The organism is Corynebacterium striatum, from assembly GCF_016728105.1.
GTDB lineage: Bacteria > Actinomycetota > Actinomycetes > Mycobacteriales > Mycobacteriaceae > Corynebacterium > Corynebacterium striatum.
On record NZ_CP068158.1, the window covers coordinates 2,519,881 to 2,577,143 of the forward strand.

Annotated in this window: 54 protein-coding genes (2 of these 54 only partly in view); 40 read left to right on the forward strand and 14 right to left on the reverse strand. The window is 60.7% G+C overall.

Translation table 11 applies throughout. The annotated features are described in order from the left end of the window. The 3 genes in view from I6I72_RS11755 to I6I72_RS11765 are tightly spaced (at most 2 nt apart) and all read left to right on the forward strand, a layout consistent with a single transcriptional unit that may run on beyond the window. A protein-coding gene (locus I6I72_RS11755) for an RluA family pseudouridine synthase (protein WP_049063112.1) crosses the window boundary here: on the forward strand, window positions 1-559 show its 3' portion. The gene continues 365 nt to the left of window position 1, outside the view; the window shows 559 of its 924 coding nt (coding positions 366-924); its start codon lies beyond the left edge, outside the window; it ends in the stop codon at window positions 557-559. After that, window positions 556-1,131, forward strand: a complete 576-nt coding sequence (locus tag I6I72_RS11760) for a hypothetical protein (RefSeq protein WP_049063113.1) — start codon at window positions 556-558, stop codon at window positions 1,129-1,131. Before I6I72_RS11755 ends, I6I72_RS11760 begins: the two co-directional genes overlap by 4 nt. 2 nt (window positions 1,132-1,133) lie before the next feature. Next, a complete protein-coding gene (locus tag I6I72_RS11765) occupies window positions 1,134-1,397 on the forward strand; it encodes a hypothetical protein (protein ID WP_005528752.1) in 264 nt (87 codons plus the stop codon). Here the strand turns inward: I6I72_RS11765 and rarD are convergent. Further along, complete coding sequence (rarD, locus tag I6I72_RS11770) at window positions 1,394-2,281, reverse strand: EamA family transporter RarD (RefSeq protein ID WP_049145599.1); 888 nt, start codon at window positions 2,279-2,281, stop codon at window positions 1,394-1,396. The two genes, I6I72_RS11765 and rarD, sit on opposite strands and share 4 nt — an antisense overlap. A gap of 107 nt (window positions 2,282-2,388) precedes the next feature. Here rarD and dnaE point away from each other — a divergent pair, with 107 nt between their 5' ends. Both dnaE and I6I72_RS11780 read left to right on the forward strand, forming a co-directional pair. Further along, complete coding sequence (gene dnaE / locus I6I72_RS11775; RefSeq protein WP_049063115.1) at window positions 2,389-5,961, forward strand: DNA polymerase III subunit alpha; 3,573 nt, start codon at window positions 2,389-2,391, stop codon at window positions 5,959-5,961. Between the two features lie 225 nt (window positions 5,962-6,186). After that, window positions 6,187-7,389 carry a cobalamin-independent methionine synthase II family protein gene (locus I6I72_RS11780; RefSeq protein ID WP_005528758.1) on the forward strand — a complete coding sequence of 401 codons (1,203 nt, stop codon included), beginning with the start codon at window positions 6,187-6,189 and terminating at the stop codon, window positions 7,387-7,389. A gap of 92 nt (window positions 7,390-7,481) precedes the next feature. Here I6I72_RS11780 and I6I72_RS11785 read toward each other — a convergent pair whose 3' ends face one another. The 3 genes from I6I72_RS11785 to I6I72_RS11795 all read right to left on the reverse strand — a co-directional run bounded on the left by I6I72_RS11785 (window position 7,482) and on the right by I6I72_RS11795 (window position 8,998). Continuing rightward, window positions 7,482-7,982, reverse strand: coding sequence for a hypothetical protein (locus I6I72_RS11785; protein WP_049063117.1), 501 nt, complete (start codon window positions 7,980-7,982; stop codon window positions 7,482-7,484). A gap of 97 nt (window positions 7,983-8,079) precedes the next feature. Then, window positions 8,080-8,646, reverse strand: coding sequence for a choice-of-anchor I domain-containing protein (locus tag I6I72_RS11790; RefSeq protein WP_174775573.1), 567 nt, complete (start codon window positions 8,644-8,646; stop codon window positions 8,080-8,082). Window positions 8,647-8,845: 199 nt separating this feature from the next. Further along, the gene (locus I6I72_RS11795) at window positions 8,846-8,998 is read right to left on the reverse strand and encodes a hypothetical protein (RefSeq protein ID WP_157801682.1); all 153 of its coding nucleotides are present in this window, start codon (window positions 8,996-8,998) and stop codon (window positions 8,846-8,848) included. Window positions 8,999-9,224: 226 nt separating this feature from the next. Here I6I72_RS11795 and ilvA point away from each other — a divergent pair, with 226 nt between their 5' ends. From ilvA to I6I72_RS11815, 4 genes are read left to right on the forward strand one after another with little or no spacing between them, the layout of a single operon-like run. After that, entirely contained in the window at window positions 9,225-10,508 is a 1,284-nt protein-coding gene (ilvA, locus tag I6I72_RS11800) for a threonine ammonia-lyase IlvA (RefSeq protein ID WP_110333045.1), read from the forward strand. Window positions 10,509-10,523: 15 nt separating this feature from the next. Further along, window positions 10,524-11,165 carry a YigZ family protein gene (locus I6I72_RS11805; RefSeq protein WP_049062416.1) on the forward strand — a complete coding sequence of 214 codons (642 nt, stop codon included), beginning with the start codon at window positions 10,524-10,526 and terminating at the stop codon, window positions 11,163-11,165. Between the two features lie 21 nt (window positions 11,166-11,186). Continuing rightward, the gene (locus tag I6I72_RS11810) at window positions 11,187-11,423 is read left to right on the forward strand and encodes a hypothetical protein (RefSeq protein ID WP_005528768.1); all 237 of its coding nucleotides are present in this window, start codon (window positions 11,187-11,189) and stop codon (window positions 11,421-11,423) included. Between the two features lie 19 nt (window positions 11,424-11,442). Continuing rightward, window positions 11,443-11,829 carry an RNA-binding S4 domain-containing protein gene (locus I6I72_RS11815; RefSeq protein WP_005528770.1) on the forward strand — a complete coding sequence of 129 codons (387 nt, stop codon included), beginning with the start codon at window positions 11,443-11,445 and terminating at the stop codon, window positions 11,827-11,829. Here I6I72_RS11815 and I6I72_RS11820 read toward each other — a convergent pair. From I6I72_RS11820 to I6I72_RS11840, 5 genes are all read right to left on the reverse strand, one after another. Further along, window positions 11,826-12,833: a GTP pyrophosphokinase gene (locus I6I72_RS11820; RefSeq protein WP_046645241.1), complete on the reverse strand. Its 1,008-nt coding sequence runs from the start codon at window positions 12,831-12,833 to the stop codon at window positions 11,826-11,828. The genes I6I72_RS11815 and I6I72_RS11820 overlap by 4 nt on opposite strands. Before the next feature lie 69 nt (window positions 12,834-12,902). After that, the gene (locus I6I72_RS11825) at window positions 12,903-13,616 is read right to left on the reverse strand and encodes a hypothetical protein (RefSeq protein ID WP_049145613.1); all 714 of its coding nucleotides are present in this window, start codon (window positions 13,614-13,616) and stop codon (window positions 12,903-12,905) included. 116 nt (window positions 13,617-13,732) lie between these two features. After that, entirely contained in the window at window positions 13,733-15,088 is a 1,356-nt protein-coding gene (locus I6I72_RS11830; protein ID WP_049145615.1) for an exonuclease domain-containing protein, read from the reverse strand. A 31-nt stretch (window positions 15,089-15,119) separates the two neighbouring features. Further along, a complete protein-coding gene (glgX, locus tag I6I72_RS11835; RefSeq protein WP_005528778.1) occupies window positions 15,120-17,339 on the reverse strand; it encodes a glycogen debranching protein GlgX in 2,220 nt (739 codons plus the stop codon). A 98-nt stretch (window positions 17,340-17,437) separates the two neighbouring features. Next, the gene (locus I6I72_RS11840; protein WP_005528780.1) at window positions 17,438-17,977 is read right to left on the reverse strand and encodes a TetR family transcriptional regulator; all 540 of its coding nucleotides are present in this window, start codon (window positions 17,975-17,977) and stop codon (window positions 17,438-17,440) included. 358 nt (window positions 17,978-18,335) lie between these two features. Between I6I72_RS11840 and I6I72_RS11845 the strand changes: the two genes are divergently transcribed. Beyond that, entirely contained in the window at window positions 18,336-19,067 is a 732-nt protein-coding gene (locus I6I72_RS11845; RefSeq protein WP_100618712.1) for a hypothetical protein, read from the forward strand. Between the two features lie 70 nt (window positions 19,068-19,137). Further along, complete coding sequence (locus I6I72_RS11850) at window positions 19,138-19,692, forward strand: hypothetical protein (protein ID WP_236251960.1); 555 nt, start codon at window positions 19,138-19,140, stop codon at window positions 19,690-19,692. 190 nt (window positions 19,693-19,882) lie between these two features. Here I6I72_RS11850 and I6I72_RS11855 read toward each other — a convergent pair whose 3' ends face one another. After that, window positions 19,883-20,830 (reverse strand): YbjN domain-containing protein, encoded by a 948-nt coding sequence (locus I6I72_RS11855; RefSeq protein ID WP_049062412.1) that lies wholly within the window; start codon window positions 20,828-20,830, stop codon window positions 19,883-19,885. 219 nt (window positions 20,831-21,049) lie between these two features. Between I6I72_RS11855 and hisD the strand changes: the two genes are divergently transcribed. From hisD to I6I72_RS11930, 15 genes are all read left to right on the forward strand, one after another. After that, window positions 21,050-22,375 (forward strand): histidinol dehydrogenase, encoded by a 1,326-nt coding sequence (gene hisD / locus I6I72_RS11860; protein ID WP_005528789.1) that lies wholly within the window; start codon window positions 21,050-21,052, stop codon window positions 22,373-22,375. 4 nt (window positions 22,376-22,379) lie between these two features. Then, a complete protein-coding gene (locus I6I72_RS11865; protein ID WP_005528791.1) occupies window positions 22,380-23,510 on the forward strand; it encodes a histidinol-phosphate transaminase in 1,131 nt (376 codons plus the stop codon). Continuing rightward, window positions 23,510-24,112: an imidazoleglycerol-phosphate dehydratase HisB gene (hisB, locus tag I6I72_RS11870; protein ID WP_049062411.1), complete on the forward strand. Its 603-nt coding sequence runs from the start codon at window positions 23,510-23,512 to the stop codon at window positions 24,110-24,112. Before I6I72_RS11865 ends, hisB begins: the two co-directional genes overlap by 1 nt. Before the next feature lie 14 nt (window positions 24,113-24,126). Beyond that, window positions 24,127-24,285 carry a hypothetical protein gene (locus I6I72_RS11875; protein ID WP_046645250.1) on the forward strand — a complete coding sequence of 53 codons (159 nt, stop codon included), beginning with the start codon at window positions 24,127-24,129 and terminating at the stop codon, window positions 24,283-24,285. Then, window positions 24,282-25,526: an MFS transporter gene (locus I6I72_RS11880; RefSeq protein WP_053085014.1), complete on the forward strand. Its 1,245-nt coding sequence runs from the start codon at window positions 24,282-24,284 to the stop codon at window positions 25,524-25,526. Before I6I72_RS11875 ends, I6I72_RS11880 begins: the two co-directional genes overlap by 4 nt. Before the next feature lie 3 nt (window positions 25,527-25,529). Beyond that, a complete protein-coding gene (gene hisH / locus I6I72_RS11885) occupies window positions 25,530-26,165 on the forward strand; it encodes an imidazole glycerol phosphate synthase subunit HisH (RefSeq protein ID WP_201806929.1) in 636 nt (211 codons plus the stop codon). A 15-nt stretch (window positions 26,166-26,180) separates the two neighbouring features. Continuing rightward, window positions 26,181-26,963, forward strand: coding sequence for a bifunctional 1-(5-phosphoribosyl)-5-((5-phosphoribosylamino)methylideneamino)imidazole-4-carboxamide isomerase/phosphoribosylanthranilate isomerase PriA (priA, locus tag I6I72_RS11890; protein WP_201806937.1), 783 nt, complete (start codon window positions 26,181-26,183; stop codon window positions 26,961-26,963). 3 nt (window positions 26,964-26,966) lie between these two features. Beyond that, window positions 26,967-27,728: an inositol monophosphatase family protein gene (locus tag I6I72_RS11895; protein WP_005528804.1), complete on the forward strand. Its 762-nt coding sequence runs from the start codon at window positions 26,967-26,969 to the stop codon at window positions 27,726-27,728. A 36-nt stretch (window positions 27,729-27,764) separates the two neighbouring features. Continuing rightward, window positions 27,765-28,529: an imidazole glycerol phosphate synthase subunit HisF gene (gene hisF / locus I6I72_RS11900; protein ID WP_201806939.1), complete on the forward strand. Its 765-nt coding sequence runs from the start codon at window positions 27,765-27,767 to the stop codon at window positions 28,527-28,529. Then, complete coding sequence (hisI, locus tag I6I72_RS11905; protein ID WP_201806951.1) at window positions 28,526-28,888, forward strand: phosphoribosyl-AMP cyclohydrolase; 363 nt, start codon at window positions 28,526-28,528, stop codon at window positions 28,886-28,888. Before hisF ends, hisI begins: the two co-directional genes overlap by 4 nt. Then, window positions 28,889-29,521, forward strand: coding sequence for a TIGR02234 family membrane protein (locus I6I72_RS11910; RefSeq protein ID WP_005528810.1), 633 nt, complete (start codon window positions 28,889-28,891; stop codon window positions 29,519-29,521). Between the two features lie 70 nt (window positions 29,522-29,591). Further along, the gene (locus tag I6I72_RS11915; protein WP_005528811.1) at window positions 29,592-30,422 is read left to right on the forward strand and encodes an indole-3-glycerol phosphate synthase TrpC; all 831 of its coding nucleotides are present in this window, start codon (window positions 29,592-29,594) and stop codon (window positions 30,420-30,422) included. 29 nt (window positions 30,423-30,451) lie between these two features. Then, window positions 30,452-31,348 (forward strand): prolipoprotein diacylglyceryl transferase, encoded by an 897-nt coding sequence (lgt, locus tag I6I72_RS11920; protein ID WP_005528812.1) that lies wholly within the window; start codon window positions 30,452-30,454, stop codon window positions 31,346-31,348. A gap of 209 nt (window positions 31,349-31,557) precedes the next feature. Continuing rightward, window positions 31,558-32,970, forward strand: a complete 1,413-nt coding sequence (gene pyk / locus I6I72_RS11925) for a pyruvate kinase (protein WP_034656957.1) — start codon at window positions 31,558-31,560, stop codon at window positions 32,968-32,970. Window positions 32,971-33,138: 168 nt separating this feature from the next. After that, on the forward strand, window positions 33,139-34,176 hold the full coding sequence (locus tag I6I72_RS11930) for an HNH endonuclease signature motif containing protein (protein ID WP_201806953.1): 1,038 nt from the start codon (window positions 33,139-33,141) through the stop codon (window positions 34,174-34,176). Window positions 34,177-34,243: 67 nt separating this feature from the next. On the opposite strand, the gene I6I72_RS11935 is transcribed toward I6I72_RS11930, so the two are convergent. Together I6I72_RS11935 and I6I72_RS11940 are read right to left on the reverse strand one after the other, a co-directional pair. Then, complete coding sequence (locus I6I72_RS11935; protein WP_201806954.1) at window positions 34,244-36,631, reverse strand: glycogen/starch/alpha-glucan phosphorylase; 2,388 nt, start codon at window positions 36,629-36,631, stop codon at window positions 34,244-34,246. An 87-nt stretch (window positions 36,632-36,718) separates the two neighbouring features. After that, on the reverse strand, window positions 36,719-37,921 hold the full coding sequence (locus I6I72_RS11940) for an amidohydrolase (protein WP_201806956.1): 1,203 nt from the start codon (window positions 37,919-37,921) through the stop codon (window positions 36,719-36,721). Between the two features lie 36 nt (window positions 37,922-37,957). Between I6I72_RS11940 and I6I72_RS11945 the strand changes: the two genes are divergently transcribed. Continuing rightward, a complete protein-coding gene (locus I6I72_RS11945) occupies window positions 37,958-38,356 on the forward strand; it encodes a hypothetical protein (protein WP_005528817.1) in 399 nt (132 codons plus the stop codon). Here the strand turns inward: I6I72_RS11945 and I6I72_RS11950 are convergent. Then, window positions 38,353-39,441, reverse strand: a complete 1,089-nt coding sequence (locus I6I72_RS11950) for a glycerate kinase (protein ID WP_049062406.1) — start codon at window positions 39,439-39,441, stop codon at window positions 38,353-38,355. The two genes, I6I72_RS11945 and I6I72_RS11950, sit on opposite strands and share 4 nt — an antisense overlap. Window positions 39,442-39,568: 127 nt before the next feature. On the opposite strand from I6I72_RS11950, the gene gdhA reads away from it, so the two are divergent. Both gdhA and I6I72_RS11960 read left to right on the forward strand, forming a co-directional pair. Continuing rightward, the gene (gene gdhA, locus I6I72_RS11955; protein WP_049145633.1) at window positions 39,569-40,915 is read left to right on the forward strand and encodes an NADP-specific glutamate dehydrogenase; all 1,347 of its coding nucleotides are present in this window, start codon (window positions 39,569-39,571) and stop codon (window positions 40,913-40,915) included. Window positions 40,916-41,053: 138 nt separating this feature from the next. After that, the gene (locus I6I72_RS11960) at window positions 41,054-41,749 is read left to right on the forward strand and encodes a DivIVA domain-containing protein (protein ID WP_005528822.1); all 696 of its coding nucleotides are present in this window, start codon (window positions 41,054-41,056) and stop codon (window positions 41,747-41,749) included. Between the two features lie 9 nt (window positions 41,750-41,758). Here the strand turns inward: I6I72_RS11960 and I6I72_RS11965 are convergent, their stop codons facing one another. Next, window positions 41,759-42,157: a hypothetical protein gene (locus I6I72_RS11965; protein ID WP_201806958.1), complete on the reverse strand. Its 399-nt coding sequence runs from the start codon at window positions 42,155-42,157 to the stop codon at window positions 41,759-41,761. 344 nt (window positions 42,158-42,501) lie between these two features. Between I6I72_RS11965 and I6I72_RS11970 the strand changes: the two genes are divergently transcribed. The 11 genes from I6I72_RS11970 to I6I72_RS12020 all read left to right on the forward strand — a co-directional run. After that, entirely contained in the window at window positions 42,502-43,056 is a 555-nt protein-coding gene (locus I6I72_RS11970; protein ID WP_236592631.1) for a YceD family protein, read from the forward strand. Next, window positions 43,053-43,823 (forward strand): ribonuclease III, encoded by a 771-nt coding sequence (gene rnc, locus I6I72_RS11975; protein ID WP_005528828.1) that lies wholly within the window; start codon window positions 43,053-43,055, stop codon window positions 43,821-43,823. Before I6I72_RS11970 ends, rnc begins: the two co-directional genes overlap by 4 nt. Continuing rightward, window positions 43,823-44,644 (forward strand): bifunctional DNA-formamidopyrimidine glycosylase/DNA-(apurinic or apyrimidinic site) lyase, encoded by an 822-nt coding sequence (gene mutM, locus I6I72_RS11980; RefSeq protein WP_049062403.1) that lies wholly within the window; start codon window positions 43,823-43,825, stop codon window positions 44,642-44,644. Before rnc ends, mutM begins: the two co-directional genes overlap by 1 nt. Window positions 44,645-44,681: 37 nt before the next feature. Then, window positions 44,682-46,199, forward strand: a complete 1,518-nt coding sequence (locus I6I72_RS11985; protein ID WP_049062402.1) for an alanine/glycine:cation symporter family protein — start codon at window positions 44,682-44,684, stop codon at window positions 46,197-46,199. Beyond that, entirely contained in the window at window positions 46,200-46,478 is a 279-nt protein-coding gene (locus I6I72_RS11990) for an acylphosphatase (RefSeq protein WP_005528834.1), read from the forward strand. A 28-nt stretch (window positions 46,479-46,506) separates the two neighbouring features. Then, entirely contained in the window at window positions 46,507-50,049 is a 3,543-nt protein-coding gene (gene smc / locus I6I72_RS11995; RefSeq protein WP_049062401.1) for a chromosome segregation protein SMC, read from the forward strand. A 49-nt stretch (window positions 50,050-50,098) separates the two neighbouring features. After that, a complete protein-coding gene (gene ftsY / locus I6I72_RS12000; protein WP_201806960.1) occupies window positions 50,099-51,682 on the forward strand; it encodes a signal recognition particle-docking protein FtsY in 1,584 nt (527 codons plus the stop codon). Window positions 51,683-51,967: 285 nt separating this feature from the next. Continuing rightward, window positions 51,968-54,946, forward strand: a complete 2,979-nt coding sequence (locus I6I72_RS12005; protein WP_201806963.1) for a DUF4040 family protein — start codon at window positions 51,968-51,970, stop codon at window positions 54,944-54,946. Beyond that, a complete protein-coding gene (locus tag I6I72_RS12010) occupies window positions 54,946-55,389 on the forward strand; it encodes a cation:proton antiporter subunit C (protein WP_005528840.1) in 444 nt (147 codons plus the stop codon). The genes I6I72_RS12005 and I6I72_RS12010 overlap by 1 nt, the downstream gene beginning before the upstream one ends. Next, a complete protein-coding gene (locus I6I72_RS12015; RefSeq protein WP_049145654.1) occupies window positions 55,389-56,930 on the forward strand; it encodes a monovalent cation/H+ antiporter subunit D family protein in 1,542 nt (513 codons plus the stop codon). The genes I6I72_RS12010 and I6I72_RS12015 overlap by 1 nt, the downstream gene beginning before the upstream one ends. Continuing rightward, window positions 56,931-57,263, forward strand: the 5' portion of a protein-coding gene (locus tag I6I72_RS12020) for a monovalent cation/H+ antiporter subunit E (protein WP_005528845.1). Its footprint extends 198 nt past the window's final position; 333 of the gene's 531 nt are visible here — the first part of the coding sequence; it begins with the start codon at window positions 56,931-56,933; the stop codon falls past the right edge of the window.

A 57,263-nucleotide genomic window follows, 5' to 3' on the forward strand; every position in this document is an offset into this window, starting at 1 on the left:
TCAGCTTGCCGACGCCGGCCCTACCGAGCGCAAGGGAATCGTTCATCGTCTCGACGTGGGAACCTCCGGCGTGATGGTCGTAGCTGCCAGCGAGCGCGCTTACTCGCAGCTCAAGGCGGCGTTTAAAGAGCGCACCGTCACCAAGACCTACCATGCCGTGGTGCAAGGCCTGCCGGATCCCATCGTGGGAACCATCGACGCGCCCATCGGGCGGCATCCTTCCTCGGGCTGGAAGTTCGCGGTGGTCGATGGCGGAAAGCACGCCGTCACGCACTACAAATTGCTTGAGGCTTTCCGCGAGGCGAGCCTGCTCGAGGTGCACCTGGAAACTGGCCGCACGCACCAGATTCGCGTCCACATGTCCGCCACGGGGCACCCCTGCGTGGGCGATCCGATGTATGGCTGCGACCCGAACCTGGCCAAGCGGGTGGGCCTCATCCGGCAGTGGCTGCACGCAGTGTCATTAGGGTTCATTCACCCCGGCACCGGCAAACACTTTGAAGTCACAGCACCTTACCCGGAGGACCTGCGGCATGCACTCGAGGTTTTGCGCGGATGAAGCACCCCCCGGAGATCTATCGGCGGCGTCGTATAGCGGCGGCCGTATTGACGCTGCTACTTGTCGTGTTCGTGCTGCTGTGTTTTGGCCTGTTCGGCACCAAGTCCACCGTGGCCCTGCAAGGCGACCAACTAGGGCCCGATAACGAGTCCCGTGCGGACTACGTCGAACGCGTCGCAGGCAGTGTGGCAACCGCTGACGAACCGACCTACGCCCTGGTGAGCTTCCGGGAATCCTTGAACGCGCAGCAAGTCAACGCGGTGGTGGAGCCCGCCACGCGAATGAATGCGATCATCATCGGCATGGCCGCGCCCATCGCGGTACCGGAGCCTGTCAATGGCGCCAGCCGGGCTGACGTCATCGACACGGAAATCACACGTCTTCGCGATTCCTATCAGGGAGTCGGTCAGGTGGAAGTTCCCTCGAAGATTGATGCGGTTATCGTGTGGTCGGATGGCGATAGCTTGCGCACGATTGCGCAAAACAACATGGTGGAAGCAGTAGAAGCCGCGCCTAGCGACGCCGCCTGGGGCACCTTTGGCGTGCGCCCGTTGTCGTCCCTGAAGGAGTAAACATGAAGATTTTTGCCGATACCAGCACTTGGATGCCCAACTATCGCTTCGGCTACATCTTGGTGTGGGCGGGCCTTGTCATTGGCCTCGTGGCACTTTTCCTCCAGATCGCCAGGGGCGGGGAGGCGCTGTCCATAGGGGTTGCCGGGTTCGTGGTGCTCTATAGCGCCGCGATGGTGGTGCTAATGCCACGCTGGGCGTTGAATGCCGAGGAGGAACAGGAGCGGCGTCGGAAAGCGAAGGAAGCCCGCCGCGAGCTGCGCTAATCCTCGCTGAAGGTGTGCAAGCGCTTGGCGCGGCGGGAGGCGCGGTGCATGCGGGCGAGGTCTGCTAGGTAGATAACGACTGCGACCCAAATGATGCCGAAGCCAATCCAACGCTGCGTGGACATGTGCTCGTGAGTGACGAATAGTGCCCACAGCATCTGCATGATGGGGGTCATGTATTGCAGCATGCCCACCGTGGCCAAAGGTAGCTGCTTGGCACCCTTGGCGAAGCACAAAAGTGGTAGCGCGGTGACTAGGCCGGAAGCGACGAGCAACACGATGTGCATGGGGCCTTCGGTTGTAAACGTGGATTCGCCGCGGATGCTCAGCCACGTGAGGTAGCCGATGGCCACTGGCAGCATCACGATGGTTTCTGCGGCCACGGAACCGGTGGAGGAGACGCTGAGCTGCTTCTTCATCAGGCCGTAGATGCCGAAGCTGCCCGCGAGCGCCAAGGAAATGTACGGGGCTTGGCCGGTCATGAAGGTCAGCCACAGTACGGCGATGAATGCCACGCCAACCGACGCCGCCTGTGCCTTGTTGAGCGATTCCTTCAGGAAGATGATGCCCAAAGCCACCGAGACCAGCGGGTTGATGAAGTAGCCGAGTGCCGCGTCGGCCACGTGCCCGGTGTTGATGGCGATAACGTACGTGCCCCAGTTGATGGTGATGGCCACGCCGCAGGCCAGCATCCAGGCCCACGTGCGCGCGCTGAAAGCTCGCAGCTCCCGCCAGCCGCCCGAGATGAGGAGGAAGCCGGTGACGAGGACAGCCGTCCATACGATGCGGTGGGCGAGGATCTCAAAAGGTCCGGCGGGCAGCAGAAGCGGGAAGAAGGCGGGGAAGAAGCCCCACATGAGATAGGCGGCAACGGTGTAAATCATCGAGAGACAATGTACTCCTTCGCCATATCTTGGGAAACAATTCCTATCAGTCGGGTGCGGTGCGCAGGGCTGATGGCGGGGTTTGACGCGCCCGCTAGACTGTCCGCATGGCGAAAAACTCATCCTTTGTTCACCTTCATAATCACACCGAGTTTTCCATGCTGGATGGCATGGCCAAGGTGGACATGTTGGCAGATGAGGTGGTGCGCCAGGAGATGCCGGCCGTGGGCATGACGGACCACGGCAACATGTACGGTTCCAACGCGTTCTACAAGAAGATGACCAGCGCCGGCGTGAAGCCGATTATCGGCATCGAGGCCTACATGGCGCCGGAATCACGCTTTAACAAAAAGCGCGTGCTGTGGGGCACTCCAGACCAAAAGCGAGACGACGTTTCCGCATCGGGTGCTTATCTGCACCAAACCATGCTGGCGGAAAACGCGACGGGTCTCAAGAACCTCTTCAAGCTCTCCTCGCTGGCCTCCTACGAGGGCCAGCTGGGCAAGTGGCCACGTATGGATGCCGAGCTCATCGCAGAGCATGCAGAAGGCATCATCGCCACCACCGGTTGCCCCTCGGGCGACGTCCAGACTCGTCTGCGCCTAGGTCAGTTCGACGAGGCCCTCGAGGCCGCCGCGATGTGGCAGGACATCTACGGCAAAGACAACTTCTTCTTGGAGCTCATGGACCACGGGCTCGACATCGAAAAGCGCACGCGCGATGGGCTGCTGGAAATCGGTCGTAAGCTGGACCTGCCGCCGCTGGTGACCAATGACTGCCACTACGTGCTGGAGTCGCAGGCGCCCTCGCATGAGGCAATGTTGTGCGTGCAGACCGGCAAGACCTTCATGGACCCGGATCGCTTCAAGTTCGACGGCACCGGCTACTACATCAAGTCCGCTGCGCAGATGCGCGAAATCTGGGATGACATGATTCCGGATGGTTGCGATAACACCCTGTGGATCGCCGAACGCGTGCAGGACTACGGCGAGATTTGGGAGGAGCATACCCACGACCGCATGCCGATTGCGGACGTGCCGGAAGGCCACACCCCAACCTCCTGGCTGACCCACGAGGTGATGGAGGGCCTGCAAGACCGCTTCCCAGGCAAGGAAGTGCCGGAGGAGTACATTAAGCGCGCTGAATATGAAATTAGCGTCATCGACATGAAGGGCTACCCTTCCTACTTCCTGATCGTGGCCGAGCTCATCAAGCATGCGCGATCCGTGGGCATTCGCGTGGGGCCGGGGCGTGGTTCCGCGGCAGGCGCGCTGGTGGCTTACGCACTTACCATCACCAACATTGACCCCATCGAACACGACCTCCTCTTCGAGCGATTCCTCAACCCGGAGCGTCCATCCGCACCGGATATTGATATCGACTTCGACGACCGCCGTCGTGGCGAGATGATTCAGTACGCCGCTGATCGCTGGGGCGAGGATAAGGTGGCGCAGGTGATTACCTTCGGCACTGTGAAGACCAAGCAGGCCATTAAGGACTCCGCGAAGGTGCACTTTGGCCAGCCGGGTTTCCAGATGGCCGACCGCATTAACGGCGCGCTGCCGCCCGCCATCATGGCGAAGGATATTCCGCTGGCGGGCATCATGGACCCGGAGCACGAGCGCTACTCGGAGGCCACCGAGGTCCGGCAGATGATTGAGACGGACCCGGACGTCAAGAAGATTTATGAGACGGCGCGTGGTCTCGAGGGCGTCGTCAGGCAGGCGGGCGTGCACGCGTGTGCGGTGATCATGGCGTCCGTGCGCCTCATGGACCACATTCCGATGTGGCAGCGCCCAGCCGACGGCGCGTACATCACCGGCTGGGACTACCCGGCATGTGAGGCCATCGGCCTGCTGAAGATGGACTTCCTGGGTCTGCGAAACCTGACGGTTATCGGTGACTGCCTGGAAAACATCAAGAAAAACCGCGGCGAGCAAATCCACCTGGAGGAAATCCACGCCGACGACCCCAACGTGTCGAAGGTATACGAGCTGCTTTCCCGCGGCGAGACCCTGGGCGTGTTCCAGCTCGACTCCGGCGGTATGCAGGAGCTGCTCAAGCGCATGAAGCCGACGGGCTTTAAGGACATTGTTGCGTCGCTGGCACTGTATCGTCCGGGCCCGATGGGCGTAAATGCCCACTGGGATTACGCAGACCGCAAGAACGGGCGCAAGGAGATCACGCCTATTCACCCAGAGTTGGAGGAGCCACTGCGTGAGATCCTCGATGAGACCTACGGTCTTATCGTGTATCAGGAGCAGATCATGCGTATCTCCCAGAAGGTGGCCAATTACACCGCTGGTGAGGCAGATGGCTTCCGCAAGGCCATGGGTAAGAAGAAGCCGGAAGTCCTGGCCCAGCAGTACGACAAGTTCTGGGGCGGCATGCAGGAAAACGGCTACTCCAAGGACGCCATGGATGCGCTGTGGGGCACGATTGAGCCCTTCGCGTCCTACGCGTTTAACAAGTCGCACGCCGCAGGCTACGGCCTGGTCTCCTTCTGGACGGCCTACCTCAAGGCCTACTACGCGCCGGAGTACATGGCAGCGCTGCTGACCTCGGTGGGTGACAAGAAGGATAAGTCGGCTATCTACCTGTCCGACTGCCGCCACCTGGGCATCCACGTTTTGTCGCCGGACGTCAACGAGTCGGTGGAAAACTTCCAGGCAGTTGGCGAGGACATCCGTTTCGGCATGGGCGCTATCCGCAACGTGGGCTCGGAAGTGGTGGAGTCCATCGTTAAGACGCGCAAGGAAAAGGGCGCGTACACGTCGTTCTCGGACTACCTCGACAAGATTGAGCTCACCGCCTGCACCAAGCGCGTCACGGAGTCGCTCATCAAGGCCGGCGCCTTCGATTCCATGGAGCACCCACGCAAAGGCTTGATGCTCATCCATGAGGATGCAGTCGATGCCGTGCAGACGACGAAGAAGGCGGCGGACAAGGGACAGTTCGATCTCTTCGCCGGTTTTGGCGGTGAGGAGCAGGCGGAGGTTGCTTCGGCGTTTGCCATCGATATCCCTGACGAGAATTGGGACCGCAAGCATGAGCTGGCTCTCGAGCGTGAGATGCTTGGCCTTTACGTTTCCGGTCACCCGCTGGATGGTTTCGAGGAGGCCCTTGAGGCGCAGACCGATACGCCGCTGCCGAAGATTCTCTCGGGCGAGGTCTACAACGGCCAAGAGCTGGTCATCGGTGGCATCATCTCGGGCGTGGACCGCCGCTTCTCCAAGCGCGATGGCTCCCCGTGGGCCATTGTGAACATGGAAGACCACAACGGCGCCCAGGTGGATATCTTGGTGTTTAACCAGGTTTATTCCCTGGTGGCGCCGCAGATTGCCGAGGACAACATCATCCTGGCCAAGGTGCAGGTGAAGATTCGCGACGAGCGCATGTCCCTGTTCTGTTCCGACATTCGCGTCCCGGATTTGGGCCCGGGCGGGGGAGCGGGCCTGCCGCTGCGCCTTACCATGCGCACGGACCAGTGCACGATGGAAAACATTGCGAAGCTCAAGCAAGTGCTGGTCAACAACAAGGGTGAGTCAGATGTTTATCTCACGCTTGTCGACGGCGCGGAGTCCACGATGATGGTCTTGGGCGAGCATTTGCGCGTGGAACGCTCTGGCAATCTCATGGGTGACTTGAAGGCGACGATGGGAGCCGGAATCCTCGGATAGGACCTTGTAGATAGACCGCTCTGACTATTGAAAGATCGTACCTATTGGGTAAAAATAGCCTAATGGGTACGATTTACTTTTATTTGCAGGCCTTGAGCTGCGGGTTTGAATTTTTGAATTTAATTCCCGGAATGTCATTTGTGGGCAAGCCGTGTCGGCCAATCTAGACCGCATAGTCTAGACGATATCGACAAAGCAACATCGACACTGGAGGTCCAAACGCTCATGGTCAATAAGATTCGCACTACCCACGTTGGCTCCCTGCCACGCACCAAGGAACTGCTAGAGGCGAACCTGGAGCGCTCCGCAGGAACCATCTCCGACGAGAAGCTCCACGAGATTCTGGATCGCTCCGTCGACGACGTGGTCAAGCGCCAGGTCGACATGGGCATCGACATCCTCAACGAAGGTGAGTACGGCCACATCACCTCCGGCGCGGTGGATTACGGTGCATGGTGGAACTACTCCTTCACCCGTCTGGGTGGCCTGACCATGACCGATAAGGACCGCTGGGAGATCGGCGACAAGATTCGCTCTGAGCCGGGCAAGATTCGCTTGTCCTCCATGAAGGACCGCCGCGACCGCGCCCTCTTTGCCGACGCCTACAACGATCCGGATTCCGGCATCTTCACCGGCCGCAAGAAGGTTGCGAACCCAGAGTTCACCGGCCCGGTTACCTACATCGGCCAGGATCAGGTCGATGCGGACGTGAAGCTGCTCAAGAACGCAATGGACAAGGCTGGAGCGAAGGATGGCTTCGTTGCGGCCCTTTCCCCGGGATCTGCAGCGCGCCTGCCTAACAAGTACTACGAGGAGGACTCTGACCTTGTTCGCGCTTGTGGCGAGGCGCTGAAGTCCGAGTACAAGGCCATCACCGATGCGGGCCTGACAGTGCAGTTCGATGCCCCGGACTTGGCCGAGGCATGGGACAGCGTGGTCCCAGAGCCGACCGTGAAGGACTTTCAGGCCTTCTTGCATGAGCGCATTGAGATCCTCAACGAGTCCATCAAGGACATCCCGCGCGAGCAGACCCGTCTCCACATCTGCTGGGGCTCCTGGCATGGCCCGCATGTGACCGACATTCCTTTCGGTGACATCATCGAGGAGATTCTGCAGGCGAAGGTCGGCGGCTTCTCCTTCGAAGGAGCCTCGCCGCGTCACGCTCATGAGTGGCGTGTGTGGCAGGACCACAAGCTGCCGGAGGGCACCGTCATCTACCCAGGCGTGGTCTCGCACTCCACCAACGCAGTGGAGCACCCGCAGCTCGTGGCCGACCGCATCATCAAGTTCGCCGAGCTGGTAGGCCCGGAGAATGTCGTGGCCTCCACGGACTGCGGCCTGGGCGGGCGTCTGCACTACCAGATCGCGTGGGCAAAGCTACAAGCGCTTGTCGACGGCGCCGAAATCGCCACCAAGGAGCTGTTCTAGTACGCGCCCTGGCTGTTGCCGGGAATGCAGAAGCAGCACGTACCCTTCTCCTTACGGGAGGGATACGTGCTGCTTTTGTGTTTTAAGGGGTATTAGACATTGACGCCTGCGTTGCGCAGCATCTCCTTGACCGGCTCGAGGAGGGCCGGGTTAGACTTAGCGACCATTGCGAGAGCCTGGACAACCGCAGCGACGCCGGTCAGGGCGACGGAGATCCAAGAGAAGACTTCCTTGGTCCCCTCAGACGGGCGAGCGGACTGTGCCCACTCCGGCATCTTCGACCATTTTTCCTCTTCCTTGGCCTTATCGGCAGCGTTTTGCTCTGCAGCAACGCAGTCCGGGGTCTTCGGCATGCCGGAGGAACCGTAGCCGTTGAAGATTCCCTTGAGCAGCTCCTGTGGGCCCATAAAAGAAGAACCAGCGGTGCCGTTTTCAACAGCATCCTTGTGGGCCTGCTTAGCTTTATCAACCTGAGCTTGGCATTCAGCGGACAGTTCCGGTGCGGGAGCGACTGGAGCGGCGTTAGCGGCGACAGGGGTGATGAGAGCAAGACCGGTGGCGCAAGCGGCGACCAAAGTCGTGGAAAGTCGCATAAGAGTTAGTTCTCCTTGAGAGTTGGCATCAAAGCCGATGGGATTTAAATCTCCTATACCATAGCAAGGTCTTTATAACTTGGAGAAATCTAATTGTCTAAAAGTATTTTTCCAGTTCGGAACGCAGATTTTCAGACAAGACTCGCGGAATGAGGTCGCCGGCCTGAGAGAATTCATCGGTGCTGAAGTCACGGTTGTTGACGTAGGTGGTGAGCTTAGCATTTGCGGGGTCGGTGACGTCGTAGACAAAGATGCCGCCAAGACGCTCAGCACCAACGAACGCGTAGGTCTTGTCACCCACCTTGCCGATGGCTAGTGCTTCTGGTTCAGGGCCCTTGTTATCGGAACGGTCGTCGAACTCCGCGGACTCGTTGTCGGCGTTGTGGTTGAGAACGCCCTCAGCATGCAGCTTGGCGCTGATTTCCTCGTTCCAGCCAGAAGCGTTAGTGACCTTCAAGTTGCCAGCGACCTTCTTGTTGGCAACTTCATTGAGGGCGACGTCGCCAAGCGTGCCCTCGCACACCTTGCCTTCTTTGATGAGGTCCTTGAGTTCGGTCTCGTCGGTGTAGACACCGGTGCCGCCCTCGTCCTCGGCAACGCCCCATTCACGCGCGTCGCCCTCGTTCGTCAGCAGCGCGTAGGAGCCATCTGCAGTGATGTGCACGTTGCCAGGCAAGGAGCCAACGCCGACGCGGCCTAACTCCTTGCCGGTGGTGACATCGAAGAAGAGGGCTTCGCCCGGCTGCGTCTTGTCGGCTTGCTGTACGGCAGCAACTGCCAGGCCATCGCGGCGTACGGCGACGGAGTTGATCTCTTCGTCTCCGCCTGCGGAGACAGTGGAACCCTTCTGTGGATTCGCGGCGTCAGTTCGAGGCCGGCATTTTCGGCAGAGTGCTCGACTGGCTTGGCCACGATTGCAGCGTTAGCTGGAACTGCCAGGGGAGAACCCCGGTAGCTGCGGCTACGCGCAGTGCAAGGACGCGGCGGCGAAGAGGGAAACGGTCAGCGTGAATCACGGTTGTGCGCTCCTTTGAAGAAAGTTGGAGAGAAGGCATGAGAAAAGCAGGCCGCGCAATGGCCTATAGTGGGCTCAAAGCGCCTCGGGATACCTTTGCTACTCAAGATGAGCGGGGCAGAAAATTAACGCAACGGTGAGGGAAGTTTTAAGTTAAATCTCGGTTAATCGGTCGATTGCTAGGTAATGTGCTCCGCGCCCAGCGCTGCGCGCTAGACTTAGCACCTATGACTGATACCTCCGTTGCTTTTGAGCCCATCCATGCCTCTGATATCCAAATGGCGCAGGCGCGAATTAGCTCGGAAATTGCGCCCACCCCGCTGCAGTACTGCCCGCGTCTTTCCCTTGAGACCGGCTACGAGGTCTATCTCAAGCGCGAGGACCTGCAAGACGTGCGCTCCTACAAGATCCGCGGTGCGCTCTTTGGTATCTCCAACTTGTCGGAGGAACAGCGCTCCCACGGCATAGTGACCGCCTCTGCCGGCAACCACGCGCAGGGCGTGGCCTTTGCCTGCCGCTCCATGGGAATCCAGGGCAAGATTTTCGTCCCAGAGCCAACGCCGAAGCAGAAGCGCGACCGCATCATGGTCCACGGTGGGGACATGGTGGAGCTGGTGGTCACCGGCGCCAACTTTGACGAGGCGGCAGCTGCCGCGCATGCCGACGCCGCCGCCCGCGGCGCCATCTTCATCGAGCCCTTTGACGCCCGCGACACCATCACCGGCCAAGGCACCGTGGCCGCAGAGGTCCTCTCGCAGCTGTCCGCCCAAGGCAAGTCCCTCGATACCATCGTCGTTCCTGTTGGTGGCGGCGGGCTCATCTCCGGCATCACCTCTTACCTCGCGGACATGGCACCGCGGACGGCGATCGTGGGGATTGAGCCGGCGGGCGCGGCGTCGCTAAGCGCGGCGTTTGATGCAGGTGAACCCGTGACCTTGAAAACCGTCGATCCCTTCGTCGATGGTGCCGCAGTCAAGCGCATCGGAGCGCTGCCTTTCCAAATACTGGAGGCAAACCAGGGGCGCCTGCACTGGGATATCGCTTCCGAGGGCCTGGTGTGCACGGAACAGTTGGGGCTCTACCAGAACGAAGGAATCATCGCCGAGCCTGCGGGCGCCTTGTCCGTGGCGGGTTTGCGCGAGCTGAAGCTGGCTCCGGGCAGCGTGGTCGTGTGCGTTATCTCGGGCGGCAACAACGACGTCCTGCGCTACGCGGAAATCATGGAGCGCTCCCTGGTCCACCGTGGTCTGAAGCACTACTTCCTGGTCAACTTCCCGCAGGAACCGGGCCAGCTGCGTCACTTCCTGCAGGACATCCTGGGGCCAGATGATGACATCACGCTCTTCGAATACTTAAAGCGCAACAACCGCGAGACGGGTGCGGCGCTGGTGGGCTTGGAGCTCGGACGCGCCTCGGACATCGAGGGCTTGCTGCAGCGCATGGCCGATTCCAAGATTAACGTGCAGCAGCTCAAGCCGGGCACCCCGGAGTATGACTTCCTCGTGGCTTAGGTACGCTAATTAGCTGTGCTGACTAGCTATGAGCGCCCCGCGCTGGGCCAGGTGGAAAACGAAATTGAGATTAAGCGTTCGCGCTTCATCACGCTCGTGGACCGCGTGACGAATGAGGAGGAAGCACGCGCGTTTATCGACGCCGCGCGGGAGAGCTTTCCGGACGCCCGTCACCATTGCTCGGCGTATATCTACCACGTGGATGGGGCGAACCCCGTGGAGCGCTCCTCCGATGATGGCGAGCCCTCCGGAACCGCCGGAAAGCCCATGCTCGATGTGCTCAAAGGCTCCGGGATGCTGGACCTGTGCGCGGTCGTGGTGCGCTACTTCGGCGGCGTCAAGCTGGGCGCGGGCGGCTTGGTCCATGCTTATGGCGGCTCCGTGAGCGAGGCGATCGAGCTTGTCTCACGGAGTACGCGTGCTCTGCGCGAGCTCTACACGGTGGAGTTTTCTCATGCCGATGCCGGGCGATTGGAGGCGGAGCTGCGCAACCGCGGATACGACATCACTGATACCGCCTATGGGGCAGCGGTGGTCTACACGCTCGCCATTGAGCCGGGCGGCAAAGAAGACCTGGATGCCACGATTGCGGCGCTGACACAAGGCGTGGGTCAGGCAAAGGAAGCCGGTACCGCGTGGGTGGAGCTGGCTAGCTGATGCTGCGCTAGAATAGCCGCTATGACTATGCAGCGACGCCCTAACAATCCGATCGAGCTTAAGAAGCAACAGGTACGCAAGTACTCCCGCAATGCGGTGGTTTCCGTGGTGGGCGGTGTTGCTGGTGGCGTGCTGCTCGGCTGGGCGCTGACGGGCTTTTGGACCTGGATGACCTTGGGCCTCATCGTCGCTGTGGTCGGCGGTGTCTATAACTGGACCAAGGTCCAAAAGATCGTCAACGAGAACAACAACCGTTAAGCGCGGTTTTCCTTTAGCCATGCCCCTCCAACCTGACTCCAAACCTGTCCGCATTGATGCGTGGGTGTGGTCTGTCCGCATGGCCAAAACTCGTTCGGAGGCCGCAGACGCAGTCAAGGCCGGGCACGTCAAACTCAACGGGAACGCCACCAAGCCCTCGCAGCAGGTGGTTCCGGGGGATCGCGTGCGAATCTGGCGCAACCACCACGAGCACGACCTCGAGGTTCTTGCAACCGTGTCGAAGCGCGTGGGTGCTCCCATCGCGCGCACCTGCTACGTCGATCACGCGCCGCCGCCACCGCCTAAAGAGTTCATGCCTTCGGTTCCGGTGCGCGAGCGCGGCTCCGGACGACCCACCAAGAAGGAACGCCGCGAGATGGATAAGTTCCGCGGCGGCTTCCGCTAGTCCTGCTTTGCCGTATGCGCGCGGTAGTTTTGTAGCGCCTTGAAGCGGCCAGCTAGGCGGCGCTTGCGATCGTTGCGGTCGCCGACGTCGGCAGTGGCGTCGATGTGTTGCCTGCCGAACTTGTTGAGCAGTAGATCGTCGATAAGGCGCACTTGGCCCGGGCGGAACCTGTAGCGAATGGCGTCGTGGACGAACGCAATGTCGCCTGCGTTGAGCAGCGCCTTGAGCTGGCTCATCGTGGTAATGCCGTTGAGCTCGAGAATCTCCAACAGGAAGCGGTAATGCTCGGAGCGTGAACGCGGAAAGCGGCCGCCTACCAACACTGCCAGAACGCCGGGGAGGGTCTCGGGGCTAAGCTCCACGTCCTCACTGGTATCCGTGGAAGGATCCTTGAGAGCAGCGATCTCGTCGAACTGCTGGTCTGCGAGCTCGATGAGACCCGCCGCCAGAGTAAACAAACGGTCCACCTGCGCTGAAGGCACGGACGTGCCCTGCTTGTAACGGATATCGTGCTCAAACTCAGCCCATGCGTGCTGCAGTACGGTGCGGATCTGGACTTCGAAAGTCCAGCCCTCGTAGGCCACGAGCTCCTCGATAGCGTTAGTCACGCGCAGCACCAAGTGGTGGGAACCGTAGCCAAAGCCGCCGGAGATACGGGTCTCTGCCGCTTTGTCCACTGAGCGGACCACGGTGAAAGAATCACCGAGCACCTCCAGCGCCTGCGGAATCGCGGTGGAGTGAAAGACCGTCACACGCACGCCGAGGATATCGTGAATATCGTCCCAGGGATTGGGATAGTAGGCCTCGCCGTTGGCGTGGCGCTTCTTGGCTTTGGCTTTCAGCGAAGGCCAGCGCTTCACGCGGGTAGAGACGCGGTCGAAGATGACGCCGGCGTCGTTAAGCAGGTCCTCGATGGCGTCGTTGAACTCATCCGCGGCCTGGGGATGCTGCCGGACCCAATCGTGGTACTGGTTGCTCAACTTAGAGATGGTGGATTCGCTCACCCTCGCTGGCCTCCTGACGCCTCTTGATACGGGCCCGCGGCCAGACGGTGGCGCGGGCATAATGTTCCTCTACACTTCGAGAGGAAATCCGTTAGCCCATACTAGTGGCTGCGGCGACAATACCGCGCCGCGCAACCGCCTTTGCTCAGACAGCTTCTGAGACCAGTAACGTGCTCGCTCGATTGGTGCATCCTTGAGCGCGATGACGGTGCGGCGATCCGGGATGAGGTAGGTTATCTTCTGCGCGCGGATGAGACGCCGCAGATGCTGGTCCAGGATGGCGAAGGTCTGTGGGTGCGCCAACCACGAGCTCGTTGGTGCGCCCAGGGCCTCGACCTGGACTCCTCCGGTGCAACCAGGCAGCAGCTCGGTGGCGCGGCGGGTGCGAAACTCGAGGCCTTGGTCCGTTAGCGCCCGGCGTTGTAGGTTCGCCGCTGCAAGGTCCCATGCCTGCCGTGTGGACAGACTGAGCTCACCAAGGGTGCGATGCGATACCCAGGCCAATGGGCCGCTTGACGACGCCGCGCCCGTAGGGTCCGTCGAATACTCATCGCAGTGCAGGAATAACATCGATAGCTCCCGCGAAAGCTGCACCCCTGCGGGCGTATCGCCGAAACCTTGGTCCGTGAGAGTAACGCCGTTGAAGTCCCTGCGCCGTGCAAGAGCAGGCAACAGTCCGGCAAGAGTGATCGCCTCAAAATCGGGACCAGAATCCAAGTTCGGGAACTTGGGATGAAAGTGGCGGTGTTGGTGGGAGAGTGGTGCGGTGATTGTAGTGGTCATGGCGAGAACATTCCTTGAGAGCAAATCTTGGTGAGAGTCTGCCTTTGTTGGACTGTGCTCGCCCGCAAATGGTTCCCTAAACCGGCGGAATTATTTAAATCCCCGCGCAAGAAGGCCTAGAAGGGCGGCTGGGCGTCGAGCTGCAGCTCTTCAAGAAGCTTGGAAGCAGGCCACAGCTGGATTTCCTGGCCTTTCTCGATGAGCTCCTCCGCACGCTTTTCTTTGGAGGTCTTCGTGGCCCATTCGCCCAACACCAAGATGGTGGTCTTCTTCGTGACGTTCTTGCCCACCTGACCGCCACGTTCGGCGATGCCGCGCCACAGCAAGCCCTTGTCGAAGGGCTCAAACTCACCAGTCAAGGTAACGTTCTGGCCAAACAGCGCGCCTTCGGGATCGGCATCAAGATTCGGATCTGGGATGGTATCCGGAGTAGCCACGGACTGCCACGGGGCGGGACCGCGGTTGGTCTTCTTTGCAGACGAGCTCTTTTTGCTGGACGTGCCTGCGCGCCGGGTGTTGTCGCGGAAGTCTGTTCCGGCTCCGAGGTCAGCCGCAGAAGTTGGCGCAGTGTGTGCACGCAGCACCGGGATGATCGCCGTGGAATCTAGCTTGCCCAGCGTGAATTCGCGGCCACGGAACAGCTCGTGGATGGAGCCGGTGTGCCCGAAACGGCGAGCCAAGTCCACGACGATGACGCCAGCAGCGCGCGCATCCGCGGTGGCCTCGTGGTGCTGGAAATCCTCCGCGCCGCAGAATGATGCCACCGTGGGCAGCTTGTGGTTAGCCACGTCGATCACGCCGGCCTTCGAGGCGTCACGAGCCAAAGCCAACGAACAAGCCAGAGTGATTTCCGGAATGGAGGCGCTGGCCTTGCGCAGGCCGCTGCGCAGTGCAGTCGAATCAAACTGCGCGTTGTGGGCCACGAGAACATCCTCGCCCAGGAACTCAAAAAGCTCCGCCGCGGCCGCAGCAAAAGGTTGGGCATCCGCGACATCTTCTGGCTTGATGCCATGGATGGAGATATTGATGTCGGCGAATTCTTCAAGCCCCGGCGGGGGAGTGCACAGCCAGGTGCGTGACTCCACTTCTTGGCCATCGCGGAAACGCACCGCACCGATCTGGCACACCGAGCCCCAGTCGTCGTTGGCCGTTTCCACGTCAACTGCCGTGAAGTTCAGCCCGGTGACCCCAGCACTGCCCGCGGGCGCCTCGCCCTTGAGCGCCGCCTCCACCGCTCGTGCAAAAGCAGCGGCATCCTGATTCGGTGCGAAGAGCACGCGCTTGTCGACGCCGTCTAACTCCACGTACCCAAAGCTCGTCGCCGATGGCTCGGCGACGGTCACACCGGTGACTTGGGCAAGCTCGATGCGCTCTTGCTTGGCATGCCCCAAGGAAGCCGCGAGCAATGAAGCAGAAAACACGAGCTCCTTAGTGGTGACATCGACATGGGTGCCGTGGGCGTGAAAAGACACGAACTACCTTTCCGAGGAAGCGGACAAATTCTTAAGCGTCGAAGACTGGTGGCTCTTCTTGGCGAAGGATCAGCGTCGAGCGCGGTTGAACTGTGATCGTACCCTCCGCATCAATGTAGGTTTCCTCCGCGGGGTATCCGCCGGAATCGGCAGTATCGACGATGAGACGCCAGCGTGCACCCAAGTCTTTGGTGGGCAGGGTGAACTCAATGTCACCGTGGTGGGCATTGAAGATCATGATGAAGGAATCATCGGTGATGCGCTCGCCGCGGGCAGTGGTCTCAGTAATCGCGTTGCCATTGAGGTAAACCATCAGCGCGCGGCCAAAATCATGATCCCAGTCATTCTGCGTCATGAGCTTGCCGGAAGGAACGAGCCAGGCGATGTCGCGATCCTGTACGTCCGAGCCCAGCGGGCCACCGGCCAAGAAGCGCTCACGGCGGAACACCGGGTGATTGCGGCGAATGTTGAGTACACGCTTGGTAAACCCAAGCATTGTGGCACTCTTTTCCTCATCCAACAAGGACCAGTCCATCCAGGAGGTTTCATTGTCCTGGCAGTAGACGTTGTTGTTCCCGCCCTGGGTGCGGCCAAATTCGTCACCATGGCACAGCATCGGTGTGCCCTGGGACAGGAGCAACGTGGTTAGGAAGTTGCGTACTTGGCGCCGACGCAGTGCCTTGACTTCTTGGTCATCCGTGGGACCTTCAACGCCGTGGTTCCACGAACGGTTGTGGGACTCGCCGTCGCGGTTGTCCTCACCGTTAGCGGAGTTGTGCTTGTCGTTGTACGAGACTAAGTCACGCAGCGTAAAGCCATCGTGTGCGGTGATGAAGTTGATCGACGCGGTTGGGCGACGGCCGTTGTTGGCGTACAGGTCGGAAGAGCCGGTGATGCGGGACGCAAACTCACCCAGCGTGGCGGGCTCGCCACGCCAGAAGTCGCGGACCGTGTCGCGGTACTTGCCGTTCCATTCGCTCCAGATCGGTGGGAAGTTGCCCACTTGGTAGCCATTATGGCCCACATCCCACGGCTCAGCGATGAGTTTGACCTGGCTGACCACGGGATCTTGCTGTACCAAGTCGAAGAAGGTGGCGAGCTTGTCGACGTCGTCAAGCTCACGCGCCAGCGTCGACGCCAAGTCGAAGCGGAAACCGTCGACGTGCATCTCCGTGACCCAGTAGCGCAGGGAGTCCATGATGAGCTGCAGGGAGTGAGGGTGGCGCACGTTCAAGGAGTTACCCGTGCCGGTGTAGTCCATGTAGTGGCGCTTGTTGTCATCCACCAAGCGGTAATAAGCGTGGTTATCGATGCCGCGGAAAGCAATTGTTGGGCCCAAGTGGTTTCCTTCGGCGGTGTGGTTATACACCACGTCGAGGATGACCTCGATGCCTTCCTCGTGGAATGCGCGGACCATGGCCTTGAACTCGGCGACCGCCTCGCCTGGCTTCTTGGCATGGGCGTAGTCCAGGTGCGGTGCGAAGAAACCGAAGGTGTTGTAGCCCCAGTAGTTGCGCAGGCCGAGATTGCGCAGGCGGTCATCCTGCAGGAACTGGTGCACCGGCATCAACTCCACTGCGGTAACGCCGAGTTCTTTGAAGTAGTTGATGATGGCTGGGTGCGCCATACCTGCGTAGGTACCGCGGAGATCTTCTGGTACGTCCGGGTGGGTCATCGTCATGCCCTTGACATGGGTTTCGTAGATGACCGTTTCATTGTCTGGAGTGCGCGGACGACGGTCACCCGCCCAATCGAAGAATGGATTGATGACTACGGAAAGCATGGTGTGGCCGAGGGAGTCTTCCTCGTTGCGGCCAGTGCCTGGTTCTTCGGCATGGATGTCGTAGGAGTAGAGGGAAGCATCACCGTCGAAGTCGCCATCGAAAGCGCGCGCATAAGGATCCACAAGGAGTTTGTTGGGGTCGCACCGCAGGCCATTGTCTGGATCATATGGACCGTAGACGCGGTAGCCATAACGCTGGCCGGGTCCGACGTTTGGCAAATATGCGTGCCAGACGTGAGCATTGACTTCGGTTAGCTCAACGCGTTCTTCGGAGCCATCGCGATCAATGAGGCACAATTCAATCCGCTCTGCGATTTCAGAGAAGATAGCGAAGTTGGTGCCAGAGCCGTCAAAGGTTGAACCCAGTGGGGCAGCTTTACCGGGCCATGCTTGAGTCGGGGAAATTGCATCAGCCGTGGTGTCAGCGTTGGACGAGGCTTCAACCGGGGAAACAGAGGTTTCAGTCATGCATTAGAGCTTAATGAATCAAGCGGACACGGTCGTGGCGTGAACGGATGTAGCGGCAAACCCGCAGGAAAAGCGGGCAAGGGGAGCAAAGTAGAGGCTTAAATTGGGGCGCGGAGGCCTTTGACGATGATTTCCACGCCCCGCCGAATGTCTGGGACATGGTCGATTGTTTGACCTTCGCCTGCGGTGGCCAACAACTGTTGTTGGGATTGCTCCATCTGCGTAGCTCCTAGCACCAAATGCGCGATTGCTAAGGCTGCGGCATGAATGCTGTCATCTGAAACCGTTTGGTCGCTGATCGAATCAAACGATGCCGACAGCTTGTTGATGAGGGCGTCCCACGCGTGAGAATCGGGGAAAGCCAAACCCGCACTTGCTACTTCCGCACCGTCCCTCCAGCTAATCAGGGTGGCATGCAGGTTCATGGCAAAATCAACTGGGTTGGAACCCTCGACTGGGGAGAGGATCTCCTCTGCCATTCCAGCGATGAGGGCTTGTTTGTTGGCAACGTGCCAATACAGCGCACCGGGGGCAACGCCCAACGTGGTGGAAACTCGGCGCATCGTTACGTCTGCAAGCCCATAAGAATTGAGGAGCTCAAGGGCTGTGGACAAAATGCGGTCTCGGTGTAGTTGCACGGCATCATCTTACCTACTTGAAACTTGGGTTTTGGTTATTCCAGATAGATAGCGCTTGTGCCGACGTCGAATCTAGGGTTGGCCCGCAAGGTTGATAGGGCGTGAAATGCGGGGTGATTATTGGAGGTAACTCGACGAACTGGGTGATGGGGCTAACATTTGACAGTGAATCTCCAAGAAGCGGCAAAGTTTCACAGACTTCTTTAAGGTTGCCGCCATGTAATATTCACCGTCGGCTTGTTAGTATTGGCCAGAACAGAAACTTGCTTGGACACTTGAACACAAGGTCTATCATCACGTCGTGTTGAGGTACGTTGTGATGAATCGAGCAAAGCCGTATATCTCAGGAGCCCAACCCTTGTCTTTTCTAACCCCTGCGAAGAAGTCCCTCGTTGCCGTAGCAATGGTGCTGCCTATGGCACTGGTAGCGTGTGGAAGCGACGATGAATCGAACAACGCTCAGTCTGGCGATAAGAAAACATCCGCAGCCCCATCCGCAAAATCCAAATCTTCCGAGAGTGCAGACAAGTCGGCTGCGTCAAGCAAGGACGCTAAGGCTAGCGATGAGAAGGATGCAAACAAGGAAAAGAAAGGCGCGGACGCCGCTGCTGCTCCAGAGACTTTGGTGAACCCTTTTGAAGGCGGCGCTAACCCGCTCGAGAACGCTGCTCCGGTACCACCGGTTCAGGGCGAGCCAGCAAGCCAGGCTGATGTCGATGGCATTAACCGGCTGGTCCGTGGTTTGTACGAAACCACTACGATGCGTCAGTTCTTTAAGTACATGCCGGATCACACCTGCTCTGCAGTGCTGAATGCTCAGGGAGCTGAGATGGCCAACATGGACTACAACCAGATTCCGGACGTTCCAATGAACGACTTGAAGAACATGCTCGCTGCTTCTGGCCAGGATACAAGCCAGCTCAATGGCTTCGACTGGAATGCTGTTGGTGTGGAATCCATTAACGATGTTGTGGTCAATGGCGATGACGCCTCTGCAACGGTGAACGTCAAGACTAACCAGGGTGTGGACAGCTCTACCATGCGCTTCCGTCGCGAGGGTGGTAACTGGACTTTCTGCGGCGAGGTTTAAGTTTTAAAGCTAAGTATCGAAGTCCTTTAGAAAAAGGGGGAGTGCTCCGGCACTTCCTCTTTTGGTTTTCATGTCTCGCGTCTACAGTCAGGCCTCGTCACGTATGGTGTCCCATCCTCAGATTTCAATCCCGCGCCCTTTCGGCTTTGGTGCGGGGCTGCTAGCTCTAATTCTCGTCGTCTACTCCGCGGTTGGGGCTCTGTGGGGTCTGTGGCGCCCCACATTGTCTGGGCGTCGAGTTGAAGGCGGCGGTTATGCAATCGAGAACGTCGCGGATGTGCAGTTCTCATCATTTATCGTATACGTGCTGCTCGTAGGGTTTCTGGGGCTTGTCTTTGGCATGATTTCTTATATGCGGGGCGAAGCATACCGTGGGGTTGGGCAGCTACTATGGGTGGGCATCTCCTGTTTGGCGGGTGCCGCTGCACTCTATGTGGTGGGTGGTGTCACGGCACAGGCTGCGCCGGAAAATCCTGGGGAGTTAGTCGAGTTTGTTCCCAAGTTCACGCCGGGGGTGGCCTGGATAGTTTCGCCGTTTATGGCTGTCTTTGCCTATTGGTCGGCGGTGTTCGTGGACGTTCCAACGTCAGCCGGGTCCGGGAAGGCCGCTTCGGTGGAAAGCTGATTTCGGGGTCAATTATTTAAGAGCGTAGGGTCGGAAGTTCCTGCTGCTATCCTGCGCTTTTGGGTTTTGACAGCCTTTTGCAGAATGAGACACTTGCCAAGACAGGTAAGTACGCAAGCGTGGAATAAAACCTAGTTCGAATCCCCGTATTCGTGCATGCCGGGGCCCTCGTGGGGCCCTAGCTTACGTTTTAAGGCCATTCGACAGGAGAATTGCCCACCGACTCCCGCGAAATGTCATCGATTCCGTGCAAGATGTGCTTGATGCCTCGTCCCAAGGTGGTGAGCATCTGCGCGTCGCTCATTCCGCCACCGGTCATGACCGCGTAGTCCAAGCGGACCTGCAAGCCATCGGAGTTTGAGTGGCAAAATGCCGCCGCCGAGTGGTTGGCGCGATTCCAATCATTGCAGGTCAGGAATATGCGGGTGAAGTCTTCCCCGCGGAAATTCGGATCCCAGTGGCCTTTGATAATGAAACTCGGCCCCACGTCGACTACGAATGCGAACAAAACGTCGTTAATCCACGCGTAGATGGACTGCGAAGAATCGGTTTGGAAGCGGTTTATCCCGAGCTTGCGCAGAATCTCCTCAATTCGTTCCACGTCGACCGGACGAACCGTATCTGATTCCTCGTCCGTATGGTCCATCTCTAACGTCGTAATGAACAGTGAGGGTGGTGCCTGCCGGAGGGAAGGGAAGGCGTCGCCAAGCGCTTCTAAAAACAGCTCCGAATTACGCAACGCCGGGGTCAAGGTAGCCTCTAGCTGTTCGGTGGTGGGGGAGTCTTGGACCACCAAGAACGTGTGGCCCCACACTGTCACTGCGCTGGGGTCGTCGTAGTCGAGCATTATGCGTGGGGAAATGCAGTCATGGTTCCAGTCGTTGGCGAATTCGCCTGCTGCGGAGACCTCCGCGAAGCCCAGGTGGCCGCTCGGCGTCGTATAAAAGCGCAACACCGGTTCGCCTTCCGGATCCATGCATACACGGGTCTCTCCCAGCGTGGAATGGGGGAAAATGAGTAACTCATCGCTGACGTGAATGCAGTGGATGCCGTTTGTTGCCGCAATGCGTGCAACGCTCATGAGCAACAGCTCGCCCGGAGAAGGGCTCAGTTCGGCTTCCGGATCGAATTCGTCCATGCGCGAGCCCTGCCTTCCTTAATCTACGTACCGATGATGCGTGGATATGGTGCTGCTTAATTCTATTACCTAAACATGGCCCCGCGCTGCGAATTTGGCGTTAGTATATTGGTTTGGCTATAGAAAAAGTCCAAGAAGTTGTGGCCTACAATGAGGCCACAGTGGTCCCCTAATTGGCCAGCGGAATCTAGAAAACCAACCGAAAAGGAAGATTCAAGCATGTTGCACACCATCGACCTCCGCGGAAAGCAGCTCACGGCATCCCAGTTGCGTCGTGTCCTTCCGCGCGGAGGTGCAGACGTTGCCGCCTATGTGGATAAGGTTGCTCCGATGGTCCATGCGGTCCGTGACGGTGGCGCTGGTGCCGCACTTGGCTTCGGCGAGCAATTCGACGGCGTGCGCCCCGCAACGGTGCGTGTGCCTGCTGAGGAATTGGCCAAGGCAGCAACGGAACTCGACGACAAGGTACGCGCAGCAATCGAAGAATCCATCAAGCGCGTTCGTAAGGTGCACGCCGAACAAAAGCCTAGCTCGCACACCACGACGCTTGCCCCAGGCGCCACGGTCACCGAGGTGTTCCAGCCCATCGAACGCGTGGGTCTATACGTGCCGGGCGGCAAGGCGGTGTACCCATCCTCTGTCATCATGAACACGGTTCCAGCCCAGGAGGCCGGTGCTTCCGCGCTGGTAGTGGCGTCGCCGCCGCAAAAGGAGTTCGGCGGTCTGCCGCACCCCACCGTTCTTGCAACCTGCCACATGCTCGGCGTTGACGAGGTGTGGGCCGTCGGGGGTGGCCAGGCTGTGGCACTTTTGGCCTACGGCGACGACGAACCCGAAACGGGCGAGGCTGTGTTGGAGCCGGTGGACATCATCACTGGTCCGGGCAACATCTTCGTCACGGCCGCCAAGCGCCTAGTGCGCGGCGTGGTGGGAACGGACGCCGAGGCAGGCCCCACGGAGATTGCCATCTTGGCGGATTCCACGGCGAACCCTATCTACGTGGCCTATGACCTTATTTCCCAGGCAGAACACGATCCGCTGGCGGCGAGCGTGCTCATTACGGATGACGCGGATTTCGCCGCGCTTGTCGACGCCGAGGTTGCCGCACGTTTCGAGGTCACTCGCAACGCCGATCGTGTGCGGGAGGCTCTCGAAGGTGAGCAGTCCGGAATTATCTTGGTAGATGACCTCGAGGCCGGCATCGCCGTAGCGGATGCCTACGCCGCAGAGCACCTAGAAATCCACACCGCGAATGCCCGTGAGGTAGCCGAGCGCATCAAACACGCCGGCGCCATCTTTGTGGGTGATTACTCGCCGGTGCCGCTGGGCGACTACTCGGCGGGCTCTAACCACGTGTTGCCGACTTCCGGCACCGCGCGCTTTAGCGCGGGCCTGTCCACCCACACTTTCCTGCGCCCGGTCAACCTCATTGAGTATGACCGCGCTGCGCTGGAAGACATTTCCGCTAACGTCATTGCTTTTGCTGACGCCGAGGCGCTTCCCGCTCACGGCGAATCCATCGCAGCCCGTTTTAAGGAGAACTAGAACCATGGCTGAACTCAACGATCTTCCGCTGCGCGAAGAACTGCGCGGAAAGTCCGCCTACGGTGCTCCGCAGCTGCGGGTGGACAACCAGCTCAATACCAACGAGAACCCTTATCCACCGAGCGAGGCGCTGGTCAACGACTTGGTGCGCACCATTGAGAAGCAGGCGACGAGCCTCAACCGCTACCCAGAGCGTGACGCGGTAGAGCTGCGCACGGCGCTTGCTGAATACATCACCAAGCAGACCGGCGTGCGCGTGGGCGTGGAAAACCTGTGGGCCGCCAATGGCTCCAACGAGGTTTTGCAGCAACTGCTGCAGGCATTCGGCGGCCCAGGCCGCAAGGCATTGGGCTTTACCCCGAGCTACTCCATGCACCCCATTCTGTGTGCGGGCACCCAGACGGAGTTCATCGCGTGCCCCCGCGGTGAGGACTTCCGCATCGATAAGTCCGCTGCGCTCGCAGCCATCGCGGAGCACCAGCCTGATGTTGTCTTCGTGACCACGCCCAACAATCCCACCGGCGACGTCACCCCGATCGAGCTCGTGGAGAAGATCATCCAGGCCGCTCCCGGAATCGTGATCCTGGACGAGGCTTACATGGAATTCTCCGACTCGCCCTCGGCCACCACACTGCTGCAGAAGTACCCCACCAAGCTCGTGGTCTCCCGCACCATGTCCAAGGCCTTCGACTTCGCAGGTGGCCGCTTGGGCTATTTCGTGGCTGACCCAGCCTTCGTCGAGGCAGTCATGCTCGTGCGTCTTCCGTACCACCTGTCGGTTCTGTCGCAGGCGGCCGCCACCGTCGCTCTGCGCTATAGCGAGGACACGCTTGCCACAGTGGCCAAGCTGGCGGCTGAGCGTGACAGGGTCGTCGCCAAGCTGCAGGAGCTCGGTTACTTCGTCGTGCCCAGCGAGTCCAACTTCGTATTCTTCGGACACTTTGCAGACCAGCACACGGTGTGGGAGCAATTCTTGGAGCGTCAGGTGCTCATTCGCGACGTCGGCCAAACGGGCTTTCTGCGCACCACCATCGGCCTGCCGGAGGAAAACGATGCCTTCCTTGCCGCCGCAGAAGAGCTTGCCGGTAAAGTCTTAGGCGCTTCTACACCGGCTGAAAGCGAAGGAGACAGGTAATGGCAGATCGCATCGGTACCGCCGAACGCGTGACCTCAGAGTCCCGGATCCGAATCGAGATCAATCTCGATGGCTCCGGCAAATCAGACATCAGCACTGGGCTGCCGTTCTTTGACCACATGCTGGGTGCGTTTTGCACGCACGGCAGCTTCGACCTGAAAATTCACGCCCAAGGCGATATCGAGATCGACGCTCACCACACGGTCGAGGACACCGCGATTGTGCTGGGACGCGCTATTGCCGACGCCCTCGGTGACAAGGCCGGCATCCGCCGTTTCGGTTCCCAGTTGCTGCCGATGGACGAGACCCTCGTCGAGGCTGTCATCGACATCTCTGGCCGCCCATATTTTGTCATGAACGGCGAGCCGGAGAGCATGCAGTGGCAGGTCATCGGTGGCCACTACGCCACCGTGATTAACCGCCACTTCTTCGAGACCTTGGCTACCCATTCCGCGACCACGCTGCACCTCAACGTGCGCTACGGACGCGACCCCCACCACATCACCGAAGCGGAGTACAAGGCCGTGGCCCGCGCGCTGCGCCAGGCCGTGGAGTCTGACCCGCGCGTGAAGGGAATTCCTTCCACGAAGGGAGCGCTCTGATTTCTGGCAACATCATGATCCTGATCCTGTTCCTCGTGGCGGGCCTGCTCTTTGGCGGCGCGTGGTCGGCGTACCAGCAGGGTTCTAAGTTCTTTACGCTTGTCGCAGCTGTTCTCGGGGCGGTCTCCGCAGCGGCGGCTTTAGCGTGGATGTTTGGGGTGATGGGGCAGTGAGCCGCAAGACACAGGCGTCTGTGTGGTCGGTGCCTGGATACGCAGCAACGATGGTGGCTGTGGCGGCGGCCTTTAGCGCGTGGTCGATCCTCTTGCCGGTAGTTCCGCTCGCGGTTCTTGAATCCGGCGGCTCGGCCACCCTCGCCGGCGCGTCCACGGGTGCCTTCATGGCTACGACGGTCATGACCCAGATCGCGACCCCGCGAATGCTGCGCAGCTTTGGTTATCGTCCGGTGATGGCTGCGTCCGCACTCCTGCTTGGCGTGCCCGCCTTCGGCCACCTCCTCGGTAACGAGGCCTGGGTGGTGCTGCTTTTCTCCGCGCTGCGCGGAATTGGCTTCGGCGCGCTGACTGTGGCCGAAAACGCGCTCATTGCGGAGATCACCCCGCCCCGCCTGCTCGGCAAGGCCACCGGCATGATCGGCGTATTCATCGGCTTCTCGCAGATGCTGTTCCTGCCCGCTGGTATCGCCATGGGGCAGGCGTGGGGATTCGGTACCGTCTACATCACTGCTGGAATCATCGGCATCGTGGGCTTTCTCATGTGCTTGCGGGTGCCGCGGCTGAAGGCGGCGCGGCCAAGCGCGGCGCCGCAGCAATACGCGGTGGCGCCGATGTGGAAACTCGTCGCCGTGCCGGCGCTCGCGTTGACCACCTTCTCCATGAGCTACGGCGTGGTGTCCACGTTCATCGCTCCTGCCGCCCGTGAACTGGACCCGGTAAAGGGCGCGGCCGTCGGCGGACTCCTGCTGTCCGTCGTGGGTGCTGCGGCGATGGTGCTGCGCTACCTGGCGGGCGTGGTCGCTGATCGACTCGGCAGGCCCGGAACCCTCTATATTCCGGCGCAGGTCGCTGCGGCGCTGGGCGTGGGGCTTATCGCGCTGACGCTGGGACAGGGCTGGTCCCTGTGGCTGCTTGTGCTTGGCGCGGTGATTTATGGTGGTTCCTTCGGCATCGCGCAAAACGAGGCACTGCTGTCCATGTTTAACCGCGTGCCGCGCGAAAAGATTTCCGAGGCCTCCGCCGTGTGGAACATCTTCTACGACGCCGGCACCGGCCTAGGTTCCACCGTCTTGGGCGCCATCGTCGCAGGCTCCGGCTATAGCGGCGCCTTCGGGGTGGGCGCGGCGATTATCGCGGGCGGACTGCTGCTCACTGTCACAGATATGGTGCTGGGCAAGACCCGCGTGAGCGAAACTCACGATATCCAAACACGGTTGAGAAGGTTGCGTAAGGTATAGCCCATGACACGGAAGAATGTTGTTCTGCTGGACTACGGTGCAGGTAACCTGCGTTCCGCGCAGCGCGCGCTGGAGCACGCGGAGGCCGAGGTCACCGTGACTGCAGACCCAAAAGTTGCCGTGGAGGCAGACGGCCTCGTGATGCCCGGAGTCGGCGCTTTCGCCGCCTGCATGGAAGGGCTGAAGAAGGCACAGGGTCCGCGCATCATCGGCCAGCGCCTGGCGGGCGGCCGGCCGGTACTAGGTATCTGCGTGGGAATGCAGGTGCTTTTCGACGCCGGTAACGAGCATGGTATTGAAACCGCCGGCTGTGGCGAGTGGCCAGGCCGAATCGAGAAGCTGCAGGCAGACGTGCTGCCGCACATGGGCTGGAACGTCGTGGAGATTCCGGAGGGCTCCCAGATGTTCGCCGGTATTGACCCGCACGAACGCTTCTACTTCGTGCATTCTTATGGCGCGCGTTCGTGGGAGCTGAGCACCGAAATTACCGAGCCGCCCAAGGTTGCCTGGGCCGAGCACGGGGGCGACCGCTTCGTGGCCGCAGCAGAAAACGGCGCGTTGTGGGCTACCCAGTTTCATCCGGAGAAGTCCGGGGAAGTAGGGGCCCGTTTGTTACGCAACTGGATGAACACGCTTTAAATAGGATTTGAAACTATGAGCTTTACTTTGTTGCCCGCTGTCGACGTCGTCGATGGCCAAGCCGTCCGCCTAGATAAGGGCGAAGCCGGAACCGAAAAGTCCTATGGCGCACCCCGCGAAGCTGCGGAGAAGTGGCAGGCGCAGGGCGCGGAGTGGCTGCACTTCGTGGACCTGGACGCAGCGTTTAACCGCGGCTCTAACTACGAGCTGATGGCCGAGATTACCTCCTCGCTCGATATTCAGGTCGAGCTCACCGGCGGCATTCGTGACGACGAGTCGCTGGCCCGCGCGCTGGCTACCGGCGCACGCCGCGTCAACATCGGTACTGCGGCGCTGGAGAATCCGGAGTGGATCGAAAAGGTGTTGGCAGAGCACGGCGACAAGATAGCCGTTGACCTCGCCGTGCGTTTGGAGGATGGCGAATGGCGTACCCGCGGCAACGGCTGGGTGTCCGACGGTGGCGACCTCTGGGAGGTGCTCGAGCGCCTCGACGCTGCGGGCTGCACGCGCTTTGTGGTCACTGACGTGTCCAAGGACGGCACACTGGAAGGCCCTAACGTTCAGCTGCTGCGCGAGGTCGCCGCGGCTACCGACGCCAAGGTAACGGCGTCGGGCGGCATTTCTACCCTCGATGACCTTCGCGAGCTCGCACTTTATGAGAACCAGGGCATCGACTCCGCGATTATCGGCAAGGCGCTCTACGAGGGTCGGTTTAGCCTCGAGGAAGCCTTGGCCGCCGTGGCCGAGGTGGAACCGCTGCCGGAAGAGGACTACATTGACCCCATCGAGGAGCGCTAAACCATGACCCAACCCCGTGAGCTGGTGGCCTTTGCCGAGGCGGCCGTTGACCAAGTAGAGGAGCTTTTCCGCTCCGGCTTAGGTGCGCCGCCTGCCCATTTTAAGGGCGAAGGCGACTTTGCCACCGAGGTAGACCTGCAGATTGAGCAACAACTGCGCTTGCACCTCACGCAGCTCACGGGCATTGAGGTCTATGGCGAGGAATCCACGAGCTTCGGCGGTGATGATGCGGCAGAGTTTGGTTCCACCATGTGGGTCGTCGACCCCATCGACGGTACGGCCAACTACTCCGCGGGCAATCCGCTGTGCGGCATCTTGGTCAGCCTCATCCACGAGGGCGCGCCCGTCGTGGCGGTCGCGGACTTCCCGCTGCTGGGGCGCCGACTCGTGGCGGCCGACGGCATGCAGCTGCGCTCCATCGGTGGCCCCGCTACCGGCTTCGACGAGGCCCGCGGCCACGTCGGCTGCTCCTCGCACTTGCCCACGGACATCTTCCACGAGATCCGCGAGACCGGCCTGCGCCCGCGCATGACCGGATCTGTGGGCGTGGACTCCGCGTTTGTGGCCCAAGGAGTGTTTGACGGCGTGGTCAACTTCTCGCCGCACCCGTGGGACAACGCTGCGGGTGCCCTGCTCATCAAGGCAGCTGGTGGTATCGCCACCGATCCCGAAGGCAACGAGTGGACTCCGTCCTCCCGCGGCCTTGTGGCTGGCACCCCGCAGGTGCATGCCGCGCTCCTCGACATCGTGGCTCGCCACCGCTAGCTTAACTTTCCAACCTTTATCTTTTAGGAGGACGCAATGGCGCTGGCCGTGCGTGTTATTCCTTGTCTTGACGTAGACAATGGCCGCGTCGTCAAAGGCGTGAACTTCGAGAACCTGCGTGATGCAGGCGACCCAGTCGAGCTTGCGGCTCGCTACGACGAGCTCGGAGCAGACGAGCTGACCTTCCTCGATGTCTCCGCGTCGAAAGATGGGCGCGGAACGATGATCGACGTCGTCAAGCGCACTGCGGATCAGGTCTTCATCCCGCTGACCGTGGGCGGCGGCGTGCGCTCCGTGAGCGACGTACGCGAGCTCCTGCGCGCCGGGGCGGATAAGGTTTCCGTGAATTCTTCCGCGATTGCGCGCCCGGAGTTGCTCCGCGAGCTTGCCGACGTCTTCGGTTCCCAATGCATCGTCCTTTCCGTCGACGCCCGCCGGTGTGCTGAGCAGCCTTCCGGCTTCGAGGTCACTACGCACGGCGGCACGAAGTCGGCGGGCATCGACGCCATCGAATGGGCTGTGCGCGGTGCGGAGCTGGGCGTGGGGGAGATCCTCCTCAACTCCATGGACGGCGACGGCACCAAAGCCGGCTTCGATATCGAGCTCATTGAAAAGGTGCGCGCGGCGGTGAACATCCCTGTGATTGCCTCCGGCGGGGCGGGCAAGGCGGAGCACTTCCCGCCGGCCGTAGCCGCGGGTGCCGACGCAGTACTGGCTGCCTCCATCTTCCACTTCGGTGAGGGCTCGATCGCGGAGGTCAAGGACGCGCTTGCCGAGGCCTCTTACGAGGTGCGCCAGTGAGCAACCCCGCAGACTACGAACTCGCCCCTTCCATCGCGGCGCTCCTTAAGCGCAACGAGGCCGGTCTGGTGCCCGCCATCGCGCAATCCGAGCAGGGCGAGGTCCTCATGATGGCGTGGATGGATGACCACGCGCTGGCCCACACCCTGGCCACGCGCAAGGGCACGTATTATTCGCGCTCGCGCCGGTCCTACTGGATTAAGGGCGAGACTTCGGGGCATACCCAAGAGGTCCTCGGCGCCCGTCTGGATTGCGATGGCGACACCATCCTGATTACAGTTCGCCAAGAAGGCGCGGCCTGCCACACGGGGGACCGCACCTGCTTTGATTCTCGTGACCTTTTGGGAGGCGCTTTTTAGATGGCACGCCGTATCGGCCCGCTCCTTATCGCAGTTGGAGCAATCCTGTTGTGGCTTTCATCTCGCATGACCTGGGCCATCGCGTCAGTGGAGGACGATAAATCCGGCTTCAGCATCGTGGACATGATCGGCTCCTTCTGGTCGCTGGAGCTTATCGCCTTGACCTTGGTGCTCCTCGTGGGCGCTGTCGCGGGTGCTGCGCTGCGTCGTACAGCCCGCCGCGTGGTGGCTGCCGTATGCGCCGTCGCGGCCGCCGCCGTGGCATGGAACCCAGTGTCGTTGCTGACCTACGGCGCGGACGCCGCCCGCGCCCAGGAACTCCTGCGCGCCGGCTCCTCCGACGAAAATGCCGTCAACGGCGCACACATCTCGGACTGGGCTATCGTGATTGGCACCGAGGTCTCCAAGGTCGGGCCGGTCATCGCGATTATCGGCGCGGCAGTGGCCCTGTTTGGAGCGGTCCTCCTGGTGCGTAAGCCGGGCGTCGATAAGCCGCGCTCCACCAAGTACGAAACCCCCGCCGCCCGCCAGGAGATGATCGCCGAGGAACTGGAAACCACCACCGACTCCGGCCGCGTGATGTGGGACGCCCTCGACAATGACATTGATCCCACGGATGTAAAACGGGACTAGATTTTAGATTCGAGGTGTTGACGCGATAGCCTAAGTGTGATCTAAAACGCCCTTATGGAGGGAGGTGCTGATGTCCACACCTATCGCGGTAGACCACCTGATAGCAGGTGTGCTTGACGACGTCGCCGTGCGCGAGGCCCGTGTCTCCTTTCAGGACATCAAGGCTCGCTCCCGCTCCATGGAAGAGCCCCGTGACGTACGCGCTGCGCTGTTGCGTAACGGCTGCTCGATCATCACTGAAATCAAACGCGCCATTCCCTATGCGGGCGAAATCGCTCACTTGGACTCGCCGGAATCGGTGGCGGCGATGGCGCGCCAGCTGGCGGATACCGGCGTGCATTTGATGGCGTGCCAGACGGATAGGCGCCGTTTCCACGGTTCTTTGGAAGACATGCGCGCGGCGCGCTCAGCCATTGATATCCCGATGATTTGCCGTGACATCGTGGTGGACCCATATCAGATTCACGAGGCGCGCTGTTACGGCGCCGACGCCGTGCCGCTGCAGGTGGAGCTTTTGGAACAGGCACGTTTGGAGGCTCTGCTCGACCGCATCGAGTCCTTAGGGATGACGGCCATCTTGGAGGTCCGGTCCTGCGACGAGGTCGACCGCGCTATCAAAGCCGGCGGCAGCGTGGTGGCCATTAATGCGTGGTCGGTGGTCTCGGATGCGATTAACCGCGAGGCCTTTTCGGAGATTGTGCCGGGCCTGCCGGAATCGATTGTCCGCATCGCGATTGGTGGCGTGAATTCGCCGCGCAACGTGCTCTCCTATGCTTCGCAGGGGGCGGATGCGGTGTTGGTTGGCGAGGCGATCATGGCCGCCCAAGACCCAGCGGCTGCGGCGCGTTCCTTGGTGGCGGCGGGCCAACACCCGGCGTGTCCCTCGCGCAAGATGGACTAGGCGGCGTCACATAGGGCAAACTGTTTAGCGTGCAAATCCTCGCGAATATCCCCTCCCCGCCGCAAGGCGTGTGGCATCTTGGTCCAATTCCGCTGCGTGCGTACGCATTCTGCATCATTGCAGGCATTCTGGTGGCGATGTGGATGACTCACCGGCGCTACGTAGCGCGCGGCGGCAACCCAGATGTGGTGTGGGATGCCGCGATTGTCATCATCCCGGCCGGAATCATTGGTGGGCGTTTGTACCACGTCATCACTGACCACGAGAAGTACTTCTGCGCGGACTGCAACCCGGTCGATGCGCTGAAAGTCACCAACGGTGGACTCGGCATCTGGGGCGCGGTGGCGCTTGGCGTGTTTGCTATCTGGGTCATGTTCAAGGTCAAAAAGGTGCCCATGGCGCCGTTTGCCGACGCCGTCGCCCCCGGCCTCATCCTGGCCCAAGCCATCGGACGCTTGGGTAATTGGTTCAACCAGGAACTCTACGGGCGCCCTACCGACGTTCCGTGGGCACTTGATATCTTCTACCGCGTTAACGAGGCGGGGGAGTACGCACCAGTCTCCGGGCACTCCACGGGCGAGGTTATGACCTCCGTGCATCCGACCTTCCTCTACGAACTGGTGTGGAACGTGCTCGTGTGCCTGTTCCTGTTGTGGGCGCAAAAAGCTTGGAAACTGGGCCATGGTCGTCTCTTTGCCCTCTACGTGGCGGGCTATACGTTGGGCCGCTTCTTCGTGGAGAACATGCGAGCCGACGAGGCCACGTTGGTATTCGGGTTGCGCATCAACGTCATTGTTTCGGTGGTTCTGTTTGTGGTGGCGCTCATTGTGTTCTTCCGTCTGCCGCGCGGGCAGGAAAGCCCGGAGGAAGTCAATCCACGCGGGGATGAGGGGGCGTCGTCAAGAGCGTCGGCTGAATCACACTAGGAATTTGGCAGCGTTTATGCTTCTTTGACGCGTGGCCATTCTGCCCGCTCACGCCCGTTTGTGACCGTTTTAAGGTCCTTTTTACCCGGTTTCCCAAAGATTTTTCTGTGGGCGTGAGGTTTTGTGTTGGCTTTTGCAGTGGCCGTTGAGCGCGAACGCGGGTACGTTGGGTGGCGTTAGCATTTCCGACGTGAATAGGGCTTTCAATGCTGGATAGAAGAACCAAAATCGTTTGTACTCTGGGACCGGCCGTGGCAAGCAAGGACGGAATCCTTGGCCTCGTGCGCGAGGGTATGGACGTAGCACGCCTCAATATGTCCCACGGTGATCACACCGATCACGAAGCCAACTACCGTTGGGTTCGTGAAGCAACGGACGAGACTGGCCGGGCAGTCGGCATCCTCGCCGACCTGCAGGGGCCAAAGATCCGTCTCGGTCGCTTCGTCAATGGCGAAGAGATGTGGGCAGACGGCGAAATCGTCCGCATCACCGTGGATGACGTCGAGGGCACTCACGACCGAGTTTCCACCACTTACAAGAACCTGGCCAACGACGCGAAGCCAGGCGACCGCCTGCTTATCGACGACGGCAAGGTCGCCGTTGTCTGCAAGGAAGTGGACGGCAACGACGTCGTCTGCGAGGTCACCGAGGGTGGCCCAGTGTCTAACAACAAGGGTGTTTCCCTGCCAGGCATGGACATTTCCGTGCCTGCCCTGTCCGAGAAGGACATCGCCGACCTGCGCTTCGCCCTGAAGCTGGGCGTCGACATGATTGCGCTTTCCTTCGTGCGCTCGCCAGCTGACGTGGACTTGGTTCACGCCATCATGGATGAGGAAGGCCGTCGCATTCCTGTCATCGCGAAGCTGGAGAAGCCAGAGGCAGTCGATGCTCTGGAGTCCATCGTTCTGGCTTTCGACGCCATCATGATTGCTCGCGGCGACCTCGGCGTTGAGGTTCCGCTCGAGCAGGTTCCGCTCTTCCAAAAGCGCGCTATCCAGATTGCACGCGAGAACGCAAAACCAGTCATCGTGGCTACCCAGATGCTGGATTCCATGATCAGCAACTTGCGCCCGACCCGTGCCGAGGCTTCCGACGTCGCCAACGCCGTCCTTGATGGCGCCGATGCCGTGATGCTCTCCGGTGAGACTTCCGTTGGTATCGACCCGCAGAACGTCGTCCGCACTATGAGTCGCATTGTCCAGAACGCTGAGTCTGGCGGACAGGTTCCGCCGCTGTCGCACGTTCCACGCACCAAGCGCGGCGTTGTGTCCTACTCGGCTCGCGATATCGCAGAGCGCCTCAACGCGAAGGCAATCGTTGCGTTCACCACCTCCGGTGACACCGCAAAGCGCGTGGCTCGTCTGCACTCCAAGCTGCCGCTGTTGGCCTTTACACCGGACCCAGCTGTCCGTTCGCAGCTTGCCCTGACCTGGGGCGCTCAGACCTTCTTGAGCGACGCTGTCGACTCCACTGACGACATGATGGCCACCATCGATCGTTCTTTGCTTGCTATGGAAAACTACAAGGAAGGCGACCTCATCGTGGTTATCGCCGGTACTCCTCCGGGAATCGCAGGCAACACCAACATGATTCAGTGCCACATGCTTGGTGAGAGCAACTAATTCTCACTCGTTGACTCCCTGCCTCGCGCAGGGGGTTTCGTGGTTTTGGGGATAACTTTGTTGTCGGGTCATCTGAGGCTGTCAAAAAAGCAGGTTTTTGCGGGAGTTATCCACAGGCTCAGAAATCGCTCTTGTAGGGGTCTGGGAGATGCTTCTAGCGTGTGAGGTATGAACCTTCAGACGTATTTTCAGGCGCGTGCCCTCGGCGTGGAACTCCTCGCCGAGGCAGCTGCGCTGAGTAAGTCTGACATGGTTTCCATGGGAGCCGCGCCTGACGACGCCGACTTCCTGCTCACCCTTACAGCGGTTTACTATGGCAAGACACCTTTTAGCCGCAAACAAGCGCGGGCGGTCGCCGGTGCGCGGCGCCAGCGCCATGGTCTCAGCACGCTGGGGCAGATTGAGAAGTATGTCTCGCGGGTGCGCGGCCAGCGACAAGCGTGGGACCTGCGCGTCGAGCTGTGCCAGACTCCGGGCAACCGCATCGACTTTGTCGCCCGCAAGCGACTGCGCGAAATCCTCACCCCACCGCAACCGGCTCCGAAGGTTACACACTCCCGTCACGCCAACGGACTCGGGTCCATCCGCATCACCGACACTGCGCTAACCATTGCCGACTTCCGCGCCCTGCTCCGTCATGCAGAAGGAGAGCTGGAAGGATTCCGGGCTTTGGTCGCAGGAGGAAGCGATAGCGGGGTAGTAAAAGTTCGTACCTCGGCGATTGTGTATCTGGACCAGCTCGACCGCATCGTTGACGGCGACGGTGAGGAAGTCACCATCGAGCTCAGCAATGGTGCGGTCATGTCTGGGGCGCAGTATATTCAACGAGCGCTTTCCCACCATGGCGAGGCCGTGCTGGTGCATCCGCTGGAAGGGCCCATAGACGCTTTCCGGACTCAGCGCGTGGCCAACGATAAACAGCGTGCAATCCTCAAAGCACGCTTCCGCCATTGCGTATGGCCAGGCTGTAAGGTGCCTTTCGACGAATGTCAGATCCACCATATCGAGTCGTGGCGAGGTGGTGGGATGACTAACCTCGACAACCTGGTTCCGTTGTGCGCTTATCACAATGGCCTCAACCAAGACGACCCTGCCGGGCCAGCCCACCGCGGACGTATCGGCCGGGTGGGCGGCCGGCTGGCCTGGATATCGCCCAAGTCAGGCAAGCCGGTGTTTATCAAACAAGACCTGCGGCCGCCGCCTTAAGATTCGACCACCACGCGCGCAAAAGGCGCTAGGGAAGATCCCTAGCGCCTACTAGTCGTGCCTGCGGTTAGCGGTTAATCGGAGCGGGGTTGAGCTTCCACACTTCGTTGGCGTAGTCGGCAATCGTGCGGTCGGAAGAGAAGCGGCCAGACAGGCAGATGTTGAGCCATGCCTTTTTCGCCCAGTCGAGTGGGGCGGCGACGTAATCATTGGCCATACGGTCGCGTGCTTCGCGGTAGGACTCAAAGTCACCGAGGACGTAGTAGGTGTCCTGGGCATGTACTCCCTGGCCGTCGAGAAGCGAAGAGCGCAGGTCCCCAAACATGCCGGAATTCTCGTGGCCCAACGTGCCGTTGTTAAGCGCATCGAGGACACGCTTGAGGCCTCGAACCGTGTTGTACAGCTCGCCAGGGTTGTAGGATTCGCGCAGGGACGGAATCTCCTCGTTTCGTGCACCGAAGATGTAGGCGTTGTCCTCGCCAACGGCCTCCACGATCTCAACGTTCGCGCCGTCCATCGTGCCCAGCGTCAAAGCGCCATTCATCATGAATTTCATGTTGGACGTGCCGGAAGCCTCTTTACCAGCAACGGAAATCTGCTCGGAAACATCCGCCGCTGGGATGATGTGCTCGGCAGGAGAGACGTTGTAGTTCTCTACGAAGACCACGCGAATGATGTCGCGGGTGTCCTCGTCGTTATTCACCAACTCCGCAATGGTGTTGATGAGCTTGATGATTTCCTTGGCGCGCACGTAACCCGGAGCCGCTTTGGCACCGAAGATGAAGGTACGTTTCGGTACGGATTCGCCGTCTTCCTTGATACGGAAGTACAGGTCCAAGATGTACAGGGCGTTCATGAGCTGGCGCTTGTACTCGTGCAGGCGCTTGATCTGAACGTCGAAAATCGAATCCGGATCTACCTCGGCGCCTTGGTGCTCCTTTACCCACTGGGCGAAGTCCACCTTGTTCTTGTGCTTGATCTCCATGAGCTTGCGCAGAACCTTCTCATTCTCCGCCAACTCAGCCAGCTCAGCGAGCTTGGTGAGGTCAGTGACCCACTCATCCGAACCGGACTGCTTGGTCAAAAGCTTGGCCAAGCGCGGGTTACACATCTTCAACCAGCGACGCGGGGTAACGCCGTTGGTCTTGTTGTTGAACTTCTCCGGCCACAGCTCGTGCCACTCGGACAGCGCGTCGGCCTTGATGATCTCCGTGTGCAGTGCAGCCACACCATTGATGGAGTACGCGGCGTAGCAGGCAATCCATGCCATGTGCACCTGGCCATTGGACACAGGCGCCATGTAGTCTATGCGCCCTTGATCGAGGCCCCTGGTAGCCATGTCCTCGCGGAAGCGGCGGTCGATTTCCTCCACGAGCTCCCAGATGCGCCAGAACAGCTTCTGGAAGATGGAGACTTCCCAGCTCTCCAGCGCCTCGGCCAGCACGGTGTGGTTGGTGTAGGCGAAGGTCTCGGTCACGACCTTCCACGCGTCGTCCCACGACAAATCGTGCTCATCAAGCAGCAAACGAAGCAGCTCCGGGATGGCCAGAACTGGGTGGGTGTCATTGAGTTGGATGCTGTTGTACTTAGCGAACCCGCGCAGGTCGGAACCGTGGTGCTCGATGTAGTTATCGATCATCGCCTGCAAGGACGCAGATACGAAGAAGTATTGTTGGCGAACGCGCAGCACCTTGCCCTCGTAGGTGGTGTCGTTGGGGTAGAGCACGCGGCAGATATCCATGACGCGCTCGCGCTCGACAATCGCGTCGGTGAAGCGCTGGGAGTTGAAGGCATCGTAATCGAACTCATTGATCGGTTCAGACTTCCACAAACGCAACGTACCCACGTTGTCAGTGCCGTAGCCAGTGATTGGCATGTCATAAGGAATCGCGCGGACGTCCATGTCGTCGAAGTGAACGCGGCGCTGCTCAGAAGCGCGACGAATCACAAACTCGTAGCCATTTTCCATCCACACATCTGGCTCCTCTTTCTGGTGGCCATTCTCGAAGGACTGGCGGAACAGACCGTAGCGGTACAACAGGCCATAGCCGGTCACCGGGTAATCCTGCGTGACCGCAGAGTCAAGGAAGCACGCTGCCAGGCGGCCAAGGCCACCGTTGCCGAGGGCCGCATCGTGCTCGGCTTCGAGGACGTCGGAAAGCTCGCGTCCGCCCTGTTTGGCGGCGGCCTTTGCCTCGTCGACGAGGTCCAGGTTCGTGAGGTTATTCAGGAGCGCGCGACCCTGCAGGAACTCGGCGGAGAAGTAGTGCTGCTGGCGGGTAGCGGCATAAGCGGCGCGGGTGGCCTCCCAGTTGTCGGCGATTTGCGCCATGACGGCAGAGGAAAGACCGGACCAGAACTTGCGGTCGGTCGCCGTGGTGGGGCGTACGCCGGCTGCGGAGCGCACGTGCGCAGGAACAGTGGACTGAAAAGCGGAGTGCTTTGGCTGGCTCAATGTTTCACCTATCCCTAAGAAGATAATTTCCGTGTGTCAGCTTAACGGTATCGGTTCAGTTGCGCTGGCATGCGCTTGGCGACGCCGCTATTTCCCCAAGTAGGCCAGCACCGCCGCGGCGGCTGCGCGGGTACCGGATTGAACGGTGGGGGCATAGTCCGGCAGGAACGTCGACTGGTGGTTGACTGGTGGATTGTCCGCGAATTCTGCGGGGGTGGAGCCGATGAACCAGAAGTAGTAGGGAACTCCCCAAGCCTGCGGTAGGTAGCAGAAGTCTTCGGATGCAGTGGAAGGAGAGGCAGCGACGGACTGTTCGTCGAAGACGGCGTCGAAGATGCTGCGGACGGTTTCGTGGGCGGCTAAGTCGTTGTCGGTGACCTCGCCGTGGGCGAAGTACTCGAAGGTCGGCGGAGTAGGAGCCCCAGAGGCCTCGCACTCGGCGCGCACCATGCGCTCCAGCGACGCGTAGACGCGGGTGGCGATTTCCGGCTTGTAGTAGCGCGTGTTGAGCACCAACTCGGCGGTCTCAGGGATGATGTTGTTCTTATCGCCTGAATGCAACTCGCCGACAGAAATAACGAAGAAGTCATGTGGAGCAACCTCGCGGCCCACGATGGCTTGCAGGCGAGTGACGATCATTGCCGCTATATATGTCGGGTCGATGCTCTCGTGGGGCATGGATGCATGCGCGGAGCGGCCAAAGACGCGGATGCGGAGCGAATCGCAGCCAGCCATGATAGCCCCAGGACGCGACTGCACGTCGCCCGCTTTACCCGGCATGATGTGCTGGCCCAGGCAGATGTCGGGCTTCGGTACACGGGAGGTCAGTGAGTCGGAAATCATGAACTTTGCGCCCATTGACGACTCCTCCGCCGGTTGGAATAGCGCGAGGAAGGTGCCGGTCCAGGCGTCGCGGTGGGCGTCGAGAAGCGCACATGCTCCCAGCAGAGTCGTGGTGTGCATGTCGTGGCCGCAGGCGTGCATCTTGCCGTTCGTGGCGGCAAAGTCGACACCCGTTTCCTCCGCGACAGGCAGCCCGTCGAAGTCCGCGCGCATCAGTGCCGTAGGGCCGTCGCCGTTGCGGAAGATCGCGACGATGCCGTGGCCGCCGATGGAGTCGACAATCTCGCAGTCGAAAGCGCGCAACTTCTCCAGGATGCGGCCCGCGGTTCGCTCCTCTTCGTGGGAGAGCTCGGGATGGCGGTGGAGGTCTTCGTAGAATTCGCGCTGCCAGCTTAGATCAACGCCGCTGGTCGTGAGGAGGTCTGCGATTTTAAGGGAGTCTGCCATAGCTAATCTTCTTCTAGTTTGGGTAGGGTTACCTACATGCCAATTATTCAGTTTGATGTCCTTGTGCCGGATACCCAAGCCGAGCGCGTCGCCGAAGTCTTTAGCACCGCCACTCAGAAGCTCCTAGATAACGGAACTCTGTCTGCCGCAAACGTTACTCGCGTGGCCGATCCCAAAATCCCAGAGGGCCTTGATGCGCAGCTGCGCCAGACCTACCGCGATGAGCACGAGGATCGCGAGCTAGAAGACGCTAACGTTTACCGCTACGACATCAACGTCGAAGGAGTAAAAGGCTCCGTCAATCAGCTGACGATGGTGCTCGCGCGCCTGCTTACCCCGCACGCGGTGCTCCCGAAGGACCACGTCTTGTTGGAAGACGAGGTGGCACACGAGCGTCCTGCTATCTTCCCATGGTCCGTCCAGGTGCAGCCCTAGCTTGCAAACTTAGCTGCTAGCTGGATGGCTGCTTCACGCAGTTGCTCGATGACGTCGCCTTCCTCACCCAGCTCCACGCCTATCGCTCCGTCGGGCAGTGGGGCGTCGATGCTACCGGCGATGATGCCTAGGGGAGTCTCGTCCGCCAGGTCCGTGAGGGTTCCCACGACCTTGCCGGTGAGCGACTGCTCGTCGAAGCGGCCTTCACCGGTGACGATGAGGTCTGCCTGAGAAATCTTCTCGGGCAGGCCCATTTTTTCTGCCACATAAGCTCCGCCGGCAAGCAACTCGAAGTGCTCGTCGTTGCCCCACAGCGTTTCCGAGAGCCAGCGCAGCGCGATGGGGATGCCGCCTGCGGCGCCGAAGGATTCGGCTTTTTCGTCGACGCCCGTTACCTCGCACAGCCGCAGCAGCGCACCCGCGAGCAATGCAACTTGTTCGCCCTCGGCTCCCTTTTGTGGGCCGTACATGGTGGCGGCCTGGACAGGGATGGCGCGGGTATCAGCGAGGAGCGTGTAGTCGAGCGCGCCCGCCTTGATGTTGAGCTGTGCAGTATCGATGCTTGCCAGGCGCACCAGCGGGGCTCCGCCCTTTGGCAGGGCATAGCCACGGTCATCGTGAGCCGCCGCGCCCAGCGCCGCAAGGATGCCCATGCCGCCGTCGATGGTGGCGCTGCCGCCGAGGCACAGCACGATCTGCTTGGCGCCGCGCGACTCCGCGTCAGCGATGAGTACACCTGTGCCGTAGGAATCCGAGTGCAGCGGGTTCAACGCGTCGGCGACGGCGGGCAAACCGGTGGCGGAGGCGACGTCGATAAGCGCTTGCTCGCCGGCCAGGTAGTAGCTGGCCTCGGTGAGTCGGCCCACGGCGTCGGTAGTCGGAAGCGTGATGGTCTGCACTTCAGCTCCGAAAAGGGCGGCGGCGTTAGCGAGGATTTCTGCTGTGCCTTCGCCGCCATCGGCCATGGGGAGGGTGGTGATGGTGGCGTCGGGAAGCGCGGCGCGCAAGCCCCCAGCGATGGCTGCGGCGGCTTGGGCTGCGCTTGCCGTTCCTTTGAAAGAGTCTGGTGCGACGATTATATGCATGCGGAAAAGTATAGGCGTAGGGGTGTTTCTGCTCATACCGAGTTGCATTTTTGGTCGATTAATAGAAAACTATTTCTTGTTCTGCAAGACATCAGCCGCCCTGCGGCCGCAGCGAAAGGTGACCCACGTGTCGATCGACCAGCAAATCTCCGAATACTACGACAAGCTCCTCAAGCGCAACGCCGGTGAGCCAGAGTTCCACCAGGCATTGTTCGAGGTCTTGGATTCCCTCAAGATAGTCTTGAATAAGGATCCTCACTACGCTGATTACGGCCTCGTTGAGCGCCTGTGTGAGCCGGAGCGTCAGCTGATTTTCCGTGTTCCGTGGACCGACGACCAGGGCAACATTCACGTCAACCGTGGCTTCCGCGTTCAGTTTAACTCCGCGCTTGGCCCGTACAAGGGCGGCCTGCGTTTCCACCCGTCCGTGAACCTAGGGATCATCAAGTTCCTGGGCTTTGAGCAAATCTTCAAGAACTCTCTGACCGGCCTGCCTATCGGCGGCGGCAAGGGTGGCTCTGACTTCGACCCGAAGGGCAAGTCCGACGCCGAAGTCATGCGCTTCTGCCAGTCCTTCATGACTGAGCTACACCGCCACATCGGCGAGTATCGCGACGTTCCTGCGGGCGACATCGGCGTCGGCGGCCGCGAGATTGGCTACCTGTTTGGTCAGTTCCGTCGCCTGGAAAACAAGCATGAGTCCGGCGTCCTTACTGGCAAGGGGCTGACCTGGGGTGGTTCCTTGGTGCGCACCGAGGCTACCGGCTACGGCCTGGTCTACTTGACCTCCGAGATGATGAAGACCCACGGCGAGTCCTTCGAGGGTGCAAAGGTTATCGTTTCTGGTTCCGGTAACGTGGCCATCTACGCCGCAGAGAAGGTCCAGCAGCTCGGCGGCACCGTCGTAGCGATGTCTGACTCGGCCGGTTACGTTACCACCCCGAATGGCGTGGACATCGAGCTGATTAAAGACATTAAGGAAGTCCGCCGCGAGCGCATTTCCGCCTATGCTGCAGAAGCCGGCGAGGGAGTGGAGTACCACGCAGGTGGCAACATCTGGGAGGTTGCTGCCGACGTCGCCCTGCCTTGCGCAACTCAGAACGAACTCGACGTCGACTCTGCTAAGGTCCTGGCAGCGAACGGCGTCCGCTACGTCGCTGAAGGAGCAAATATGCCGTGTACCGCGGATGCTGTCCACTACTTCTTGGGCTCTGACGTGAACTTCGCGCCGGGCAAGGCTGCTAATGCCGGCGGCGTTGCAACGTCTGCTCTGGAGATGCAGCAGAACGCTTCGCGTGATTCTTGGTCCTTCGATTACACGGACCAGCGCCTGCACGAGATCATGTCAAACATCTTCAAGAACATCGACAAGACTGCCAAGGAATACGACATGGCAGGCGACTACGTCGCTGGTGCGAACATCGCTGGCTTTAAGAAGGTTGCTGACGCCATGCTCGCCCAGGGTGTCATCTAAGACTTAAGGTACCTGCATAAGTGGAAAGAGCTCTCCGGGGCTCTTTTTTCATGCCAACTTCAAGTCGAACTTGAGATTTTTGTCTAAAGTGCCGCGTGGGATACGTGTGACGAAAGTTTCTTTGGTTACTCTGAGCGCATGTACCGCGTATTTGAGTCCCTCGATGAACTTGTTCGCAACCTGGAGCAGGCTTACTCCGTTCCCATGACCGCCAACTGCATGGTTCCGCGCCACGAAATGCTGGCGCTTCTTGACGACCTTCGTAACGCCCTACCTGTCGAAATGGACGACGCCCAAGACGTCCTCGATAAGCAGGACGAAATCCTGGCTGGCGCCGAGGAGCGCGCCGCCCAGATTGTCGCCGACGCCAACGCGCAGGCTGATGAGATCATGTCCCGCGCGCAGGAAGACTCTGACGCCATGCTTTCCGACGCCCAGCACCGTTCCACCACCATGGTGGCTCAGGCAGAAGACGACGCCAGTGCCATGATCGAAAGCGCCCGTGCCGACGCGGACCGCACCATCGCACAGGGCAATAAGGAGTACGAGCGCAGCGTCGCTGCCGGCCAGGCCGAGCAGGACCGCTTGGTCTCCGAGTCTGAGGTGGTTCGCCGCTCCAACGACGAGGCGCACCGCATCGTCGAGACCGCCCACACCGAGTCCAACCGCCTGCGCACCGAGTGCGACGAGTTCGTTGATTCCAAGCTGGGCGAGTTCGAGTCCACGCTGTCTGGACTGCTGCGCACCGTTAATTCTGACCGCCAGGCGCTGCGTCGTGGCGCCGGTGTGCGTGCGCGCGGCACCGAGCGCAGCTCGGAACGCTACGAGCGTTAAATCCTGTCCCTAGCGGGCTTCTGCTAGGGACGTCGCCAGTGGCCCCTGCTGGTGGCCGGACGGTCTGTCGTACACCGCCTGGCCATCAGCAGGGGTCGTTGTCTTTGCTGCGGCGGCAATAGCGGCACTCACGAAGGCAGGGAGCCCGAAGATGGCCCAAAGAAGCGGGCACATGCTCGACGGGCTGGATGCGAAGGCGTCGAACTGCGTGAACGCTTCGACGACGTACATCAGGGCGACCATCGTGCTGATTCCGGCAATCGTCGAGGCGGTAGTCATGAATACGCCCGCCACCGATTCGCGGGAGTACCACGTCAGCCAGCCCACACCAACGCCGAGTGCGGCGGAGGCGATGATGATAGTGACGTCGAAAGGCAGTGGCAGCGCGAAGAACGCTCCGAGAATCATCCCGAACATCAATCCGCGCCATGCAACCGAGCACAGCGGATATCCCTGAGCAGTGCGTTTGGCATGGCGATGACAGTAAGCTGCGACACCAACGAGCAGGCACACGGGAGTTACGCAATAGAGGGGAAACGCCCAACCAAGCTGGGACAATTCGCCGGGCAGGCCTGCGGTGTCGAAATTCATAAGAGCTAGCGTAGGGGCGTTTAGGTCATGTGTGAACCCTATAAACATGGTGCATAGGGGCTTGTGCGGTGGGTTTCAGGTAATCCCCAGGTATGGTTGCGGCGGCTAGGTGCGGCGTCGGCTAAGAGTATGACGCCCCACAGGGTAGGCTATGAGGCGTTATGGCAGATGTATTGGAATCACCGCTGAAATTTAATGTGGCCGAGTTGCTGCGCAGCCAGGGCGCTGCCGCGATGCCTGAGCAGCGCGTGCAGAAGGGACCCGCGCCGGAGCGCATCGGTGTGGAAATGATCGCCGTCGAAAAGGGCGACGAAATCACCGTTGACGCCACCTTGACGCCGCTGGGATCGGGCGTGCTTGTCGACGCCGCCGTTACCGGCACCCTCACCGGGGAGTGCGCGCGGTGCCTTAAGGAGCTCCATCCGGAGCTGGACCTCCACGTATCGCAAGTATTCGCCGCGGATGAGGGCTTCATTGGCGGCGACGAAGCCGACGCCGAGGACCAAGGCTCGGGCGACGAAGTCCCGGAAATCGTCAACGACGAGCTCGACCTTCTGCAGACCGTCATTGATGAGGCGGGCCTCGGCCTGCCCTTCGCGCCGGTGTGCGAGAACGGCTGCGACATCGAAACCCCAGAGGGTGTGACCACCGGAGTGTCCGGTGAGGAGGAAGATAAGGTCGATCCTCGATGGTCCGGACTGGAGAAGTTCCTGTGAGCAAGAAAAATAAGCTAACCGGTGAAGAGGCCCTGGAGCAGGCATATGCTGCGGTCGACCATGCGCCGCTTCTGAAGTCTTTGGGCGTCGAGCTGGCCGATGAAAACCTGCGTCTGGCCCTGACGCACCGCTCTTTTGCCAACGAAAACGGCTACCTTCCCAACAACGAGCGGCTCGAGTTCTTAGGCGATGCAGTCCTCGGATTGTCTGTGGCTTCGAAGCTGTACGAGCAGTACCCGTCGCGTCCGGAGTCGGATATCTCGAAGATGCGTGCTTCCATCGTGTCTCGCTACGGCTTGTCCGATATCGCCCGCGAGATCGAGCTTGGCCAGCACATTCTGCTGGGCAAGGGCGAGCAGTCCACGGGCGGTCGCGACAAGGATTCCATCCTTGCGGATACCACCGAGGCCATCTTTGGCGCCATCTACCGCCAGTACGGCTTTGAAACCGCACGCGACGTCATCCTGCGTCTGTTCCAGAAGAAGATCGACAACGCTGTCGTCTCCGGTCGCCACATGGACTGGAAGACCAACCTGCAGGAACTCTGCGCTGAGCTCAAGGCGCCGATGCCGGTCTACACCGCGACGTCGACGGGCCCTGAGCATGATCAAACCTTCACCGCTGTGGCTACTGTCGCCGGCCTGACCGTAGGAAATGGTGTGGGCCACAACAAGAAGCTGGCCGAGCAGCAGGCCGCGCAAGAAGCGTGCCAAACGCTGCGCGAGACTCCGCTTCTCGTTCAGGGCACCGCAAACCGCGAGCTTTAATGCCGGAGCTGCCCGAAGTTGAGTCAGTCCGCCGCGGGTTGGAGGGTTACCTTCCCGGGCGGACTTTCGAGCGCGTTGAAGTCCTGCACCCGCGCGCGAACCGTGGGCAGGAAGGTCCTCTCGACCAGCTGTTGGTGGGGCGGGAGATAGGCGGCTTCGCAAGGCGCGGCAAATTCATGTGGATTGAGTTCGCCGACGAGAATCTCCACGACCCCGGTCGCGACGTCCTCTTCGTGCACTTGGGCATGTCCGGCCAGATGCGGGTGGGGGAGGCGGACTCGAAACATGTGCGGATCAGGGCGTCGTTAAGCGGCGGTGTGAACCTGTACTTTATTGATCAACGTACTTTTGGCTACTGGTTGTTGGCCCCGTGGCTGAAGATTGCGCACATCGCCCCGGACCCCCTCGAGCCTGACTTCGACATCGTCGCGGCCGCGCGGCGGATTCGCACAAAGAAAACCGCGGTGAAGACCGCCCTGCTGGACCAGACGGTGGTTTCGGGCATCGGCAACATCTATGCCGACGAGGCTTTGTGGGCCGCGCAGGTGCAGCCCCAAAAGAAGGCTTCTACACTGCGGCAACGTGACGCTATAGCGCTTATCGACGCCGCCGCCTCCGTCATGCGCGCCGCCCTCAAGGTCGGTGGCACGAACTTCGATGCCTTATACGTCAACGTCAATGGTGAGTCGGGGTATTTTGAGCGATCCCTGCACGCGTATGGGCGCACCGGAGCGCCGTGCGACAGGTGCGGAACCGAGCTGGTGCGCGTCGTAGTGGGTGGTAGATCCACCCATTTTTGCCCCCGCTGCCAGACCTATTAATGGATCGATAGGGGATACATAGCGTTAAATATTCTCCATGGAATTTCTTGAGAACGCTGTAACAACGTTCAATGACTCGGTCTGGACCTATCTGATCCCGTGGATCTTGATCGCTGCCGGACTCTTTTTTGGTTTCCGTACCGTTTTGGTGCAAATCCGAATGGTGCCGGAAATGTTCAAGGCCGTGGTCGAGCGCCCGAAGGGCGTCGGTCGCGACGAAGACGAGGACTACGGCGGCATTTCTGCTTTTAAGGCCTTCACCATTTCGGCGGCGTCGCGCGTGGGCACCGGCAACGTGGCTGGTGTGGCCGTGGCCATCTCCGTTGGCGGCCCGGGTGCTGTCTTTTGGATGTGGATCATTGCGATTCTGGGTGGTGCGACTGCGTTTGTCGAGTCCACCCTGGCGCAGGTGTGGAAGGTCCGCGAGGGTTCCGCTTACCGCGGTGGCCCGGCCTACTACATGAAGCGCGGTCTGGGCTGGGGCCCGCTGGCTGCGATTTTCTCCGTGGCTATCGCGTTTACCTTCGGCTTTGTCTACAACGCTTTCCAGGCCAACGCGATTGCTGACTCCATCGCGTTCTCCTTCGGCCGCGAGGACACCATGTTCCGCGCTATCGTCGGCCTGATTGTGGCTGCTGTGGCTGCACTCATCATCTTCGGTGGCGTGCAGCGCATCGCGAACATCACCCAGGTCATCGTTCCTTTCATGGCTATTGCTTATCTGCTCATCGGTGGCTTCGTGGTGATTACGAACTTCGACAAGGTGCCGGGCATGATTGGCGACATCATCGGCCACGCCCTCGGCTTCAAGGAGATCGCCGGTGCTGGTTTGGGTACCGCGATGATGAAGGGTATCCAGCGTGGTCTGTTCTCCAACGAGGCCGGTGAGGGTTCTGCTCCTAACGCAGCTGCCACCGCAACGGTGTCTCACCCAGTTAAGCAGGGCCTCGTGCAGACCTTGGGCGTCTACTTCGATACCTTGGTGGTCTGTTCCATCACGGCGTTCATTATTTTGCTCGGCCCGTCCATTGCTTACGGTGAGGACGCTGAGGGTGTTTCCCTGACCCAGGCGGCTTTGGCTTCTGAGGTCGGTAACTGGGGCATTCACTTCGTGACCTTCATCCTCTTCTTCCTAGCTTTCTCTTCAATTCTCGGCAACTACTACTTGGCAGAGTCCAACGTTGAGTACCTGACCCGCAGCAAGGTTGTCCTCAACATCTTCCGCTTGGTCGTGCTTTTCTTCGTATGGTTCGGTGCGGTCGGCTCCCTCCCGTTCGTCTTCGCACTGGCCGATACCGGCGCTGCGACGATGGTCTTCCTCAACATCCTGGCTATCGTTCCGCTCTCAGGCGTGGCCATCAAGCTGCTCAAGAACTACAACGAGCAGCGCCGTAAGGGCATCGATCCCGTCTTCCACCGCGACATGTTGCCGGAGCTCAAGAACGTCGAGTGCTGGGACGGCTCTGACCCAGTTACCCGCCGCAGTCCGGAGGACCGCCAGCGCCTGCAGCACCAGTACGACCTGGGCGACCACTCCAACTTGAGGGAGTACTAAATGGAGCGCATGACTGCGTTTGTCCACGGTTCGGTCCAGGGTGTGGGCTTCCGCTGGTGGACGCGTTCGCGCGCTTTGGAGCTAGGCCTTGCCGGCCATGCCACCAACTTGGCTGATGGCCGCGTGCAGGTGGTGGCGGAGGGCCCATGCGTCGACTGCAAGCGTTTGCTCGAGTTGTTGCGCGAGGAGCCTTCAACCACTCGCCGCCCGGGCGTGGTCACCACCGTGGTGGAGCAATGGTCGACGCCGCGGGGCGAAAGCGGATTCATCGAACGCTAGCGCCGTAGTAGTTGCTAAACTTTCACGAATGCACCTCAAATCGCTCACGCTCAAAGGCTTTAAGTCTTTTGCGTCTGCGACGAACCTAAAATTCGAGCCCGGTATCTGTGCCGTTGTGGGGCCCAATGGCTCGGGCAAGTCGAACGTCGTTGACGCCTTGGCGTGGGTAATGGGCGAAGGCAGCGCCAAGACCCTGCGCGGCGGCAAGATGCAGGACGTCATCTTCGCCGGAGCGGGCGACCGCAAGGCGCTGGGGCGCGCCGAGGTCACCCTTACTATCGATAACTCGGATGGCGCGCTGCCCATCGACTATTCTGAGGTCTCCGTTACCCGCCGCATGTTCCGCGACGGCGCCAGCGAATACGAAATCAACGGCTCCAAAGCCCGTTTGATGGACATTCAGGAGCTGCTATCTGATTCAGGCATCGGCCGCGAGATGCACATCATCGTCGGCCAGGGAAAGTTGGCGGAGATTCTTGAATCGCGCCCTGAGGACCGCCGGGCCTACATCGAAGAGGCCGCCGGCGTGCTCAAGCATCGCCGCCGCAAGGAGAAGGCGCAACGCAAGCTCACCGGCATGCAGGCCAACTTGGATCGCCTCCAAGATCTTACCGACGAGCTGGGAAAACAACTCAAGCCGCTGGCGCGTCAAGCAGAGGCAGCCAAGCGCGCCGCCACGGTACAAGCAGATCTGCGCGACGCGCGCCTGCGGATCGCCGGCGACCAAGTAGTCCAGCTACGCAAGAAGTTTGCCGACGCCGAGCACCAGGCTGCCATGCTGGCGGAGCAGGTCGCCGAAATCACCGAGCAACTTGAGGAAGCCTCCGGCGTTCAGCTCGAAATCGAGGCTGAGCTCGGCGAGACCACCCCCAAAGCCGAGGCCGCCCAGAAGCTGTGGTTTGACCTTTCGACCCTTTCCGAGCGAATTTCCGCGACCCAGCGCATCGCCGCTGAGCGTGCCAGCAATGTCGGCGCGCAGGTCGCCTATGCAGGTCAAGACCCCGAGGAACTCGAGGCCCGCGCACTCCGCGCAGATGAGGAGCACGCGGAACTGCTCATGATCGCCGAGGAGGCCGCTGAGCGCCTCGAGAGCATCCGCGAGGAAGTCGCGGAGCGCCGCGCAGCCTTCGAAGAGGCCGAAAAAGAACACATGGCGCAGCTGCGAGCCATCGCGGACCGCAGAGAGGGCGTCGTCAGGCTCATCGCCGCTGAGGAGAACCTGGCAAGCCAGGTCACCGCAGCAGAGGAAGAGCTGCAGCGCCAGGAAGAGACCCTGCAGTCCACCAAGTCCCGCACGCGCACGGCGCAGGTCGAGGCAGACGACGTCGCCGACAAACTCCAAGCACTCAATGCCGAGCGCGAGCCTCTCGAAGAGGCGCACCTGCGCGCGGCCAGCGAATCGAGCGCCGCCGACAAGCGCCTCGAGCAGCTGCGCGACGGCCAACGCGAACGCGAGCGCGCCGTTTACACCCTGCGCTCGCGTATCGATACCCTGGCGCAGACGGCCCCTGAGCACATCGACCTGGGCGAGGACTTCCAGCCGCTGGCAAACTTCATCTCCACTAAACACGAGACCGCCGTCGCGGCAGCATTGGGTGCCTTTGCTGAGGCCCAAGCCGGCGAGGTCACCGACAGCGTCGTTGAAAGCCTCAACAACGCCACGCGCACCCCGCTCATTGACATCGCCAGCAACGCTGCCGCACAGTGGCGCTTGGACTCCGACCTTCCCTCTACAGTCACGTGGTTGCTCGACGAAGTAGTGCTGGTGCCGGAGGTGCAGGCTGCGGTCACACGCCTGCTTTCTGACGTCGTCCTGGTCCCGGATCTCTCCGCCGCCCGCGAGGTGGTGCGCGAGGACCCGCGCCTGCGCGCCGTGACCCCGGAAGGCCTACTGGTGGGCGAGGGCTGGGTCGAGGCCGGCACCGGCGCTTCCTCCACAGTGGAGGTCTCCGCCCGCATCGCAGAGGCTGAGTCCCAGCTGGAGTCCGCGACGCAGGAGCTCGAGGAGCTCTCCGGCACGTTGGAAGGCGCCAAGATTGCAGCTGACGACGCCCGCGTTGCCGCGGCGTCGGCTAAAGCTGCTCTCCGCGAGCACGACACTGAGGTCGAGGCCTGGCGCCGTGACCACCAGCGTCTTATCAAGCAGCACGAGGTCAACAAAGCCGAGCACGAGAAGGCCGCCGCGCGCGCAACCGACATCGAGGTCAAGCTCGCGGAGCTGCGCGAACAACTCGCCGAAGCTCGGGATCGCCTCGCGCGTGTCGACGAGGACGAGCATGACAACGAGCCTTCCTCCGTCGAGCGTGACTCCGCGTCGAGGATACTCGAGCAGGTTAAAGCCATGGAGATGGAAGCTCAGCTCGCGGCCCGCACCGCTCAGGATAGGGTGGGCCAGGCTGCGGGCAAGGGGGCCGCGCTGCGTCGCCAAGCAGAGCATGAACGTCAGGCAAAAGCTCGCCATGAGCAGGCGATGGCGCGTCGCAAAGCGCAAGCTGCCCTGGCTGGCGCGGTGTCCAAGCATGCCCAGGACCTGGCTACCCGCGCGGCCCATGCCTTGGAGCGTGCCACCGCCGAGCGTGATGACTTGGTCAACCAGCGCAACGTCTTGAACGCCCGCTTGCAGTCCGCGAAGCAGCACGTCTCTGCCACCCGCCAGCAGCTCGACCGCCTGACCTCCAATGCGCATGACTCGGAGATTGCGCGTTCCCAGGCGCAGGTGCGTGCCGATGAGGCGGAAGCGAAGATTGTAGAACAGCTGGGGATCGCCATCCCGGACCTGCTCAAGGACTACACCCCGGGCGAGGACTTCGACCGCGGCGCCGAGACCGCGCGCCTGAAGCAGGCGGAGAAGGACCTCAACTCGTTGGGCAAGGTCAACCCATTGGCGCTGGAGGAGTACAAGGCGTTGGAGGAGCGTTACTCCTTCTTATCGACGCAGCTTGACGACGTCATCCAAGCCCGCAAGGATCTCTCGGAGGTTATTGAGGATGTCGATAAGCAGATACTGCAGCTGTTCACTGATGCCTGGAAAGACGTGGAAGCGGAGTTCCCGAAGGTCTTCCAGACGCTGTTCCCAGGCGGTGAGGGACGCCTGATTTTGACGGAGCCGGACGACATGCTGGCTACCGGCATTGAGGTGGAAGCGCGTCCGCCGGGCAAGAAGGTCAAGCGTCTGTCTTTGCTCTCTGGTGGTGAGAAGTCCTTGACGGCGTTGGCGATGCTGGTGGCGATTTTCCGCGCGCGACCGAGCCCGTTCTACGTGATGGATGAGGTTGAAGCCGCGCTTGACGACGTCAACCTCCGACGCCTCATCGCCCTCTTCGAGGAGCTGCGCAAGGACTCGCAGCTGATTGTGATCACGCACCAGAAGCCGACGATGGACGTGGCTAACGTCTTGTACGGCGTGACTATGCGCGGCGACGGTGTCACGCGCGTGATTTCCCAGCGCATGAGTCCAGCCGGCGCTGCGCCGGGAACTGACGCTGCGGCCCAAGACGCGACCCGCCTGGGCGTCGATGCGCCGCGCGGAGCTGCCGCTGTTGACGGCACAGGAGATACTGACGGCAATTAATGCACGGCTAGTGGTGCCCGATGGGGTTAAGCCTGGCACTATAGAGGACATGAATACTATCTCGTGGATTCTTATTGCCGTAGCTGTCATTGTGGTGCTGGCGATCGTGCTGATCGTTGTTGGTAAGAAGCGTGGTGATTCGAAGAAGGTTTCCTTCGAAAAGCCCGCCGAGGAAGCACCAAAGGAGCTGACCCAGGAGCAGAAGTCTGGCAACTACCAGGCTAAATCCGGTTTTAACTTCGCTCCGGCCGGTAGCGATGCCGACAAGCAGCCAGAAAAGGTTCCTGCTGCTCAGCCTGTAGCCCAGCCTGAGGCAAAGCCTGCAGAGGTGTCAGCCGAGCCAAGCGATACCCGCGATGCAACCGAGCTCGCCAATGCCCAGCTCGCAGACGAGGACGTTGAGGCTCCTGTAGCCGAGCCAACCACTGAGCCGGCAGCTGAGTCGGTTGAGCCAGAGGCTGAGGAGACTCCAGAGGTTGACTCCACCGATACCGTCGAAGAGGACACGGTTTCAGTCGAACCTGTGGTGGAAGATGAGCCAGTCGCGCAAGACGTGCCGGACCTTCCAGAGGCTGAGGAAGCGGCTGTCGCTGCGGAAGCGCAGACTGCGGGCGCTGAGGCCGCTCTTGATGCTGAGCCGGAGGAACTGCAGGTCTCCGAGGACGCTGAAGTTATTGCAGCGCCGTCCGAACCAGATGCTGACATCGAGCCGGCGGGCGGCCGCCTGGGCCGCCTGCGCGGCCGTCTGTCCCGGTCCCAGAACGCTATTGGTCAGGGCCTCTTGGGCATCCTGTCTGCAGGCGACCTCGACGAGGACGCCTGGGAAGAAATCGAAGACACCCTCATCATGGCAGACCTGGGCACCAAGTCCACGCTGAAGGTCACCGAGTCCCTGCGCGACAAGATCGCTGAGCGCGGCGTGTCCAGCGAGGAAGAAGCACGCGCGATGCTGCGTGAGTCCCTCATCGAGGCCGGCCACCCAGAGATGGACCGCTCTATCAAGGCCATGCCAAACGAGGGCAAGCCGGCCGTCATCATGGTCGTCGGCGTCAACGGCACCGGCAAGACCACGACCACAGGCAAGCTGGCTCGCGTTCTCGTCGCCATGGGCCACAAGGTGTTGCTGGGCGCGGCCGATACCTTCCGCGCTGCTGCCGCCGATCAGCTGGAGACCTGGGGGCGCCGCGTCGGCGCCACGACCGTTCGCGGCAAGGAAGGCGCTGACCCCGCATCCGTTGCTTTCGATGCCGTGGCAGCCGGCGTCGACCAGGGCGTCGACGTGGTACTCGTCGACACCGCCGGTCGTCTGCACACCTCCGTCGACCTGATGGATCAGCTGGGTAAGGTCAAGCGCGTCGTCGAAAAGAAGGCCGAAGTAGACGAGGTGCTGCTGGTGCTCGACGCTACCGTCGGCCAGAACGGCCTGACCCAGGCTCGCATCTTCCGCGAGGTCGTGGACATCACCGGTGTTGTCCTCACCAAGCTTGATGGCACGGCCAAGGGTGGCATTGTTTTCCAAGTTCAGGAGGAACTCGGTGTGCCGGTCAAGTTGGTTGGCCTTGGCGAGGGTGCCGATGACCTGGCTCCATTCGAGGTCGAGGGCTTTGTCGACGCCCTGCTAGGGGAGAAGTAGTAGCGTCGTTGCGCTAATGCGTGAAAAGCCGCCGGGAAAACCCGGCGGCTTTTTGTGTACCTATTTCGCTTCTAATATCGAGTAGCCGTTAGAATTTTGGGAAAGGGGGCGTCGAAAAGCGCAGCTCCTGCGGTGTTTTTCTGGCTACCTAAGACGTTCCAGCGTCACCTTAGGCACAGAAATAATGTGCTTTGACCTAAACCACAATGGTACGGTGGATACGTCTTATTTTTGCACGCTCAAAGTTATAAATCTCTAAACAATGGTTCGTGAGGCTCATCTTTCGTGACACTTCTTTATGTTGTCCTCCTCGCAGCTTTGGCAGTGGTTCTTGCCCCGGTGACCGTCCGGGTCGCCGATCGCGCCGCCGGCTATCCGCTAGCCGGCATTTTTGTTGTGGCGGCAGTTCTCCTTGCCAAAGAATTCGGAACTCTATCCGAGGGCAAAGAAATTTCCTTTAGCCGCACCTGGGTTCGCGATGTCGTGGACTTGGGCATCGACGTCAATTTCGCCCTCCGCGGCGATGCCCTCGGCGTTTTCTTCGCCATGCTGGCACTCGTTATCGGTGCGGTGGTATTTACCTATTCGGCGGCCTATCTTCCTGCGGGCAAAGGCAACGTCAGCTTCTATACGCTGATGACTGCCTTTACAATGTCCATCCTGCTGCTAGCTCTGGCGAACGACGTCATTTTGCTGTTCCTTGCCTGGGAGCTGGTGTCCTTGGCGTCGTTTATGCTCATTGCTCGCTCCGGCAAGGCAGGTGAGGCAGGCTCGCAGCGCACCTTGATTCTTACCTTCATCGGCGGCCTGACCCTGCTTGCTGCCGTGGCGATTGCCGCAACCGCGGCGGGAACCACGAATCTGGAGGAGATCCTTGCCTCCGGCGTGTGGGCACAGCGCCCTGGTCTAACTGCCGGTGTTGCCGTCCTGATTGCGTGCTCGGCGTTTACCAAGGCAGCGCAGTTCCCCTTCCACTTCTGGCTTCCCGAAGCCATGGCAGCTGCGACCCCGGTCTCGGCCTTCCTGCACGCGGCCGCAGTGGTTAAGGCGGGCGTTTACCTGCTTATTCGTTTCTCCACTATCTTCCACGACGTGGCGGTATGGAACTGGTTGCTGATCGTGGTCGGCATGGGCACCGCGGTGATGTCCGCGGTCTTTGCCGTGCAGAAGACGGACCTGAAGAAGCTCACCGCTTATTCCACGGTCTCGCACTTGGGCTGGATTGTGGCCACCATCGGCGTCGGAACGCCATTCGCTATCACCGCGGCCCTCGTGCACACGCTGGCTCACGCGCTGTTTAAGTCCTCTATCTTTATGCTGATCGGTGTAGTCGACCACGAGGCCGGCTCCCGCGACATCCGCCGTCTGGGCGTGTTGTGGAACAAGATGCCATTCACGTTTGCCTCGATGGCTATCGGCGCGGCGTCGATGGCCGCAGTTCCGCCGCTTCTGGGCTTTGTCTCGAAGGAAGGCATGCTGACTGCCTTTGAAGAGGCTCCAATCGGTGGGGCGGGGCAGGTCATCTTGCTGCTCGTCGCCGCGATTGGCGCGTTCTTTACCTTCACGTATTCCGCGAAGATTGTCTTCGGCGCCTTTTTCGACGGCCCGCGCAACATGTCCAAGGTCCACGAGGCGCCTGTTCGCCTGTGGCTTCCGGCTGCGCTGCCGGGCTTTATGTCCCTGCCGCTGGTGTTCTTCCTGGGCACCTTCGACAAGCCTTTGGACTTGATGGCCGGTTCTGTCGGTCTGCATTCCCACGCACACCTGGCTTTGTGGCACGGCATTAATGTTCCGCTGATCATCTCCACCGTGGTCCTACTCGCGGGTATCGCGGGAGTCTTCGTGCGCAAGCAGCTGTGGGCCGCGTTTGAGGGCACCAAGCTGGTGCCGCGCACCGGTAACGAAATGCTCAACCTCGTGCAGAAGTGGGCCACCTCCATCGGCCGCTTTGTAGGCCGCATGTCGGATACTCACAACCCTTCGCGCCTCATGCTTCCGATCGTCTTGCTGCTCATCATCTTGGCGGCCGCGGGGCTCATCAGCGAGGGCGTCGACGGCGTCGCTCTGGCGCCCCGCGTCGATGGCCTGGACAACCCATGGGATCTGCTGCCGCTCTCCATCGTGGCGCTGTCCATGATTGGCCTCGTCCGCACCCGCAACCGTCTTACGGGTGCTGTGATGATCGGCATTGCCGGTACCGGCGTGACCCTGCAGATGTTCTTGCTGGGCGCCCCCGACGTTGCCCTCACGCAGTTCACCGTTGAGGCACTGTCGGTCATCGTTATGATGATGGTCCTACGCTACCTGCCGGAGAAGTTCCACCCAGTGCAGGACACCTCGCGTAAGGCTGGCTCGGTTGTGATCGCAGTCCTCGCTGGTGGCGCCGCATTCCTCGGTGTTTGGGGCCTGATGGGTCGCCACGAGCGCTCGGACCTTGCCCTGTGGTACTTGAACAACGCTCCGGATATCACCGGCGGCGACAACGTCGTGGCCACCATCATCGTTGAGTTCCGTGCACTCGATACCTTGGGTGAGCTTTCGGTTCTGGGTATGGCCGCAGTGGTTATCGCAGCGGTCACTTCGACGCTGCCGCGTTTCCCGTTCACCTCGGGTACTCGTCCGGCGCCGTTTGGACAGTCCCAGCTCAACTCCGTTCCGCTGCGCAAGGGCATTGCGATTGTTATCCCGATTCTGGTCATCATGTCCGTGGTTGTGTTCTACCGCGGCCACCAGGCCTCGGGCGGTGGCTTCCCGGCGGCGCTGATTATGGGCGCGGCTATCGGCTTAACCTACCTCTCGCGCGGTTCGGACGAGATTGTCTTCGGCCGCATGACCCCGATTCATCTGACAGGCATCGGCATCATCGTTGCGCTGACAGCCGGTTTCATCGGCTACATCCCGCATCACGGCGAGCCGGGCGGCTTCCTCACCGCCATCCACGGCCATGCTTTGGGGCAACACTGGACCACGTCGCTCATCTTCGATCTCGGTATCTACCTGGCAGTGCTGGGTATGCTCACCATGGCCATCAACGCTTTGGGTGGCTACCTGCGCCCAGGTACTGAACGTGACTACCTGCCGTGGGTCCACGACGACGATTCCGCGTTGCCTACGACCCCACGCGTGGTGCTTGACGACGTCGATGATCCTTACCCCGAGCCCATCAATCCCTCGAGCAACCCCTTGGCGCTGCTCAACAAATCGGAAGCTCGAACCAAGAAGGAATCCCCTCGCTCTATTCGAAAGAGGGGCGAGGATAACTAATGATTCTTGCACTGACTATTGCTCTGCTCATCGGCTCTGCTGTCTATCTCATTCAGCAGCGTGGCCTGGTCCACATCGTGTTGGGCATGATGGCCTTCGGTCACGGCGCGAACCTGACTCTTCTGGCAACGGGTGTGTACTCCTACCGCGGTGAGTCCTTCCCATCGCAAGTACCAGCTGACCAGATGGCGGATCCGCTGCCGCAGGCCTTCGTGCTGACCGCCGTGGTTATTTCCATGGCGACCTCGACGATTTTGCTCACCATGGCCGCTATGGGCGCCAATGATGACACGGACATCGTGGAGCCGGTTGATGACAACACCATTGACCACGCGTTCTCCACGCTGGGTCGTGATTCTAAGAATCGAGAAATTTTGCAGCGTTCTGCCAACAAGATGGATCGCCTGAAGGAACTTGACCAAGCCGAGGAGGGGGAGAAGTAATGGCTGAACTCGTCAGTGCACTGTTGCCGCTGTTCCCAGCGGTGCCCCTCGTCGCTGCGGCGTTGGCTTTGCTCGCGCCGTGGCGCGGCGTGCGCGATTCCATCATGCTTGTCATCCCCGGCGTGGGTATTTTCGCGGGCTTCGCGTTGCTGTTATACACCATGAACAATGGCGTTGTGGCGCACGCGGTTGGTTTGTATCCAGGCAACGCCGGTATCGCGTTTGCTGCGGATACCTTCTCCGCCTTGATGATCGTTACCACGATGATCGTGGCCTTCGGCGCCAACTGGTTCGCCATCGTGGGCGGCGAGACCAAGTCACGCTATTACGCGTCGCTGACCCTCATCCTAGTCACCGGCGTGTGTGGCGCCTTGCTGACTGCGGACCTCTTCAACTTCTTCGTGTTTATCGAGGTCATGCTGTTGCCGTCTTATGGCCTGATCACCATGTCGGGTACGTGGTCTCGCCTTGCTGCGGGCCGTGCGTTCGTGTTGGTCAATCTCTTTGCATCCACTTTGCTGGTGGTCGGCGTCGGCTACATTTACTCGGTTACGGGCGTGGTGAACCTCGCAGCCCTCGAGGGCGCGGCCGCGGGTAACGGACCAGTGACCGTCGCTTCCGGCATCGTGGTCATTGCCATCGCGGCGAAGGCCGGCGTGTTCCCCGTACAGTCTTGGCTGCCACGCACGTACCCCGGAACCTCCGCCGCTGTCATGGGCTTGTTCTCGGGCCTGCACACTAAGGTCGCGGTCTACATGCTCTACCGCCTCTGGGTCCACCTCTTTGACATGGACCAGCGCTGGGGCACCCTCATCATCGTGGTCATGATTGTCTCCATGATCATCGGCGCCTTCGGCGGTATGGCAGAGAACTCGATCCGCCGCGTGCTGGGCTACCAAATGCTCAACGGCATGCCGTTCATCCTCGTGATGATGGCATTTACCACCCACGACCCGCAGCGCGCTCTGGGCGCGGGCATCCTGTACACCATCCACCACATGCTCACCGTGGGCTCGTTGATTCTGGCCTCGGGTGCCATCGAGGAGACCTACGGCACGGGCCTGCTCTCCAAGCTGTCGGGCCTGGCTCGCCGCGACCCGATAATCGCCTGGATTTTCGCAGCTGGTGCCTTTTCCGTGGTGGGCTTCCCGCCATTTTCCGGCATGTGGGGCAAGGTCCTCATCGTCGGCGAGATTGCACGCACCGGTGACCTATGGGCATGGATTGTCATCGCCGTCATCATCATTGCATCCTTCGCCGCTTTCCTGTCGATGCTGCGCGTGTGGCGCGAGGTCTTCTGGGGCAAGGATCTGCCGAAGGAAAAGGTCCCCGCTGAGCTCATCATCCGCAAGAAGCTGATGGCGCCGTCGGCTGCGCTCATCATGGGCTCGCTCACCATGTTTATTTTGGCGGGCCCAGTCATCGACGTCACGATGCACGCCGCCGAGGACCTGCTCGACACCGAGGCCTACACTCAAGCTGTGCTTGGCGACGCCCCCGTTGCCCTGCCGGACATCGACTCCACCCAGGGAGGTCGCTAAATGAAACTCTTCTTTCACTCCTGCGTGTATGCGCTGTGGCTGGTGAAGGAAATCTTCGTCGCTGGCTTTGGACTGGCGGCTGAGTCCTTCAAGCCAAAGAACAATTACCACCCAGTCGTCGTGCGCTACCCGCTGCGCGTGACGGGCGCGTGGGAAATCTTCTGGTTTACATCCTCCATTACCGCTACCCCTGGCACGCTATCGCTGGGCCTGCGCGAGCCGGTGGCCGAGGGCTTGCCGCGCATTGTGCTCGTCCAAGCCGTCATGGGCGACGATCCAGTTGAGATCATGGAATCCTTGGCCGACATGGAAGAGCGCCTCGCGCCGCACGTT

What these genes read in the sequence shown, in the direction of transcription:
- I6I72_RS11940 (WP_201806956.1), bottom strand. Translation starts at nt 37,921, where the DNA reads ATGGCAGACTCCCTTAAAATCGCAGACCTCCTCACGACCAGCGGCGTT.
- hisH (WP_201806929.1), top strand. Translation starts at nt 25,530, where the DNA reads ATGACACGGAAGAATGTTGTTCTGCTGGACTACGGTGCAGGTAACCTG.
- I6I72_RS11815 (WP_005528770.1), top strand. Translation starts at nt 11,443, where the DNA reads ATGCCCCTCCAACCTGACTCCAAACCTGTCCGCATTGATGCGTGGGTG.
- I6I72_RS11810 (WP_005528768.1), top strand. Translation starts at nt 11,187, where the DNA reads ATGACTATGCAGCGACGCCCTAACAATCCGATCGAGCTTAAGAAGCAA.
- hisD (WP_005528789.1), top strand. Translation starts at nt 21,050, where the DNA reads ATGTTGCACACCATCGACCTCCGCGGAAAGCAGCTCACGGCATCCCAG.
- rarD (WP_049145599.1), bottom strand. Translation starts at nt 2,281, where the DNA reads ATGATTTACACCGTTGCCGCCTATCTCATGTGGGGCTTCTTCCCCGCC.
- I6I72_RS11895 (WP_005528804.1), top strand. Translation starts at nt 26,967, where the DNA reads ATGACCCAACCCCGTGAGCTGGTGGCCTTTGCCGAGGCGGCCGTTGAC.
- I6I72_RS11950 (WP_049062406.1), bottom strand. Translation starts at nt 39,441, where the DNA reads ATGCATATAATCGTCGCACCAGACTCTTTCAAAGGAACGGCAAGCGCA.
- I6I72_RS11970 (WP_236592631.1), top strand. Translation starts at nt 42,502, where the DNA reads ATGGCAGATGTATTGGAATCACCGCTGAAATTTAATGTGGCCGAGTTG.
- I6I72_RS11915 (WP_005528811.1), top strand. Translation starts at nt 29,592, where the DNA reads ATGTCCACACCTATCGCGGTAGACCACCTGATAGCAGGTGTGCTTGAC.
- I6I72_RS11965 (WP_201806958.1), bottom strand. Translation starts at nt 42,157, where the DNA reads ATGATTCTCGGAGCGTTCTTCGCGCTGCCACTGCCTTTCGACGTCACT.
- hisB (WP_049062411.1), top strand. Translation starts at nt 23,510, where the DNA reads ATGGCAGATCGCATCGGTACCGCCGAACGCGTGACCTCAGAGTCCCGG.
- dnaE (WP_049063115.1), top strand. Translation starts at nt 2,389, where the DNA reads ATGGCGAAAAACTCATCCTTTGTTCACCTTCATAATCACACCGAGTTT.
- I6I72_RS11855 (WP_049062412.1), bottom strand. Translation starts at nt 20,830, where the DNA reads ATGGACGAATTCGATCCGGAAGCCGAACTGAGCCCTTCTCCGGGCGAG.
- ftsY (WP_201806960.1), top strand. Translation starts at nt 50,099, where the DNA reads ATGAATACTATCTCGTGGATTCTTATTGCCGTAGCTGTCATTGTGGTG.
- I6I72_RS11910 (WP_005528810.1), top strand. Translation starts at nt 28,889, where the DNA reads ATGGCACGCCGTATCGGCCCGCTCCTTATCGCAGTTGGAGCAATCCTG.
- I6I72_RS11825 (WP_049145613.1), bottom strand. Translation starts at nt 13,616, where the DNA reads ATGACCACTACAATCACCGCACCACTCTCCCACCAACACCGCCACTTT.
- hisF (WP_201806939.1), top strand. Translation starts at nt 27,765, where the DNA reads ATGGCGCTGGCCGTGCGTGTTATTCCTTGTCTTGACGTAGACAATGGC.
- I6I72_RS11960 (WP_005528822.1), top strand. Translation starts at nt 41,054, where the DNA reads ATGTACCGCGTATTTGAGTCCCTCGATGAACTTGTTCGCAACCTGGAG.
- I6I72_RS12015 (WP_049145654.1), top strand. Translation starts at nt 55,389, where the DNA reads ATGGCTGAACTCGTCAGTGCACTGTTGCCGCTGTTCCCAGCGGTGCCC.
- I6I72_RS11785 (WP_049063117.1), bottom strand. Translation starts at nt 7,982, where the DNA reads ATGCGACTTTCCACGACTTTGGTCGCCGCTTGCGCCACCGGTCTTGCT.
- I6I72_RS11765 (WP_005528752.1), top strand. Translation starts at nt 1,134, where the DNA reads ATGAAGATTTTTGCCGATACCAGCACTTGGATGCCCAACTATCGCTTC.
- I6I72_RS11760 (WP_049063113.1), top strand. Translation starts at nt 556, where the DNA reads ATGAAGCACCCCCCGGAGATCTATCGGCGGCGTCGTATAGCGGCGGCC.
- I6I72_RS11875 (WP_046645250.1), top strand. Translation starts at nt 24,127, where the DNA reads ATGATCCTGATCCTGTTCCTCGTGGCGGGCCTGCTCTTTGGCGGCGCG.
- mutM (WP_049062403.1), top strand. Translation starts at nt 43,823, where the DNA reads ATGCCGGAGCTGCCCGAAGTTGAGTCAGTCCGCCGCGGGTTGGAGGGT.
- smc (WP_049062401.1), top strand. Translation starts at nt 46,507, where the DNA reads ATGCACCTCAAATCGCTCACGCTCAAAGGCTTTAAGTCTTTTGCGTCT.
- glgX (WP_005528778.1), bottom strand. Translation starts at nt 17,339, where the DNA reads ATGACTGAAACCTCTGTTTCCCCGGTTGAAGCCTCGTCCAACGCTGAC.
- I6I72_RS11850 (WP_236251960.1), top strand. Translation starts at nt 19,138, where the DNA reads ATGTCTCGCGTCTACAGTCAGGCCTCGTCACGTATGGTGTCCCATCCT.
- I6I72_RS11990 (WP_005528834.1), top strand. Translation starts at nt 46,200, where the DNA reads ATGGAGCGCATGACTGCGTTTGTCCACGGTTCGGTCCAGGGTGTGGGC.
- I6I72_RS11865 (WP_005528791.1), top strand. Translation starts at nt 22,380, where the DNA reads ATGGCTGAACTCAACGATCTTCCGCTGCGCGAAGAACTGCGCGGAAAG.
- I6I72_RS11985 (WP_049062402.1), top strand. Translation starts at nt 44,682, where the DNA reads ATGGAATTTCTTGAGAACGCTGTAACAACGTTCAATGACTCGGTCTGG.
- priA (WP_201806937.1), top strand. Translation starts at nt 26,181, where the DNA reads ATGAGCTTTACTTTGTTGCCCGCTGTCGACGTCGTCGATGGCCAAGCC.
- I6I72_RS12010 (WP_005528840.1), top strand. Translation starts at nt 54,946, where the DNA reads ATGATTCTTGCACTGACTATTGCTCTGCTCATCGGCTCTGCTGTCTAT.
- I6I72_RS11945 (WP_005528817.1), top strand. Translation starts at nt 37,958, where the DNA reads ATGCCAATTATTCAGTTTGATGTCCTTGTGCCGGATACCCAAGCCGAG.
- I6I72_RS11930 (WP_201806953.1), top strand. Translation starts at nt 33,139, where the DNA reads ATGAACCTTCAGACGTATTTTCAGGCGCGTGCCCTCGGCGTGGAACTC.
- ilvA (WP_110333045.1), top strand. Translation starts at nt 9,225, where the DNA reads ATGACTGATACCTCCGTTGCTTTTGAGCCCATCCATGCCTCTGATATC.
- I6I72_RS11780 (WP_005528758.1), top strand. Translation starts at nt 6,187, where the DNA reads ATGGTCAATAAGATTCGCACTACCCACGTTGGCTCCCTGCCACGCACC.